The organism is Nonomuraea sp. NPDC051298 (assembly GCF_055586305.1).
In genome coordinates this window covers 55,280-110,567 of the sequence record NZ_JBVJIM010000008.1, presented here as the reverse complement: position 1 = coordinate 110,567, position 55,288 = coordinate 55,280, and the positions used below count along the sequence as shown (strand labels likewise).

Genomic DNA, 55,288 nt, shown 5'->3' with positions numbered 1-55,288 from the left:
CGACCGCACGGTCCAGGCGCGCCGGGTCTTCTGCTCCAGCAGGCTCTCCAGCGTGGCCGTCCCATCCGCGCAGAACTCCTGCAGGAAGATCACATCCGGCTTGATCGGCTGGGTGGTCGCGTACCAGCCGACCTTCGCGGCCACCTCTCGCATGGTCCTGCCGTAGAAGAAGCAACCGGGATTGGTGCCCGCGCAGACGTTCCAGCTCATCACCGAGGTGGCGGAGGACGACGTCCGAGCCTGGGCCTGCCCCGCGGGGAGAGGGACCGTCACGACCGCCAGAGCGGCCGTCACCATCAGCTTCCTCGCGATCATGACTGGCCGTCGAAGCAGCCGGAGCCGGGGCGGGTCACGACAGCCGTCCGGTCACGTCGGGCACCGGGGTCTCCACCCGGGGCGGCCGCCGGTAGCCGCTGGAGGCGGGCCGCGGCGGGATCTCCAGCGGTGCCCGCCGCACCTCCCGGTACGGGATCGTGGACAGCAGATGGGAGATCATGTTGATCCTGGCCCGGCGCTTGTCCTCGCTCTCCACCTCGTACCACGGCGCCTCGGGAATGTGGGTGTGGATCATCATCTCGTCCTTGGCCCGCGAGTACTCCTCCCACCGCGTGATCGACTCCAGGTCCATCTCCGACAGCTTCCACTGCCGCATCGGATCCTCCAGCCGCGCCCGGAACCGCCGTTCCTGCTCGGCGTCGCTCACCGAGAACCAGTATTTGCGCAACAGGATCCCGTCCTCCACCAGCAGCCGCTCGAAGATCGGGCACTGGTGCAGGAAACGGGTGTACTCCTCCTGCGTGCAGAACCCCATCACCCGCTCCACCCCGGCCCGGTTGTACCAGCTCCGGTCGAACAGCACGATCTGTCCCGCGGCCGGCAGGTGTTCCACGTACCGTTGGAAATACCACTGTGTCCGCTCCCGCTCGGTGGGCACGGGCAGCGCCGCGATTCTGGCCACGCGCGGATTGAGGTACTCGACGACCCGCTTGATCGCGCCTCCCTTGCCCGCGGCGTCCCTCCCCTCGAAGACCACGACCACCCGCTGCCCCTCGGTCTTGACCCACTCCTGCAGTTTCACCAGCTCCGCCTGCAGGCGGAGCAGTTGCTTCTCGTACGGCCCGCGCCGCAGCCTCTCAGTGGTCATGAGAGAACCCTGCCATCCGCGAACGGGATACGCCCGGAGTGTCCGCCGAGCGAGCGCCGAGCGGCGGCGCGGGCTCAGGTGACCGTTTCACCCCGCCGGATGGCACCCCATGCTGATCAGCGGCTCGTCACCAGGCGGCGGGCGGAGCGCCGGGGATGACGTCGTGCCCCACGTTCTGGGGACGGTAGACGGCGAGCTGCCGCACCTGGCCGGTCTCCACGTTCACGGCGTAGGTGATGTGACGGTTCTCGTCCAAGCGGTCCGACGGGACGGCGGCGAGCGTGACCTCGGACGCGTTCAGCCAGGCGCCGAGGGTGAGCGAACGACTGCCCTTCGGCAGGCCGCGCATCGTCACCGCCTTCCCGGCTCGGCCTGTCCTGGCATCGAGCACAGTGATCGTGCCGTCATGGCTGTCCAGGTTCTGGCGCTGGTCCCGCCGCAGTGCGGCCACGCCGGAGCCGTCCGGGGCGAGCCCGCTGAAGCGGGTGTACGCCTCCCCCACCGCGGCGGGGGAACCGCCGCCCGTCAGAGGCATCAGCCAGATGCCCGGCTGCTGGCCGTACCGCGCGTTCCTGGTCAAGGTCACGGTGGAGCCGTCGATGCTCCTGGGGTCCCACCCCATCGGCAGGGGCCGCGTGGTCCCCGCTCGCAGGTCGATGATCAGGCCGTCGTGCTTCCTGGACGGGTAGCCGGTGAAGGCGAGGTACCGTCCGTCGTCGGACAGCTCCAGGCGCGCGTTGCCGCCCAGTTCCGCTTCGGTGACGGCGACGGGCGCGGTCTGCTCGGCGCCGCTCGCCAGGTCTCGTACCTTGAACGTCCTGGCCGTCCGGCTGTAGTAGGCGATGACGCGCCCGTCGCGGCTGATCGCCAGCGGGTAGAAGGTCGGTCCGCTCTTGCTGCCCAGCGCTTGTGGCACGTGGTACGTCTCGCCGGCGCGGGTGACCACGCGCCACCCGCGGTCCCTGCAGTCGGTGAGGGCGGGGGCGCCGGCGTGACAGAAGGTCCGGTACGCGTGGCTGAGCGGACCGACCCCCCGGCCGGGCAGGTCGGCGATCTTGCCGGTCGCCGCCGCGACGATGGGCTTGTCGGACGTCCACGGCGCGAGGCCGGGAATGCCACCCAGCACGACGCCAGCGAGCACCGCCAGCCCCGTCACGCCGGCCGCGCCGGCGGCGGCCATCCGGTTCCGCCGTCTGCGCCTGCTGCCGGCGATCGCCCAGTCGGCCAGGTCGATGGCCGGAGCATCGACTGCCACGTCGTCCAGCGCCTCGCGCAACCTGTTCATCGGCGTGCCTCCTCGGTCTCGGTGAACAACTCGGACAGCTCGGGTGCGAGCGTGCGCAGGCGGCCGAGCGCATGGTGGGTCTGGCTCTTGACGGTGCCGACCGAACAGCCGAGGATCTCCGCGGTCTCCCGCTCGCTGAGATCTTCGTAGAAACGCAGGACGATCACAGCGCGCTGCCGGGGCGTGAGCCTGGTCAGCGCCGTACGCAGGATGATGCGATCGACCGTGGCGTCGTCATGGGCGTGGCCGCGCTCCGGCGGGTCGGCGCCGGGCGACTCCCGCCGTTTGCGCCGCTGCCACGAGATGTACTGGTTGACCAGGGCCTTGCGCGTGTACGCCTCGGGGGCGCCTTGCCGGATCAGCCTGGGCCAGTGCCCTGCGACCTTGAGCAGGACGCTCTGCATCAGGTCCTCGGCGAGGTGAGCATCTCCCGTGAGCAGGTACGCGCTCCGCACCAACGCCTCCTGGCGGGCGAGCACGAACTCGCGGAAGCCGTCATATCTATCCAAAGTGCTGATCTCCTCTCACCGGTACTCACGCCCGCGAGCGACGGATTGGTTGGAACCCCTGCCCAGCGAGAAAGCGCAGGCGGCTTCCGAAGCTTCCGCACGCGGAGGGCTTCGACCAACGGACGCGGGTCTCATCGCGCTCTGATCACGTCCCCTCACAGCCCATGACGGTACGTTGAACCTCACTCGCGACGGGATGGAGGGGCAGGTGGCAGGATCCGACGGGGCCGTACCGGCCGAGTTGGAAGCGCTCATCGCCAACGGACGGAAACACGGGGTGCGCAAGCGGGTCATCCTGCTGCAGGCCGCCCGCCTGTTCGTGGAGCGCGGCTACGACGTCACCGGGATCGACGACATCGGCGCGGCGGCAGGCGTCAGCGGGCCCGCCGTGTACCGGCATTTCGCGGGCAAGCAGGCCATTCTCGGCGCCCTCATCGAGCTGTCGCTGGAACGGCTGCGCGAAGGCCTGCGGGCCGTGCTCGACGTTCGAGGGCGGGAGCCGGAGGAGACGCTGGTCGCGCTCGTCGACTGGTTCGCCGGCTTCTCCCTGGAGAACCCGGAGCTGACCCTGGTCCTGCAGAGGGAGCTGCCGAGGCTGCCGGAACAGGAGCGGGGGCGTTTCGTCGACCAGATGCGGTCGCTGCGTGAGGAGTGGGCCGCCCTGCTCGTCGAGGTGCGACCGGAACTGTCCCCCCTGGCCGCGCACATCGCGGTCATCTCCGTCATGGGGATGGCGACCTCGGTGATCGCCGCTCGGCTGGGCGGCGAGATCGAGGCGATCCGTGAGCGACTGCGGTCGCAGATGCTCTCCGTCATGCGGGCGCCCGCTCCGCCAGGCCCAGGCCCTGCCTGATCGTCGTCCCACAAAAGGTTAACCGGTCTATACTTTTTCCCGACGGCGTTGACGCCTTCCCAACGGGCCCGTTCACGGCGCCCGTCGGCGTCCGACTGAAGGGATCACTCGATGGAGCAGCGGATCGAGAGCAACGGGGTGCGCCTGTGGTGCGAGACGTTCGGCGATCCAGCCGATCCGGCGGTGCTGCTGGTGATGGGCCTCGGCGCCCAGGCGACCTTCTGGCCGGACGACCTGTGCCGGCTGCTCCAGGACGGGGGGCGACATGTCATCCGCTACGACAACCGGGACACCGGGCTGTCCAGCGGCATCGACTACGCGACCTGCCCCTACACCCTCACCGACCTGGCCGCCGATGCGATCGGCCTGCTCGACGGGCTCGGCATCGCCACCGCGCACGTGGTCGGAGCGTCGATGGGGGGCATGATCGCGCAAGAGATCGCGCTGGAACATCCCGAGCGGCTGCGGACCTTGACGATGATCATGTCCAGCGCCGCCCCGGTCGATCCCGAGACCAACGGCTTCCGTGGCACCGAACGGGATCCGCGACTGGTCGCCTGGGACACCGGCCAGGCCGTCAATCCGCCCACCACGCAGGAGCAGGTCATCCAGGCGCGGATCGAACTCGCCCGCATCGTGTCCGGCTCCCTGGCTTCGTTCGACGAGGCGGCGACACGGCGCGTCATCGATCGCGAGATCGCCCGCGCCGGCGACGTGACCCACGCGATGCGGAACCGCGCCCTCGCGGCGGTCGCCTCCCGCGACCGGTCTCGGCTCGTCGGCTCGATCACCGCCCCCACCCTGGTGATACACGGCACGGAAGACCCCATGATTCCCATCGAGCACGGCCAGGCCCTGGCAGCCGCGATCCCTGGCGCCGCCTTCCTGCCGATCGAAGGCATGGGCCACGTGCTGCCCGCACCCGCGCTCCCCCAGCTCTCCACCGCGATCCTCCGGCACACCACCTGACCGACTCGGGCTCGGCAGGGAGCCCCGCAAGCCGCCCGAGTCAGTGACCGGGAGCTTCGACGACGCGGGCTCCGCCGCCCGGCCGGAAACGATTCGACGCGTGGGGCGGAATGCGATCAGATATGTCAGGTGGATGACGTGGACCTGAGTGCGCTGGCCAACCAGTTGGTGAAGATCCCCGGAGTGGTCGCGGTCGCGCTCGGCGGCAGCCGGGCCCGCGGCACTCACCGCCCCGATTCCGACATCGATCTGGGCCTCTACTACCGGGGCGAACTGGACGTCGCCGCGCTGCGGGCGCTGGCCGTGGACTTGACCGGCGACGGAGCCGAGGTGACCCCGCCGGGCGGCTGGGGGCCCTGGGTCGACGGCGGCGGCTGGCTGACCATCGACGGCTGGCGAGTCGACTGGATCTATCGCGACCTCGACCGCGTCCACCGGATCTGGGACGACTGCCGGGAAGGCCGCTACGAGATCGGCGTCCAGGCCGGGCATCCGCTGGGCTTCTACTCCCACGCCTACGCCGGGGAGGTCGCGATGTGCCGGGTCCTGGCAGACCCCAGCGGGGAGCTGTCCGACCTGCGGGAACGGGCCGCCGCCTACCCTGCGGCCCTGAGCGCCGCGCTCGTCGAGGGGCTGTGGGAGGCCGACTTCGCCGTGCAGGTGGCGCACTACGGGGCGGTCGGCGCCGACCCCGCCTACGCGGCCGGATGCCTGTTCCGTGCCGTGGGTGTCGCTTGTCAGGCGCTGCACGGGCACGCGGGCCAGTGGCTGATCAACGAGAAGGGCATGGTGGCCTCGGCGGGCCGACTCTCCACAGCCCCGCCGGACTTCGCCGTACGCGCTCAGCGGCTCCTGGGTGACCTCGGCGAGTCGACGCGGCAGATCGAGGAGACCGTCGCCGACGCGGCCGCCCTCGTGGCAGAGGTGAAGACGGCCGTAGGCCGCTCGCCGGTGCCCGGCCATGGCGAGGGGTAGCGGCGTCCGCCGACGTCTGCGCGTCGTCCTGCCCGAGTGCTCGGAGGGCGGGGTCGAGAGAATCGACCCCCGTTCCGTACGGAGAGGGGCGTCCTCGAGGCCCGGCAGACTTTCCATGTGCAAGCCAGCAGGAAGGGGCGGCGATGGACACCGGTCAGGGCACGGGTAACAGAATCCTGGTCGTCGGCGCCGGCGCGACCGGGGGGTTCTTCGGCGGCAGGCTCGCCGCGGCCGGTCGGGACGTCACCTTCCTGGTACGCCCGCACCGGGCCGCCACACTGGGTGAACGAGGGCTGCGGATCACCGGTCTCGGCGAGCGGACGCTGATCGAACCGAGACTGATCGGCGCAGGAGAGATCGCCCGCCCCTATGACGTCGTCCTGCTGTCGGTGAAGGCCACCGGGCTGGCGCAGGCGATCGAGGACGTCGCGCCGGCGGTCGGCCGGGGCACCTCGATCGTGCCCTTCCTCAACGGCATGGCGCACCTCGACGCACTCAACGCGCGGTTCGGCGCGGAGTCGGTGCTGGGCGGGGTGGTCAAGGTCGCCACGACCGTCGACGCGGACGGGGACGTCGTCCGTCTCGCCCCGATGGCCGAACTGGCCGTCGGGGAGCAGCACGGCCAGCCGTCCCAGCGACTCCGGGAGGTCTGCGACCTGCTGTCCGCCCCCGGGTTCGAGACCGTCGTCACGGCGGACATCATCACCGCCATGTGGCACAAATGGGTGTTCATCATCACTGTCGGCGCGTTGACCTGCCTGGCCCGCGGCTCGGTCGGGGAGATCGTCGACGTCCCGGGCGGAGCAGGGCTGGGCCCCGGCATCCTCGCCGAGGCGGCGGCGGTGTCGGCCGCGGCCGGCCACCCGCTTCCGGCCGGCGAACTCGGCTGGATCACCGAGATGGTCACGCGGCGGGGTTCCGATTTCACGTCGTCTACGTATCGCGACGTCGTCGCCGGGCAGCCCACGGAGGTCGAGCACGTCTTCGGCGACCTCGTGCGGCGCGCCCGGGCTCTTTCGGTGGACACTCCGCTGCTCGACCTGGCCACCCTCCAACTGCGGGTGCACCAGCAAAGGGCCGCTACGGCGTCGTGACGAGGCCCGGGTCAGCCGCCGGTCTCCACCGCGCTCGCGAGCGCGGTGGGTTCGGGGGACAGCCACGGCCGGACCCACGCCTCCTCCTCGCGCCGGACGGGCTCGCCGCAGTGGTCGCACACCGGGCCTGGAAGCGTGACCTGCCCGCACCGCTGGTGGATCACCCGCATCGAGGCGGCCGGCTCGACCGGCTCGGTGTGCTCCTGGCCCCAGACGGCCAGGGCATGCAGCACTGGGAGCACCTCGGCCCCCGCGGTGGTGAGCCGGTACTCGTGCCGGGTGCGCCCGGCGCCGCGGTAGGGCACCCGTGCGAGCAGCCCGGCCTCGACCATCCGGGCCAGCCTGTTGGCCAGGATGTTGTCGGCGATCCCCAGCTCCGCGCGGAAGGAGTCGAAGCGGGTCGTGCCCAGGTTGGCGTTGCGCAGGATCAGCAGCGTCCACCGTTCCCCGAGCAGGCCGACGGCGCGTCCGATCGGGCAGGGAACGGACGCCTGCGGCCGTAGCTCCGTTGTCACATCAGCCTCCGTACGAGCGCACACTGGCTTGCATCGAGCAAGTTTACCCGAGGAGAGCGGAACACGGGCCGGTTTGTCATCCCAGGGCGCGGCGCCCATTTGCGCCCTCATGCCGCGTATCGTGCGATCGCCTCCTCGTTCCAGGTGATCCCGAGCCCCGGCCCGGTCGGCGTGATGCGGCCGTCGACAGGTCGGCACGGGTCCTGGAGGATCGCGCCAGCGAGGTCGAGGTACTCCATCCAGTCGCCGGTGGGCGTCACGGCCATGGCGTGCGCGCTCGCCTCGACGAAGAGGTGGCTGGACACGGGCAGTCCGGCCGCGTACGCCTGCCCCGCCGCGAGCGTCCAACCGGTGAACCCGCCGATCTTCATCAGGTCGAACATCGCGAAGTCGCTCGCCGACGCGGAGATCGCCGCCCGGCAGCCCTCGGGGAACCACCAGTTCTCGCCGGTCTGGATTCGCGCCCGAGTCGTCCGCCGGACGAGGGCGTGGCCGGCGAGGTCCTCGGCGGCGACGGGCTCCTCCACCCAGTAGAGATCGAACTCGCACAGCCGCTCGATCCGCCGGCACGCCTCCGCCGGGTCGAGCGCCTGGGTGTAGTCGACCATCAGCTCGACGTCGTTGCCCACGATCTCCCGAACCCGCCGGACGACCGCCACGTCCTGGGCCGCGTCCGGATAGCCGATCTTGATCTTGACGGCGCGGAATCCGGAGGCCACGGACTTCCTGATGGCCGCCTCGTCCCGTGGCACGTCGAGCAGGCCGTAGCTGTCGTAGGCCCGCAACGCGACGGCCTCGCCTCCGAGAAGGCGGGCGACGGGCTGGCCGAATTCCTTGCCGAGGGCGTCCCAGAGCGCCATCTCGATCCCCGAGATGACCATGCCGAGCAGCCCCTGCGTACCGAGCAACCGGAACCGCCGCCGCGTGTCGTGCATCCAGGACACGGGAGCGACGGGCCTGCCGGCCAGTTCCGGGGCCAGTTCGCGGACGATCGAGGCCATGGCCGGCAGCATCAGCCGGCTGTACGCGAAGAGGTACGAGCGTCCGACGACACCGCTTTCCGTGACCACGTCGAGCAGGAGAAGCGGTGCCGAGCAGGCCGATCCGGACGCGGTACGCAGGGGACGGGCCATCGGAACGTCCACCGGCCGCGCCCGCACCGCCGAAACTGCCGAAACCGCCGGGAGCGTCGTCATACGGCGTCACCTCCAGATCGGAGTGCGGCCATCCTCGCCGGCCCGGGACCCGAGCGACGATCACGCCTGTTCGGGCCGCCTCCTGGCTTGCATCTCAAAAGTATAAGAAGTAACGTCGCAGATAGCGAGTAGCTTTCACTTCGAAAGTCAGATGAGGCTTGACCAAGGAGGACTCGGCCAAGGGGGAATCGCCATGACGACCATCCAGTACGGGCGTGTCGAGGACGTGGCACGCGAGGCACACCGGCTGACCGTGGACACGGGCATGCCGTTCGCGGTCTTCAGGGAGAAGTACGAGCGGGCGGTGCCGCCGATCGACCTGGCGCGGCAAGAACGCCTGCGCGACTCCGGCGCCGACTGGCCCACGGTCCTGCGGGCGGTCGCGGAGAACGCGCCCCATGACTTCATGATCTTCTGGAGTCTCGACAGCACGGCGCTCCCCCGGCCGTCCGGTGAGCGGTGGCGCGGCGTGCAGTATCTGATGGGCAACCACACCATCGCCCAGCGCATGTTCCACCGCGATCACGGCGTCCAGCTCTACGCGCCCCTGCGCACCGCGATCTACGAGGACGCCGGCGGGGTGACGCGGTTCTCCATCGACCAGCCGAGCGTCCAGTTCGCCTCCTTCGGCGATCCCGAGATAGCGGCCGTCGGCGTCGAACTCGATCGCAAGGTCGCCGCCCTCCTGGACCACCTCGGCGTACCCGTGCCGGAACGGCTGACCGCGGACCGTACGCGGTAGGCGTCATGTCCGGATTCGCCGACTACCAGAGCGAGATCTACCGGGACGGGCTCGACAACAGGACCCCGATCCTGCCCACCGATCTGACCGCGTTGGAAGGGCTCGCGCGGGAACGGCTCGACCCGCGCGCGTTCGGCTACGTGGCCGGATCCGCGGGCACGGAGTCCACCGCGCGCGCCAACCTGGAGGCGTTCCGTCGATGGCGGATCGTGCCGCGCATGCTACGCGACGTGGCCGTCCGCGATCTGTCCGTCGAGCTGTTCGGCCGGCGGCTGCGCTCGCCGCTGCTGCTCGCCCCGGTCGGCGTCCTGACGATCATGCATCCCGAGGGCGAGCTGGCGGTGGCTCGCGCCGCGGCGGCCGAGCAGGTGCCGATGGTCCTCAGCACGGCCTCGTCCCACTCCGTCGAGCAGGTCGCGCAGGCCGGCGGCGCGGGCCACCGGTGGTTCCAGCTCTACTGGCCCGATGACCGCGATCTCGCGGCGAGCTTCGTCCAGCGTGCGCACGACAGCGGCTACGAGACGCTGGTCGTCACTTTGGACACCCACACGCTCGGCTGGCGACCGCGCGACCTGGACCAGGCGTACCTGCCGTTCCTGGGCGGTGCCGGGGTCGCCAACTTCTTCACCGACCCGGTGTTCCAGAAGATCGTCGGGGATCCGATCGACGAGACCAACCGGGACCGCGCGATCGGGATCTGGTCGCGCCTCTTCGGCAACCCGTCGCTCACCTGGGACGACCTGCCGTTCCTCCGTGAGCGCTGGGCGGGTCCCATCGTGCTCAAGGGCATCCAGCACCCCGACGACGCCCGCCGCGCGGTCGACGCCGGCATGGACGGCGTCGTCGTCTCCAACCACGGCGGCCGCCAGGTCGACGGCGCGGCCGGGGCGCTCGACGCGCTGCCCGCCGTGGCGAAGGCCGTGGGCGACCGGCTCACCGTCCTGTACGACAGCGGCATCCGCTCCGGCTCTGACGTGATCAAAGCGATGGCGCTGGGGGCCAGGGCCGTGCTGCTGGCCCGTCCGTACGCCTACGGGCTGGGGCTCGCCGGGCAGGCAGGGGTACGGCACGTCATCCGCTGCCTGCTGGCCGACCTGGACATCACGATGGCCACCAGCGGCAACGCCCGGGTCGCAGATCTTTCGCCGGACCTGCTCACGACCGCCCCCGGGCGTTGACCAGGCCCGGACCGCCGCCGCCCCGGATGAGCCGACCGGTTCGGCCAGTTCGATCGGCGCCCCTGACGGCCTCCGCGCACGTCCGCCATCGCCCGCACCAATCGCCTGCACCGCTCGCACCGCGATCACGGATTTGGGCCTTTCTTCCTTGATCGTCTCCTGTTACGGTCATGGCATTGGGCGGTCCGGACCCACACCACAACCATCGCGCTCGACCGGAACCTTGGCGTCGCACCCGCCAGGCTTCACCATCGGAGGACCCCAATGATTCGTTCCCTCAACAAGCTGGGCGACCGCCTGCTCGGCAGATTTCTGCCCTCCGCCACTGCCGACGCCGACACCTGCTGGACCACGCCGTACGGCAACAGGTGCTGCATCGTGGCGGGTCGCACCATCTGCGGTCCGTGAACGTCGGCACACGCCAACTGATCCTCCGCGGTACGTCGCTCTCGCGAGGCGCTGTGCTATAGGTCTCGTCTGCCTGACGGCCGTGTTCTGCAAGGTGTCGCAGCCGGACCGCCTTCCGGGTGTTCCGTTCGTCGGCACCTGACCTTTGTCCCCCTGCCGCCGGCCATGGCTTCGTCCATGCCGGCGGCAGGGGTGGCCATCGTCGAAGGGCGGAGCCGCTTGGGCCGCACCCGCCGCCCTGTCGTCAGGTGAGTTCCGTACGCGGGGCCGGCCGCAGCTCGGCCAGCACCGAGGCGAGAGTGTCGCGGCCGGACAGCAGCTCCGGCGTGGGGGCCACGTAGATCAGGACGGAGGTCACCCCCTCCCGCGCGAACTCCGCGATCCTCGCGCGCAGCTCCGGCGCGGGACCGCTCAACCACAGGGCGTCGACCAGGTCGTCCGGCAACGCCAGACCTGCCAACCGCCTGTCACCCGCGTCGAACAGCTCCCGCGACCGCGCCAGCACATCGCCGCGGCCGAGCCAGTCGTGGAAGGCCCGGTAGGGAGGCTGGTTCAGGATCCAGCCCAGGAAGGCCCGCCCGGCTCGGCGGGCGTAGGCGAGGTCGCGGGTGGGACAGACGAAGACCTTCGCCACGACCTCCTTGCCCTCCCGGACCGGCCCGGCCTCGGCCAGGACCCGCGACAGGTCCGCGGCCGTCAGGAGGTTGGTGACGAAACCGTCGCCCTCCTCCAGCGCCAGGCGCACCATGCGTGGCCGCAGCGCGCCGAGCACGACCTTGACGCCGGTGGCGGGAATCTGGAAACCGCGTACGGCGAAGGTCTCGTACTCGGTGTCGACGGGGTCGCCGCGCAGCGCACGGGTCAGGAACCGCAGCGTGTCCCGCAGGCGGGCGACCGGCCGGTCGAACGGCACCCCGTTGAGCGCCGACACGTGCGTGGGGACCGAGGTGCCGATGCCCAGCATGACCCGCCCTTCCCCGCCGGCCCCGTCTGCGCCGACCCCTTCTGCGCCGGCCAGGTCGGCGAGCGCCACGGCGGTCTGGGCCAGGACGCCGGGTCCCCGGGTGAGGACCGGGACCACCCCGGTCCCCAGGCCCAGCCGCGGCTGCCAGGCCGCGGCGGCAGCCAGCGGGGTGAACGCGTCCAGGCCGCCGCCCTCCCCGGTCCACACGTCGTGGTAACCCAGGTCGGGCAGGTCCGCCACGATTCGTCGGTGCTCGCGCAGGGACAGGCCGGGCAGGGGCAGGTTGACCGCCCAGCGTACGGTTTCGAGGCTCATGACCGGATCACCCTTATCAGTTGGCGACGTTCACGGTGGTGAGGTCCACGAACCAGGACATGGGCTGGATCAGCCCGCTGACGCCCGCGGCGAGCATCCTCGGGTTGCGGTCGCTGAGCACGAAGAGGTAAGGGGCCTCCTCGCTGACGACCTTCTCCGCCTGCTGGAACAGCGTCGCGCGCTTGGCCTGGTCGAGGGTGCGCTCGGCCTCGGCGGTGAGGGCGTCCACGTCCTTCGAGTACCAGTTGCCGGTGTAGACGGGCGTGTCCTTGGCCCAGTAGGCCCGGACCAGCGCCTCGGCCTGGTAGGTGACGGTGGACGCGCACTGCATGTCGGCTCCGGCGGCGGGCTTGCCCGCGTTCAGGTCCGCGAGCAGCGTCGACCACTCCACCTTCTGGATGTTCACGGTGATGCCGACCTTGGCGAGCTGGGACTGGATGGCGGTGGCGATGGGCACGGGGATCAGGTTGCCCGAGCCGCCGGTCGGCACCGCGAGCGTGGTGGTGAACCCGCCGCCGACGCCGGCCTCGGCGAGCAGCTCCCGGGCCTTCGCCGGGTCGTGGGAGTACAGGTCGTTGGCCTGGTCGTACGCCTCCGTCGAGGCGGGGGCGTGCTGGTACGCGGGCGTGGCGGTGCCCTTGAGCAGGTCGCGCGCGATCGCCTCGCGGTCGATGGCGTAGTTCGCCGCCTGACGTACCCGGACGTCGTTCCAGGGCTTCTTGGCCTGGTCGAACGTGCAGTACCAGAGATGGTCGTACGCGCCGGTGTGCAGGGAGTAGCCCGACTCCTCCAGCGACGGGATGTCGTCCGGGTTGGGGTACTCGATCCAGTTGACCTCACCCGAGCGCAGCGCGGCCGTGCGGGCGGAGGCGTCCGGCATCGGGCGCAGCACCAGCTTGTCCAGCTTGGGCGGGCCGCCCCAGTAGTTCTTGTTCGGGCGGAGCACGAGTTGCTGGCCCGGCTGGAGCGATTCGAACACGAACGGGCCGGTGCCGACCGGATTCTGGGCGAAGCCCAGGTTGCCGTGCTTCTTGACCGCGGTCGGGCTGGGGAAGGTGAGGAAGGTCAGATCGGTGAGCAGGTGACCGCTCGGCTGCCGCGTGGTGATACGGACCGTGGCGTCGTCCACCTTCTCGTACGACTTGATCTGCCCGGTCCACAGGTCCGCGGCGCCGGCGGCGGCCGGGTAGTAGAAGGGGCTGTCCTTGTTCAGCAGCCGGTCGAAGGCGAACACGACGGCGTCGGCGTCGAACGGGGTGCCGTCGGCGAACTTCACGCCCTGCCTCAGGTGGAAGGTCCAGGTCAGGCTGTCCTCGCTGGTCTCCCACGAGGTGGCCAGGCCGGGCACGACCTCGGGCGTCTTGGCCGACTGCCTCAGGTCGTAGCGGGTGAGCCCGTCATAGAGCTGGAAGTTGACGAACCTCTCACCCTCGAAGCCCTGGGTGAACGACAGCACCGTGTCGGTGCCGGGGATGTCGGCGGCGGTCATGCCGATGACGAGGGTGCCGCCGGAGGAGCCGGGCGCGGCGGCGGGGGCTCCGGAGCCGCAGGCCGCCGTGGCCAGTACGGCGCCGAACGCCACCGCGAGCAGGGAGCGGGTGGGGAGAAGGCGGGTGAAGGACGGGTGGTTGGGCGACACGATGTCTCCTGGGGGTGGGTCGCGGTCAGCCGAGCGGGGGAATGGAGGACAGCAGCTCGCGGGTGTAGGGGTCGTTCGGGGTGGTCCACACCTGGTGGACATCCCCCTCCTCGACCACCCGCCCGTGGCGCATCACGGCCACGCGGTCGGCGATGTGCTCGACGACCGCGAGGTCGTGGGAGATGAACAGGACGGCGACACCGGTGTCGCGCTGGAGCGCGGCCAGCAGGTTGAGCACCTGGGCCTGGATGCTCTTGTCGAGGGCCGAGACGGCCTCGTCGCAGACGATCAGCTCGGGGTCGGTGGCGAGGGCGCGGGCCAGCGCCACCCGCTGCACCTGGCCGCCGGACATCTCGTGGGGGTAACGGCCGGCGTCGCCCGGCGGCACGCCCACGCGGTCGAGCAGGGCGGCGACCCGCGCGCGGACGGCCCCACGGGGGCAGCCGTGCGCGCGAAGGTTGAACGCGATCGCCTGGCCGATGGTCAGCCGCGGGTTCAGCGAGGTCTGGGGAGACTGCGGGACGAGCTGAAGCCTGGCCCGCAGCGCGCGCAGCTCCGCGCCCCCGACCGTGGCCAGGTCGCGTCCGGCGAAGATCACCTGCCCCGCGTCGGGACGCAGCAGGCGCAGGATCATCTTGGCGGTGGTGGACTTGCCGCTGCCGGACTCCCCGACCAGGCCGAGGATCTCGCCTTTGCGCAGGTACAGGCTGACGTCGTCCACGGCGGCGACGCCGTTGGGGTAGCGCTTGCACAGGCCGGTGGCCGACAACAACGCGGACGACGGCGGTTGCGAAGGCGACGATCGCGGGGGCGACGATCGCGGAGGTGTCGGTTGCGGAGGTGTCGTCATCTCGGTCCTCCCTTTCTCGGTCATCGCGTTCTCGCCCCGGCTCCCGGCACGGCGACCGGGCCTGACCAGGGCACGGGGCAGGCCGCGGAGCCGCCCGCGGCCACCGGCGCGAGCAGTGGCGGCTCGGCCGAGCAGGCGTCGACGGCGTACGGGCAGCGGGGCACCAGCGCGCAGCGGCCCTCGATCTCCGCGGTGGCGGAGGGCGGCAGGCCGGGAAGCCCGGCCAGTTCGCCGCGCGGGATGCCGGGACGCGGCTGGGCGGCGAGCAGCGCGGCGGTGTACGGGTGGGCGGGCCGGTCCAGCACGCGCGCGGCGGGCCCCTCCTCCACCACGCGCCCGGCGTACATGACCACAACGGTGGACGCCATGAGCCTGGCCACGCCCACGTCGTGGGTCACCAGCAGCAGCGCCATGCCCAGCTCGCGCTGGAGCCGCTGGAACAGGGCCAGGATCTGGGCCTGCACGGTCATGTCCAGCGCGGTGGTGGGCTCGTCGGCGATCAGGATCCGGGGGCCGCACGCCACGGCGGCGGCGATCGCGACCCGCTGCCGCAGCCCGCCGGACAACTCGTGCGGATAGGAGCGGGCGACGCGTCCCGGCTCCGGCACGCCCGCCTGGCTGAGCAGTTCCAGGGCCAGCTCCCGCCTGGCGGCCCTGGTGTTCCGCACCCGATGCGCACGCAGCACCTCGGCGATCTGCCCGCCGATCCTACGCAGCGGGTCGAGCGAGCCGCCGGGGTCCTGGGGGACGAGCCCGATGTCGCGCCCGCGCCGGGCCGACATGGCGCGCTCGTCCAGGCCGAGCAGCGATTCGCCGCCGAGCCGCACGTCGCCGCCGACCCTGGCGTTGCGGCCGAGCAGTCCGAGCACCGCGCGGGCGGTGACGGACTTGCCGCTGCCCGACTCGCCCAGCACCACGGTGGTACGGCCGGTGTCGGCAGAGAAGGTGACGCCGCGCACCGCGTGCGCCGTGCGTTCACCCGCGGTGAAGGCGACGGTGAGGTCCTCTATCTCCAGCAGCGGGCTCACGTCGTGTACCTCGACTTCACGTCGAAGTGCCGGCGCAGTCCCTCGCCGAGCACGTTGAACGAGACCGAGGCGAGGAAGATCGCCGCGGCCGGGAGCAGGGCGAGCAGCGGCGCGGTGAACACGTACTGGCGCAGGTCGTCCACCATGGCCCCCCATTCGGCTTGCGGCGGCGCCACTCCGAGCCCGAGGAAGGACAGGCCCGCGCCGATCACGACGCACAGCCCGACGAGCGCCGAGCAGTAGACGCTGACCGCGGGCAGGATGTTCGGCAGCACGTGCCAGCGGGCGATGAACGGCCATCCGGCGCCGCCGGCCCGCGCGGCCTGCATGAAGTCCAGCTCGCGCAGCCGGGAGACCTCGGTGACGACGACCCGGGCGACCGCCGGCACGAGGATGACCGCCAGGGCGGCCATCATGCTGACCAGTCCGGCGCCCAGGGAGGCGGCGATGGCGATGGCCAGCAGCACCGAGGGGAAGGCGAAGAGCACGTCCAGCACGCGCATCACCGCGTTCTCCACGACTCGCGCGCCCAGTCCCGCGACGACGCCGAGCAGGGTGCCGAGCACGCCGGCGACGGCCACCGGGACGACGCCCGCGAGCAGCGATGCCTGCGTGCCCCACACCAGCCTGCTGAGCACGTCGCGGCCCTGCCCGTCGGTGCCGAACGGATGGCCGGGACTTCCCGGGGACAGCAGCCGGTCGGCCAGGTCGCCCAGCGCGGGGTCGGGCAGCGGCAGCAGCGGAGCGAGAGCCGCGGTCAGCGCGAGGGCGAGGACGGCCAGCGTACCGGCGGTCAGCGCCGCGGGCGGCCGTCGCCGCGGACGGCCTCGCGGCCGTTCCGTGGCTGGTGGGGATTCGGGCGGTGCCGCCATGGGCTACCTCCGTACGCGGGGGTCGATCAGGGCGTGCGCGCCGTCGACCACGAGATTGATCAGGACGAACGAGACCGCGATGACCAGCACCCCGCCCTGGATGAGCGGCAGGTCCCTGGCGGCGATGGCGTTGTAGAGCGCCTGGCCCAGGCCCGGCCAGGAGAAGATCGTCTCCACGAAGACGACCCCGCCCAGCAGATAGGCGATCTGCAGGCCGGCGATGGTGAGCAGCGAGGGCAGCGCGTTGTGCAGCGCGTGCAGGGCGATGGAGACGCGGCCGAGCCCGCGGGCCCGCAGGGCGTCGATGTGCTCGCCGGCCAGCACGTCGGCGAGCACGGCGGACAGCATGCGGGCGATCACCCCCATCGGGATCATCGCCACGGCGGTGGCCGGGAGGATCAGGTGCAGCAGCACGTCGCCCGCCCCTCCCCCGGCGATGGGGTCGCGCATGCCGCCCGCGGGGAGTACGGGGTACTCAACGGCCAGCAGGACGACGAGCAGCAGCGCGATCGAGTACTGCGGCACCGACATCGCGAGGAAGGACAGCCCGGAGGCCAGCCAGCGCGGCAGGCGCCGGGACGCGAAGGCGCCGGTCACGCCGAGCGCCAGCCCACCCCCGAACGCGATCAGGGCCCCGGCGGCGGCGAGCAGCACGGTGTTGCCGAAGGCGCCCCACACCAGGTCGAGCACGTCGCGCTGGAGCTGGATGGAGGTGCCGAGCTGCCCTTGGGCGACGTTCCACAGCCAGGTGCCGAACTGCACGGGAAGCGGCTCGTCCAGGCCGAGCCTGGCGCTCAGTTCGGCTCGCGCGGCCGGAGTGGCGAGCGGGCCGAGCAGGCTGGCCAGCGGGTCGCCGGGGACGAGCTTGGTGGTGACGAAGACGACCAGGCACACGCCGAACACGGTCGGCACGGCGAGCAGCAGCCTGCGGGCGAGGAAGGCGGTCACGCCGGGGCCTTCGCGGTCACCGGCGCGGCGATGTCGGGTTCGAGGTTCACAGGGTCGTCTCCAGGTATGGGGGTGTCACGGGAGCCCCGGATGGTCGGTGCGACCGGCCCCGGGCGACGGGTGGGCAGAAGGACGGTGAAGGGTCGGCGGCCGACAGTGGCCTGCCGAGTGCGGGCGAGAATTCGCCTCTATGAGATGTGCACGATGCGCACGCTTGTGCGCATGGTAATCACCATGTGCAGCGCCACGCAATCCCCTGGGCGAACTTGCGCGCATAGCGCACAAGTGTGCACTATGGTAACGTCCCAGCTCGGCGGCTCCCAGAGAGCGCGCCCGGATACTTAGACGAGGGGAGTTCGCATGGCGGAGACACCCACAACGGCCGGCGACGGCGGATCGCCGCCGACGCTGGTGCTGGTGCACGGGGCGTGGCACGGCGGCTGGTCGTGGGACCCCGTCCTTCCCGCGCTCGCCGCCCACGGAGTCCCGGCCCACGTGGTGGATCTGCCCGGCGTCGGCCGCACCTCCGGCGGGCACGACCTGGCGGGGCACGCCGCGTACCTGCGGGAGGAGGTGGCCCGGCTGCCCGGTCCCGTGGCACTGTGCGGCCATTCCTACGGCGGAGCCGTCATCACCGAGGCCGCGCCGGCGGACGCGGTCGTGCTGATCTACCTGGCGGCGTTCCTGCTCCGCCCCGGGGAGTCGTGCGTCGATGCCAACGCGGCGACGCCGCCCCCCGCCGACCCCGCGCTCGGCCCGCACCGCGAGGGCGACTACCTGCACGTCTCCCCCGTCGCGGCGCGCCACCTGTTCTACGACGACTGCCCGGCCGGGCCGGCCGAGGCGGCGATCGCCCGGCTCACCCCCGAGCACGTCGCCGCCGTCGGCTCTCCCGTCACCCGCGCGGCGTGGACCGAGGCGCCTTCCGCGTACATCGTGACCGCGAAAGATCGGGCGATCTCTCCCGCGGCGCAACGCGCGATGGCCGCGCGCGCCGGACAACGCTACGAGATCGACTCCGGCCACTCACCGACGCTCACCCGCCCGGACGAACTGGCCGCGCTGCTGGCCCGCGCGATCCGCGAAGCAGCCCCCCATGGCTGAACCGGTCTCCCGCCGCGCGGCGTATCCTGAGGGCGCCGCGGCACTCCCCACGGACGGGACGCACGCGGCACCAGCTCATCGGACACCGGACAGGGGGAAGAACAGCGGTGGTGGGGACCCGCGCGGGCAGGGCCGACCAGGGCGGCGAGAGCGAGCCGGCGGGACGCCCGCCCTACTTCGTGCAGTCGCTCGAACGCGGTCTCGCCGTGATCAGCGCTTTCGACCACACCAGGCCCAAGCTCACCTCCACCGAGGTCGCGAAGATCACCGGGCTGGACCGTGCGGCGACGCGGCGCTTCCTGCTCACGCTGGTCGACCTCGGCTACATGATGACCGACGGCCGCCTGTTCTCACTGCGGCCGCGCGTGCTGGAGCTCGGCTACGCCTACCTGTCCAGCCTGAGCCTGCCCGACATGGCGCTGCCGCACATGGAACGGCTGGTCGGGGAGGTCCACGAGACCTGCTCGCTCGGCGTGCTCGACGGTCGCGAGGTGGTGTTCGTGGCCCGCGTGCCCACCAAGCGCCTCATGGCCATCCCGATCCTGGTCGGGAGCCGGTTCCCGGCCTACCCGACCTCGATGGGACGGGTGCTGCTGGCCGGGCAGCCACGCGAATGGCTCGACGATTATTTCGCCTCGGTGCGGCCCGAGCCGATCACCGACCGCACCGTCACCGACCCCGGCGAGCTTCGCGAGATCGTCGAGGAGGTCCGCGCCCAGGGCTGGGCGATCATCGATCGCGAGATCGACGACGGCTCGTGCTCGGTCGCGGTGCCGATCCACGACGCCTCCGGCCGGGTGGTGGCCGCGCTCAACCTGTCGATGCCGTCAGGCCGCGGCAGCGTCGAGACCATGCGCGACCTGCTGCCCGCTACCAGGCGGGCGGCGGAACAGATCGAAGCGGACCTGCGTCCCGGTTCGCGCGGCCAGGAGAACGGCCTCGCCTGACGGGTAGGCGACGGGTCCGGAGAGGACATCCGTGACCGTCACCTCCCACTTCCGCGGCCCCACCCACTACCGCCGCTGCGGCTCCGGCGACCGGCTGCTGGTGCTCCTGCACGGCTGGCCCCAGACCGGCCACTGCTGGCGGCACCTGATGGAACCGCTGGCGGAACGCTACACCGTCGTGGCCCCCGACCTGCGCGGATACGGCCGCTCCGAGGCGAGGGGCCCCGGCCGTGACAAGCGCGCCGCCGCCGCCGACCTGTCGCGCCTGCTCGCCGAGCTGGGCTTCGACCGCGCCGACGTGGTGGGGCACGACCGGGGCGCGCGAGTGGCGCACCGCTGGGCCCTCGACCGGCCGGACGAGATCGGCCGTCTGGCCCTGCTGGACGTCCTGCCCACGCGGGAGGTCATGCGCTCGGTCGACAAGGACTCGGCGGCGTTCCTGTGGCACTGGTTCTTCCACCTCCAGCCCGAGCTGCCGGAACTGCTGATCGGCGGCGATGTCGAGACGTACCTGAGGTTCTTCTTCGAGCGGCAGGCGCTGCACCCCATCGAGGAGGAGGCCGTGGCCGAGTACGTCGCGGCGTTCAGCGACCCGCGGGTCCTGCGCGCCTCGCTGGAGGACTACCGCGCCGGCTTCCACGAGGATCTGGCCGCCGACGAGGAGGACTTCCAGGCCGGGCGGCGTCTCACCCAGCCGCTCCTCGTGCTGTGGGGGGAGCAGGGCGGCCTGGGAGGCGCCGACGTCGCCGGGAGCTGGTCCCGGTACGCCGAGCGCGTCACCACGGCGGCCATCCCCGACTGCAAACACTTCCTGCCCGAGGAGCAGCCCGGACGGGTGCTCGCGGCGCTGCGCGCCTTCCTCGACGAACGACCCACCCGCAACAGCTCAGAAGGAGCGTCCCCGTGACCCGAGCCCGGCACTTCGACCTGGTCGTCATCGGCGGCGGCCTCGGCGGGATCGCCGCCGCCCTGGCCGCGGCCCGGCTCGGCCTGCGCAGCGTGCTGGTGAGCGAAAGCGACTGGCTCGGCGGCCAGGTGTCCAGCCAGTGCATTCCCCCCGACGAGCATCCCTGGATCGAGTCGATCGGGTGCACCCGCTCCTACCGGGAGTTCCGCGACCGGGTACGCGCCTTCTACCGGCGCAACTATCCCCTCAGCGCCCGCGCGCGGGCCGCCGCGCACCTCAACCCGGGCTCGGGCAACATCGGCCCGCTCAGCCACGAGCCCCAGGTCGCGCGGCTGGTGCTGGAGGAGCTGATCGCGCCGTGGCTCAGCCGGGGCCTGATCACCGTGCTGCGCGAGCACCACGTGGTCCAGGCGGCCGTCGTGGGCGACGAGGTGCGGGCGGTGGCCGTCCGCGGCCCGCGGGGGGAGGAGACGGAGCTGACCGGGTCGTACTTCCTGGACGCCACCGACCTCGGCGACCTGCTGGAACTCGCCGGGGCCGAGCACGTCTTCGGCGCGGAGAGCGCCGCGGAGACCGGCGAGCCGCACGCGCTGCCCGGCCCGGCCGACCCCTTCGACCAGCAGGCGATCACCTGGGCGATGCTGCTCAGCCTGCACCCGGGCACCGACAACACCATCGAGCGGCCCGAGCAGTACGAGACGTGGCGGGAGCACCGGCCGGCCGTCTGGCCAGGACCGCTGCTGAGCTGGGTGGTCAGCGACCACGTCACCCACCGGCCCCGCCAACGGCCGCTGTTCGCCGAGCACCCCTCCACCGGCGGGATCCGCTACGACCTCTGGCACGCCAGACGGGTGCTCGACGCGGGCCACCTCGGCTCCGGCTGGGCCGACGTGACCGCGGCGGCCTGGCCGATGATGGACTACTGGAGACTGCCCCTGCTGGGTGTGGACGACGAGACGCGCGCGCTGGCCCTGCGCGAGGCCCGCCAGCTCTCGCTGTCCTTCCTGTACTGGATGCAGACCGAGGCGCCCCGCCCCGACGGCGGCGTGGGCTACCCGGAGCTGCGCCCCCGCGGCGACCTGACCGGCACACCTGACGGGCTGGCCAAGATGCCCTACGTCCGCGAGAGCCGCCGGATCCGGGCCGAGTTCACGCTGCTGGAGCAGCACATCGGGGTCGAGGCGCGCGGCGACCTCGAAGGGGCGGAGCGTTTCCCCGACAGCGTAGGCATCGCGGCGTACCGGATCGACGTGCACCCCTCGACGGCGGGACGCGACACGATCGACATCGACACCTGGCCGTTCCAGATCCCCCTGGGCAGCCTGATCCCTGTGCGGCTGAAGAACGTGCTGCCCGCGGCCAAGAACATCGGCGCCACCCACCTGACCAGCGGGGCCTACCGGGTGCATCCGGGCGAATGGACGACCGGCGAGGCGGCCGGGGCACTGGCCGGCTTCTGCGCCGCGCGCGGAAAGCGGCCCTCCCAGGTACGCGCGGACGAGTCGCTGCTCGGCGAGTTCCAGGCGCTGCTCACCGGCACGATCGGCATCGACCTGGAGTGGCCGAGATACGAGGCGCTGGCGCCGCGGCACCGCTTCGGCTACGTCGAGGCGGGCCGCTGATGCGCGACGAACTGGTGCGCCGGTCCCTGGACCGGATCGCCGCGCTCGACGGCGCGCTGCACGCCTTCACCCAGGTGTTCGTGGCGGACGCGGCCGGCTCAGGACCGCTGGACGGCATGACCGTCGCGGTGAAGGACAACATCGACGTCGGCGGCCAGGTGACCACGCTGGGGCGGCCCGCGTCCGAGCGCGCCCCGGCCACGCGCGACGCCGAGGCGGTGGCGCGGCTGCGGCGCGCGGGCGCCACGATCGTCGGCAAGACCAACCTGCCGGAGTTCGCCTCCTCGGCCGTGACGGTCAACGCCCACTACGGCGACGCGCGCAACCCGGTGGCCACGGACCGCACGGCGGGCGGGTCGAGCGGCGGCTCCGCGGCCGCGGTCGCCGCCGGTATGGCCACGACCGCGCTCGGCACGGACACCGGTGGCTCGGTGCTGATCCCGGCCGCCCTGACCGGCGTCTGCGGCTACCGGCCGACCCCGGGCCGCATCGGGATGGACGGGGTGGTGCCGCTGAGCCCGTCCCTGGACACGGTGGGGATCCTCGCCCGCGAGCCCCGGGAGATCGCCGCGTTGGCGCGCGTGCTCGACGCCGCTTTCGAGACCGGCTCCCCCGCGCCGGCGCCCGAGGTCGCGGGTCTGCGGGTCGGGGTGCCTGGCGGGCACTTCGCCGAGGCCGACGCCGGCGTGCTGGCCCGCCTCGACGCGGCCGTACGCGCCCTGGCCGGCGCGGGGGCGCTGGTGCGGGCCACCGACCTGCCCTCCGCCGGTCCCGCGATCGCGAACGCGCGCGTCATCTACGCGGTCGAGGTCGCCGACGTGTACGCCCGCCTGCTCGACCAGGCCACGGCCTACGCCCCCGCCGTCGAGGCCCGGCGCGCCCATCCGTACGGGCCCGCGGACCTGGAACGTGCCCGCGCGTTCCGCGAGACCTGGCGGGCCGAAGTCTCCCGGGCGTTCACCGAGGTCGACGTGCTGCTCACGCCCACCACCCCGATCACCGCACCGCCGCTGGGCGCACCGGCCGAGGCCGCTACGAGCGCTCTGGTCCGCGACACCTACCCGTTCTGCCTCGCCGGCACGCCCTGCGTGTCGCTGCCCGCGGGCACGAGCGACGGCCTGCCCGTCGGCGTGACGCTCACCGCCCCGCCCGGCGAGGACCGCCTCCTGCTCGCGCTCGCCGCCGTCTGCCGTCCGATCCTGGCCGGCGCCCCCATCACGAACTGAGGAAACATGCCGCACCTCTACCTGCACGAGATCATCGACCCGGTGCGCGCCCCGGGGGCGCACACCCGTTATCTGGACGAGCTAGGCGAGATCGTCACCACGCGCGGAAACGCCGAGGGGTCGGCGGGAGGCCGGTGCGTGGCCAACTGGGCGCCGGTCTTCCTGACCGGCGACTGGCCGCAGATCATCGGCTTCTGGCAGATGCCCGGCGGCTGGGACGGCTTCGCCGCCCACTTCGACACCCACCCCGAGCTGTTCCACCAGCCGCTGGAGCGCTGGTACGGCGAGCGCTCCGGCGGATCGGACCGCGTGCTGATCGGCGCGGACTACTCCCCCACGCTGGACGAGATCGTGGCGTCGCAGACCCGGGCCCCTGTGGTCCTGCACGAGACCGTGCGCCTGCGTCCGGGCGGCGCGCCGGAGTACCTCCGCCTGCTGGGCGAGGTGAAGCAGGCGCTCGACGGCCGCTACGGGTTCGGCGTGCTGGGCGGCTACGAAGTGGCCTTCCGCAACGGCGGCGAGGCCATCGTGCTGTGGTCCTTCCCCGACGTGCGCACGCTCGCCCGTACGCAGTCCGCCCCCGGCGACTTCCCCGAGCTGGCCGCCTGGCGCGAGCGGAGCGCGGAGATCGAGCTGGCCCACACCGGCGTCGTGCTGCGGCCCACGTCCTGGTCCCCGCTGCGATGAGCACGGCGGCAACCCCGGCGCGCGTCGCCGTGGTCACCGGTGGCGGCGGGGACGTCGGCGCCGCGGTGGCCGCCCGCATGTCGGCGGACGGCTGGACGGTCGTGCTGGCGGACGTCGACGAGCCCGCCGCCCGGCACGTCGCCGGCCGTCTCCCCCGCACCCACGCCCGTCTCCTCGACGTCGCCGACCCCGGGGCCATCCGGTCCTTCGTGGCGGACGCCGGCGCCGAGTTCGCCCGGATCGACGCGCTGGTCTGCGCCGCCGGCATCGAGCCGCCGCAGCCCCTGGCCGACGTGGATCCGGGGTCGTGGGACCGCACCCAGGACGTCAATCTGCGCGGCCCCGCCCTGCTCGCCCAGGCGGCCCTCCCCCTGTGGCGCGCCCAGGGGTCCGGTTCCATGGTCAACATCGGCTCGCGCACCTGGCTCGGCGGCGGCCATCCCGGCTACGCCGCCTCCAAGGCGGGGCTGGTCGGCCTCACCAGGTCGCTGGCCATGGAACTCGCCCCGATCGGCGTGCGGGTGAACGCCGTGGCCCCCAGCTTCATCCGTACCAAGTTCTCCCGGCAGCGCGGCGACGAGCGGATGCTGGACGAGTACGCGGAACGGGTGCGGGCGGCCACGCCGATGCGCGAACTCGTCCGCCCCGAGGACGTGGCGAACGCGGTCGCCTTCCTCGCCTCGGACCAGGCGGCCCGCATCACCGGCGAGGTGCTGCACGTGTGCGCGGGCGCCCAGCTCCCGATGTTCCTGTGAGGCGGCCCGAGCCGGGGCCCGACCGGCCCCGGCTCAGGCACTACGCAAGCGGACGGGCGGTGGGCGCGGCGCCGGTGAGGGCGTCGCCGAGGAGGCGGCGGAGCCCGGCTTCCGTGATGGGCGCGGGGTTGGCGAAGGGCGCGGCGAGCGCCTGCTCGATGACGGCTGCCAAGCCGTCCTCCGGCATGCCCAGCCTCCTGAGCGACATTTCGGCGCCGAGGTCGCTGGCGAGGTGGAACAGCCGCGTCGCCGGATCGCCGGCGCCCAGCGCGGTTTCCAGCGCGGCCCGCGCCCGCGGGGCGGCGGGCAGGTTGACGGCGAGGACGTGCGGGAGCACGGCGGTGTGGGTCTCGGCGTGGGGGAGGCCGAACGTGCCGCCGAGAATGTGGCAGAGCTTGTGGTGCAGCGACATCGTGGTCGCCCCCAGGGCGCTGCCCGCCAGCCAGGCTCCGTAGAGCGCGTCCGAGCGGGCCTCGATGTCACGGGGGCCGGCGACCACGCGGGGAAGCGCGCCCGCGATGGCCCGCGCGGACTCCGCCGCGACGAGCGCGGTGATCGGAGAGCCGTCGGGCGCGTAGAGCGCTTCCGCCGCGTGCGCGAGGGCGTTCATGCCGCTGGTGACCGAGAGCAGGGACGGGAGCGTCACGGTCAACTGGGGGTCGTAGACCACGGTGGCGGGTAGCACTCGCGGATCCCGGCCGGTGGTCTTGCGGCCGGCGTCGGTCAGGCCCCAGATGGGCGTCATCTCCGAGCCGGCGTACGTCGTGGGCAGGGCCACGATCGGCAGGCTGGTGGCCTTGGCGACGGCCTTGGCCAGGCCGATCGCGGAGCCGCCGCCGATGGCGAGGCAGCCGTCGGCGGCGATCTCCCGGCTTCGCGCGACGGCCTTCGAGGCTACCGCGGCCGGGACGTGCATCGCGGCGTGCGGATGCAGTTCCGCGACCCTCTCGCCGAATGGCGAGGTCAGCTCTGTGGCCAGGGCCGCCTGCCCGGGGGTGCACACCACGATCAGCCGGTGCAGACCGAGGCGCTCGACCTCCTCGCGCAGCCGTGACCTCGCCCCCACGGCGAAGACGACCCGGCAGGGACGGCTCTCGTGGACGAAGTCGTGCCTCATGCTCACGCCCGCCCGGTGACGGGGGCCAGGACGACGTCGAACTCGATGAGCTTGAACGGGTTGGGGACGTCGTAGTGGTCGGCGCGGAGCGGGTCGTCGATGACCGTGACCGGCCGGATCAACGACCGCTTCACCCCGAACACGGCGTCGGAGTCGAGGTAGGGGCTGCCCTCGACGAAGACGTGGGTGGTGAGCGACGTGTGGCCGTCGGCTTCGGCGATGACGTGGATATGGGCAGGTCTGTTGGGGTGCCGCCCGGTGGCGTCGAGCAGCCGGCCGACCGGGCCGTCGTCCGGGATCGGGTAGTGGCGGGGGACGACGGTCCGCAGCCAGAAGCGTCCGTGATCGTCGGCGGCGAACAGCCCCCGGAGGTTGCGCTCGGGCTGCACGCCGGGTTGCTGGACATCGTAGAAGCCGGCCCCGTTGGCCTGCCACACGTCCACCCGCGCTCCGGGCAGCGGCGTCCCGTCGAAGGAGCGCACCTGCCCGGCGAACACGCAGGGTTCGCCGTTGCGGTCGAGGGAGATGTCCGCGCCCAGCTCGCGTGGCGGGGACTCGACCAGGTGGAACGGGCCGAGGACCGTGGAGTCCGTGGCCGCGGCGGGGTTGCGATGGTTGATCGCGTCGACCAGCGCCGACACCCCGAGCACGTCGGACAGCAGGACGAACTCCTGCCTGGTGTCGTCGCACTTGTGCCCGACCTCGGTGAGGAAGCCGATGGCCTGCTCCCACTCCTCCTCGGTGGGCTCGACGTCCTTGACGAACGCGTGCAGGTGCTCGACGAAACTCGTCATGAGCCGCTTCAGCCGGGGGTCGGGGGTGTGGGCGAAGCTCTCCAGGACGATCTCGGCCGAGCCGTCCTCCGAGAAGCCGCCGCGCCGGGGACCACTGCCGTCCGTGGTCATCGGGCCTCCTCAGGATCGGTCGTCCAGGACGGGGCGGTGAACCCCGTACGTTCGAGGGTCGCGGCGCCCGCGTCGTACGCCAGCCGGGCCGCGACCTCGGCGGGGCGCGCGTCGAGGTCGTCGGAGAAGATCTCGACCGACACCGGCACCGTGACGCCGCGCTCACGCAGGGCGCGCAGCACCCCGGGCGTGTCCCCCGCGCCCTGCCCGGGGAGCAGCCGCCGGTGCCGGGCCTCGTCGGCGAGGTCGGGCCCGGTGTCGGCGAGCACGTCGCACAACTGCAGAGACGTGATCGCGGACGCGGGGACGGCGGCGAGGTCCTCGGGCCCGGCGCCGGAGCGGAACCAGTGCCAGAGGTCGATGATGATCCCGGCGTTGGGCCGGTCCGCGGCGGCGACGACCTCCCATGCCTGACCGAGCGTCCGGACGTGGCTGTAGGGGAGGAACTCCAGGCCGACCAGCACACCGTGCTCCGCGGCCCTGTCGCACAGCGCCGCGAACGGCCGTACGAGATCCGGCAGCGGGTGCGCCGCGAACATCACGACATTGAGCTGCCTGACCCCGATCCGGTCGGCGAACCGGAACACCGCCTCCTCCACCGGGTCCTCGCCTGCGGCCCAGTCCCACGTGTGCTCCAGCTCGAGTACGCGCAGGTGGTGCCGGTCGAGCAGGTCGCGGAGGTCCGCGTCCGGCAGGCCCGCTTCGAGGTAGTCGGCCACGCGCAGGCCGATGCCGGTGAAGCCGGCCGCGGCCGCCGCGGACACCCTGGTACGCAGGTCGGCGAAGCGCAGCGTGTTGGCGCTGCAGGTCAGGATGGGCGCGGGCACGTCAGCTTCCCGCCCGGTGCGAGTCTCCCGGGGTGGCCGAGCCGGCCAGCCAGTTCGCGCCCTCGTCGTAGAGGCGGCGTACCGTCTCGCCGGTCAGACCGGGCAGACCGGTCTTGACCGTGAAACCGGCCTTGGTCTGCACGTAGCCGAGGTGGCGATAACCGGCGGGGAAGCGCTCCAGCAGCACGGGGTCGAGCTTCGGCCGGGCGGACGGGTCGACCGGATCGAGGCGGTCCTTCTCGTAGATCGGCTGCCGGCGCACGATCTTCCACTGACCGTCGACCCGCCGGCAGAAGTCGTAGAAGCGGCCGGTGCAGACCACGTCGACCTCGACACCGTCGACGACCGCGCGCTGGTTGATCGTCATCTTCGTCTGGGTGACGGCACGGTCACCGACGACGTCCGCGGTGTGACCGCCCAAGAAGTGCAGAATGCTCACTCCCCTGTCGAATCCGGCCCTGCTCACCGCGATGAACTCCGCCGCCGGGCCCTGAAACCACGTCGCCGTCATCCAGCCCTCGGCGGGGTCCCATACCGTGGCGAAGCGCTCCCAGTCGCCGGCGTCGCGCCACAGCGCCCAGTTCTCGACCAGCTCACGCAGCGCCAGCCTGTCCTCGCGGTTTGTCGTCACTCTGGCATCCTCCTTGTTCCGCACCGTGATACTGCGGCGTGAACACTCCCGGACGCCAGAGTTCGTTGCCGTCCAGTGGCAACGCTCGTTAAGCTGCGACCTGGCACGACGAAGGTGAGCAGGTGGCAGGCCGTACGAACACCCCAGGTCAGAGCGTCTCACAGCGGCTGCTCGCCGTCCTCGGCTGCTTCGACGTGGCCCATCCCGCGCTGTCGCTCACCGAGGTGGCCAGGCGAAGCGGCCTGCCCGTCTCGACCGCGCGCCGGCTCATCGGCGAGCTGCACGGCTGGGGTGGGCTGGAACGCCTCGACGACGGCCGCTACCGCATCGGGATGCGGCTGTGGACGATCGGCTCCCTCGCCCCGCAGCAGCGTGGCCTGCGGGAGGCGGCCCTTCCGCACATGCACGACCTGTTCCAGGCGACCCAGGAGAACATCCAGCTCACGGTCCCCGAAGGCGGTCAGGCCCTGTGCATCGAGAAGATCTCCAGTAACAAGGCCGTTCCCACGCGGACCCACATCGGCGGTCGCCTCCCCCTGCACGCGACCGGGGTCGGAAAGGCGATTCTGGCCTTCTCGGGGGAAGAGCTGCTCGCCTCCCTGGCCGAGGAGGGGCTGGCCCGGCTGACCCCGTACACCATCACCCAGCCCGGCCGGCTCACGGCCGCCCTGGCCGAGGTCCGCAAGACCGGGCTCGCCTACTCCCACGAGGAGATGACCTTGGGGGCGGTGTCCGTCGCGGCCCCGATCCTCGGGCTGGACGGCACGGTCCGCGCCGCGCTCGGCATCGTGGCGCACTCGCGTACGGCCCTCGACCGGCTCGCCCCCGCCGTACGGACCGCGGCACTGGGCATCGCCCGCTCGATCGGCTGACCCCGCCCGACCAGCCGGTGCGGGTACGTGATGGGTGGGGCGACCGGCAAGCCCGCGCCCCACCACTCGTTCACCTGTTGAAGCTGGCGGCCGTCACGCTCCCGAGATTGTTACTCCCGTTCTTCGCCAGGTACACGGTCATCCCCTCGTCGTGGAGGTTGATCCACCCGCCGCCCTGCCCGTAGGGGGCCTCCTTCGCGCAGATGGAGTCGGCGTACACGTAGCCCTGAGTGGGAGTGTCCGTTCCGCCTCGCGAGACCTGCAGCCCGCTCGTGGGGAAGCTGATCCATCCGTCGGAGGAAGTTCTGCCCTGCACCCATCGGGTGTTCACGCCGTTGAGGTCGGCCTTGTCGGCGAACACGGTTCCCCAGTCCTGCCCGCTTCCCCTGCGCACGTTCAGCCCCTCCTTGGGGAAGCTGATCCATCCGTCGTCGCTGCTCCTGCCCTGCACCCATTCGGTTCTCACGCCGCTGAACTCGGCCTTGTCGGCCGTCACGCTCCCCAGTGCGCCGGAGTTGGCGGAGATCTGCACGCCGGCGCCGGTGAAGGTGGCCCGCCCTCCGGTCGCGCTCGCCGTCCCCTGGACCCAAGGGGTGTAGATGCCGGTGGTGACGATGAGGGTGTCCAGGACGAGATCACGTACCTCGACGGTCGTGGTGAGGAAGTGTTCCTGCTTGGGCGTGGTGCGGGAGGTGGCGACCAGCGTGTACGCCGTGGCCCGCTTCGGGGCGTCGGCGGCGGCCGGTGACCAGGAGCGCACGCCCTGGGGGACGGTCGCCTGCCCGCCCGGGAACAGGATCTTGTAGTCGAAGTCGTCGGACCCTTCCCAGCGCAGCACGACGTTGGATCCGGCGTTCACCATGGCGTCGTCCGGGCGGAAGTCGCGCGGCGCAGGAATCTCCTTCGAAGCGGTCTTCATCAACGGCACCGCCGCGTACCGGTTGCTCAGAGGCCCGGTCTGGGCGCTGCTGCTGTTCTCGGTCACCCGCAGCACGGCCACCCCTGCGGCCGCGGCCACGGTGACGTCCTCCAGCGTCACCACGATGTGGTCGCCGGGGTCGAGGCGGGTTCTGCCGCCGCCCTGGGCGGTGGCTTGGAAGGCGTCGGTGCCCTGCGGTTGGACGTTCACCGGCGACTGGGCGCCGGACCTGGCGCCGTACTCCCCCTTGGGTTTGATCTTCGTGAAGTCCGGGGTGAGGTGGCCGGCGCCGTCGCCGATCGGCACCTGTACCCGGATCGAGTGCCAGAACGCCGCCCGCTGCCCGGTATTGGTGACGACCAGGTACACCGTCCCCGTGGACGGCGACCGTCCGGCCGCTGACGCTTCCAGGGGAGTGGGGTCGGTCATGAGGGTGTAGGCCAGCAGGGTCAAGGTCACGACTCCTTCGCGTGGAGGACGGCGTACGCCGATGATCACCCTCGATCCAAACGTGAGCATTGGAGCGTGACAAGAACACTCAAGGAGGCCATACCAGGGCGATTCAGCAACAACTTCAGCGTCTTGACAAGCACACCGCCCATGCGTCACCGAACGAAGACCTCACAGTCCCGGTGCCGCGATCGCCGCACTGACAGCGGCGCTCAGCAACAGGGTCGCCCCCATGATCGGTCCGGCCAACTGGCTGCTCGGTGCGGGGGTGCCGCGCAGGCGGCCTACCACCGCGCCGAGCGCGACCAGTTGAACGACGCCGACGACCGCCACCCCGATGTCGTTCAGCAGCAGCGCCAGGGGCAGGAAATGCGCCGCCACGACGAGCGCGACCCACCACGCCATCCAGGAGGACGCCCCGCGCCTGGCCAACACGAGGCACCCGGCTCCCGCGGCGATGACCTCTACCGCGACCAGGACGCCGAACCAGGCGTACTTCCCCTCCAACGCGCTCGGCTCGCCCCAGTTCGCGGCGGTCAACACCCCGAAGGCCACGGCGAGAGCGACACCCAGGACCGACCCCACACCCAGCCAGACCCGCCAGCGCCGGGGCGGGCTCTCCTGTGCCCAGCCGAACCACACGAAGGCCATCAGCCCGAACCACGCCGTCGTGAAGTACTGGTCACGTAAGAACCCGGTAAGCATCGGCACTCATTTCTCAAGGGCTGGCGATCGGAGAGGCAGGACGTTTATATCCCAGATCCCGTACCGCGCTGTGCCGGGTGGATCCCGACTCCGGGGCCTACGCTCGCTCTCTTCGCCAGGCGTCACCCGAACGGGCTCAGCGCCTGCCGCCGCGACCTGTCCCGGTTTTGCCAGTGGTGTTCCGACTCCGGTTGCTGTTGAAATCGGTGGAGTCGTCCGTATCCATGGAGTGATCGTCATCCATGAAGTGATCGTCGTCGGGGCGGGGACGTATCACGCTCCGGGTGCCCTTGCCGCCGCTCCGCCGGGCCTTGAAGGACTCGGCGAGATACGTGGTGTAGAAGGAACCGTCCGCGGCTTTCTCGCCTACGGCGGGGATCCGCTGACTGAACAGGAAATAGTACGGCCGGTAGCCCTTTTCCGAGTCGTCACAGTGGTCGTCGGTGACCCTGACGCGGGTGCGTTCGCGTACGCAGATCTCGATGCGATCGCGCTCGTCCTCGATCAGCACCCGGTCTCCCTTTCCGCCCTTCTTGGTGGCGCGGTAGGTGACGGCGGCGGGCCTCGCGAACGAACCGGACTTCGCCTTGTTCCCGATGGCCGGGACCTTCGACGTCACGGAGACGTAGTACCAGCCGTAGCCTTTCTGGTCGTCGTCGCAGGGTTGGTCTTCCGTCCTGACCAGGGTGACCTTCCTGACGCAGATCTCCGCCCGAGCCGGCGGCGCTTCCTCGTCCTCGACCGGGTCGGCTTCCGCCGGGAAGTCGCCGTTGTCGTTCGAGATGGGCAGGGTCTGGGGGTGCTGGGTCGCGGTGCATCCCGCAGCCATGATGAATGCCAGGCTGAAGCAGGCGGCGCGTAAGACGGTCGGCGACAAAAGCCCTACTTTCCGAGTAGTGCGGCGCATTGCCAAGGGATAACGGCGGTCACAAAGTTGGAGTTCCCGTTACCACTTGGGGCGCGGTCGCGACCCGTACTGCCGGTCGCGCCGACCACCGAGGTCAGCGGCAATCGGACGGGCGGAACACCATCACGTTGGGGCCGGACAAAGACGTCGCCCGGCCACTGGGCGTCAGCTCGCCGGTTTCGGCATCGAGGTCGAACTGGACAATGCTGTTTCCGCGGTTGCTGTTGACGTAGAGCCACCGGCCACTCGGATCGATGGCGAAGTTGGTCGGACCGTTCACGCCCTGCGTGGCGAAGTCGACCAGGGACAGCTTGCCGGTCGTACGGTCGATCCGGTAGCCGGCCACGGTCTGCGAGCCCCGGTTCGACGCGTAGAGGAATCGGCCCGACGGATGCACGGCGATCTCGGCCCCGCTGGAAGCGCCGGTGTAGCCCGCCGGCTCGGTCGACACGGTCTGGAGCAGCCTGCCGATCGTGCCGGTCCCGGCGTCATAGGCGAAGGCCGTGATGGTTCCGTCGAGTTCGCCGTTCGCGTAGAGCGTCCTGCTGTCGTGCGAGAACGCGACGTGCCGAGGACCCATGCCGGGCGTGACGGACACCTCGCTGACCAGTTCCAGCCCGCCGCCGACGAGACGGAGGATCTGCACCTTGTCGTTGCCCAGGTCGGCCGCGCCGATGAACCGGCGATTCGGATCGAAGACGACGGCGTGCGGATGCGGCGCGTCCTGGCGCTGGTGCGGGCCGCTGCCGGTGTTCGTCAGCACGCCGCTCACGGGGCCGAGCCTTCCGTCCTCGCCGATGGGCAGGACGACGTACTGGGCGTAGTAGTAGTTGGCGACCACCAGGTGTCGTCCGTCCGGCGAAACCGCCGTCTGGGAAGGCCCGCTGGACCCCAGCGACACCTGATTCACCAAGGTCAGGGTGCCGGTGCGCGGGTCGATCGCATAGGCGGCGACACTGCCGACCGGTCCCGTTTCGTCCCTGAGTGAATAGCAGGCGTACAGGAAGCGCCCGGCCGGATCGAGCGTTGTCCACGACGGATAGGAACTGCTCACCTGCTGCACGGGGGTCAGCGCGCCGGCCTTCGGATCGAGCCGGAAGACGGAGAGCCCGACCGCGTCCGGGCCGCTCGCGCCGAAGCCGTAGGAGCTGACATAGACATACACCGGCTCGCTCCCGTCCGCGGGCCGTCCCGCGGCGTCGGCCCGCCCTGCGGCGTCGGGCAGGACCAGCAGCGCCGCGCCGGCGGCTCCGGCGGCCAGCAACGTTCGGCGTCCGACGGGACGGCTTCCTGACATGACGTCCTCCACTTCCACACGCACCAGACGGATCGCGGCGCCACCTCGCTAGTGAAACATGGTTGCGGTAATAGTGCAACATGGTTGCGATAAATCACCACCATGCCGTCAGCGTGACGCCTGCGGCGAAGAGGTCGTCACCGGCCGATCCTCGTCGGCCGGCGGGTCGGCGTCCTGGTTGACGCGCCTGAGGAGAAGCACGGCCAGGCAGGCCAGCCCGAGCAGGACGGGGACGGCGATGGCGGCGGTCAGTTGCAGCCCGTCGGCGAACGCGTTCCGCGCGTGGGTGACGAGTTCCTCCCCGAGGCGCTCGGGAAGGAGCCGGGCCGCCGCCAGAGCCGCCGGGAGCGTGTCCGCGGCCGCGGGGAGGTGGTCGGGGACCACGGTCGCCATGCGGCCGTGGTAGACCGCGTTGACCAGGCTGCCGACGAGGGCGATGCCGAGGGCGCCGCCCAGTTCCTGGGTGGTCTCCCCCACGGCTGCGGCCGATCCCGCCTGCCGGGGCGGGGCGGCGCTGACGATCAGGTCGATGCCCAGTCCCGACACCGGCATGAGACCGGCGAACAACAGGACGGATCCGGTCACGACGACGGGCAGCCCGGCCGAGGCGTCGGCCTGGGTGAGTACGGCGAAACCGGCGGCGGCGATGACCAGCCCGGCTCCGAAGACGTGAGCACGGTGGATCCTTCCCGCCAACGCCGACGCGACGAAGATCGCGACGGTGCCCGCGACGACCAGCGGCAGTCCCCACAGACCGGCGGCGAGCGGGGACAGCCCCAGCACCATCTGCATGTACTGGGCCATGAGGAACTGGGTGCCCAGCATGAAGATCACGGTGATGGTCAGCGTGCTCAGCGAAACGGTGAAGCCGCGGTTGGCGAACAGCGACAGGTCCAGCAGGGGATCGGCGAGCCGCCGCTGCCGGCGGACGAACAGGACGCCGACGGCCAGCCCGACGACGATGGCGGCCGCGGGAACCGGCGCGACGCCGTCCTTGGCCATCTCCTTGATGCCGTACACCACGGCCAGCACCGCCATCAGCGACATCGCCGCGCTGGGCAGGTCCAGCCGGGCGGGCCGAGGGTCGCGGTACTCGGGCAGCAGGATCGGCCCGAGGGCCACCAGCAGCACCATGACCGGCACCGCCGCCAGGAACACCGATCCCCACCAGAAGTACTCCAGCAGCACGCCGCCCACCAGCGGGCCCACGGCTCCGCCGGCCATGAAGCTGGCCATCCAGACGGTGATGGCGGTCGTGCGCTGCCGTGGATCGTGGAACATGACGCTGATCAGCGACAGGGTGGAGGGGCCCAACGCCGCCCCGGCCAGGCCGAGCAGGGCGCGGGCGGCGATCAGGGTTTCGGCGGTGGGGGCGTAGGCGGCCAGTACGGAGGCGGCTCCGAACGTGCCCGCGCCGATCAGCAGGACCCGCCGGCGGCCGACGCGGTCGCCCAGGGCACCCATGGGAATCAGCGCGCCGGCGATGAGGAAGCCATAGATGTCGGTGATCCACAGCAGTTGGGCGGCGCTGGGATCGAGATCGGCACTCAGGCGCGGTACGGCCAGGTGCAGCACACTCATGTCGATCATCACGAGCATGGCGGGGAGCGCGAGGACGGCAAGCCCCGTCCACTGCCTCCAACCGGCCCTATCGACAGCGATGTCAGGCATGGCGACACTCTAGGAACTGGGCTTACCAAAGGTAAGGGCATACCTTCGGGTAAGGTGCAGGCCATGAAGGTAGGAAACCAGGACACGCGCGCCATGCCCGACCCGATGAGTGACGTATTCAACAGCGACTGCCCAGGACGGACCGTCTTCACCCACGTGACCAGCCGCTGGGGAATGCTCATCCTGGCCGCGCTGCGCCACGGTCCGCTGCGCTTCTACCTTCTGCGCGACCGCATCGGCGGGATCAGCGAGAAGATGCTGTCCCAGAACCTGCGCGACCTCGTCCGCGACGGCCTGGTGCATCGCGAGGTCGTCCCCTCCGTACCCCCCAAGGTCTCCTACTCCCTGACGCCCCTCGGCGAAGGGCTCGCCACCGCCCTCCAGACGCTGCTGTCGTGGATCGGATCGCACACCGCCGACGTCATCGCCGCCCAGCACCGGCACGACGCGCAGGCCGGCAGTCCACCGCACGACGAGGACGCCGTGACAGTCAGTCCAGCAGTTGCTCCAGGGTGATCGGCAGGTCGCGGACGCGCTTGCCGGTGGCGTGGTAGACGGCATTGGCCACCGAGGCCGCCATCCCGACGATGCCGAGTTCGCCGATGCCTTTGGCGCCGAGCGGGTTGTGGATGAGGTCGGGGTACTCCACGAAGTGCACCTCGACGTCCGGGATGTCGGCGTTCACCGGCACGAGGTAGTCGGCCAGGGTGCCGTTGGCGAGCCTGCCCGATGATTCGTAGTGCAGACCCTCGTGCAGCGCGGCCGACACGCCCCACACCATCCCGCCGATGATCTGGTTGCGCGCGGTCTTCGGGTTCACGATCCGGCCCGCGTCCATCACGCCGAGCAGGCGCGACACCCGGACCTCCCCGGTCAGCTCGTGGACCCGCACCTCGCAGAAGGTCGCGCCGAAGCAGTCCATTTCGTACTGCCGCGTCTCGTCGCCGGGCGCGGCCGACGCCTCGCCCTCGATGCGCGGCGATCCGGTCGCCCGCAGCACCGCCTCGAACGGCACCGCGCGCCGGGGGCCGCGCACCTGGCCCGACTCGTACCGGACGTCCTCGATGGGGGTCCCGTGGAGCGGTGAGTCGGCGTGGGTGACGGCCAGCGTCAGCAACCGCCGGGTGGCGGCCCGGGCAGCGGCCATGATCGCCGGGCCGACGCTCGCCGTCCCGCACGAGCCGCCGACGAACCCGGCCTGGGACAGCCGCGAGTCCCCCAGCCGGGCCCGTACGCGCCGCAGGGGCAGCCCGACCCGGTCGGCCCCCACGAGGGCCAGCACGGTCGTCATGCCGGTGCCGAGGTCGGAGGTGCTGCCGGACACCTCGGCCGTGCCGTCCCACAGGTAGGCGACCTTCATCGTCGCCGGGTAGCGGAAGGCCGGATACGCGGCGGTGGCCATGCCCGTGCCGACGAGCCAGTTTCCGTCCCTGGTCGCGCGAGGTTCGCGCGGCCGCCGGTCCCAGCCGAACTCCCTGGCCCCGATGCGGTAGCACTCGTCGAGGTGCTTGCTGGACCACGGGAGGTCTCCGCCCGGGATCGTGGCGGCGTAGTTCTTCATGCGCAGCCGGATCGGGTCCATGCCGAGCTTCCAGGCCAGCTCGTCCATCGCGGACTCCAGCGCGAACGACCCCGTGGCCTCCCCCGGGGCACGCATGATCGACGTGCCGGGAACGTTCAACGGCACCACCCGCTGGCTGATCTCCAGGTTCTGCGTGGCGTACCACCGGCGCGAGGTCCGGTGCGACGACAGTTCCACGAACGGGCGGGAGATGGAGGAGGTCCCCCAGGCGTCGTGGCGCAGCGCGGTCAGGGTGCCGTCGGCCCGCGCGCCCAGCGCGATGTTCTGGACGGTGTCCGGGCGCGTGGAGGTGGCCGAGAAGACCTGCTCCCGGGTGAAGACGACCTTGACCGGCCGGTTCAGCTCGCGGGCCGCGGCGGCGGCCAGGGTGATGTGGGCGTAGGTGTTGAACTTCCCGCCGAACGCCCCTCCGGTGAAGGGAAAGATCGCGTGGATCTGGTCCGCCGGGATCCCCATCGCGGTCGCCAGTTGCGGAACGAGGACGCTCGACCCCTGATTCGCCGTGTAGACGGTCAGCGTGCCGGCCTTCCAGGACGCCACCGCCGAATGCGGTTCCATCGCCAGGTGGTTCTGGGTCGGTGTGGTGTAGGTCGCCCGCACGACGACCTCGCTCGCGTCGAGCGCCGCCTCGATCGACGGCACCCCGGGCCGCAGGACGGTCACGACCGCGGGCTCGTCGTCTCTCATGGGTGGTTCCACCGCCGTCGGGATCCCGTCCCGCAGCGACGTCACCGGCGGGCGCACGTCGTAGGACACCCGGACCGTGTTCGCCGCCGCACGGGCCTGTTCGAAGGTCTCGGCGACCACCAGCCCGATCGGCTCGCCGTAGTGGTGGACGTCCTTGGTCTGCAACGGTGCGTCCGCCCCGCTCTTGTTCGTCGCGGGACCGATGATCCGCAACGGGTCGAAGGGGGTGTAGACGCCGAGCACCCCGGGCGAGCGGCGTGCCGCGGTCACGTCCATCGCCGTGATGGTCCCGTTCGCGGCCGTGCTCGTGACGAGGTAGCCGAACGCGAGGCCGTCCGGGGACCGGTCGGCGGAGTACTTCGCCGCCCCGGTGACCTTGGCCAGGCCGTCGACCCGGTCGACCGGAGTACCCAGCGGTGAGGTCATGTCAGCCTTCCAGTTCCAGCAGCGCGCGCACGATCGTGCGCTTGAGCAGAGTCGGCTTGAACGTGTTGTCCGCCAGCGTCCTGGCGCCCTCGGCGGCCAGTTCCGCCGCCGCCTCGAACGCGGGGCGGCCGCTCGGCCGGCCGCGCAGGGCGTCCTCCACCTTCGGCAGCCTCCAGGGCACGGTCCCCATCCCGCCGACCGCGATCCGCGCGTCCCTGATCACGCCGTGCTCCGTGCGGAGCGCGACCGCCGCCGACGCCAGGGCGAACTCGTACGACTGCCGGTCGCGGATCTTCAGATAGGACGAGTTCCCGGCCCATGGCAGCCCCGGGATGACCACGTCCGTGATCAGCTCGCCGGGCTCGAGGGTGAACAGGGCTTGCGGGGTGTCGCCGGGGAGCCGGTACAGATCCGCCAGCCGGATCACGCGTTCGCGGTCAGTGGCGCGGAGCGTGACCCGCGCGTCCAGCGCGACGAGGGCGACGGCCAGATCGCTCGGGTGCGTGGCGACGCACGAGTCGCTCGTGCCGAGGATCGCCTGCATCCGGTTGGACCCGGCGATGGCGGGACACCCGCTCCCCGGCACCCTGCGGTTGCACGCGGCGGCCGGGTCCCTGAAGTAGCCGCACCGGGTGCGCTGCAGGAGGTTTCCGCCGATGCTGGCCATGTTGCGCAGTTGCTGGGACGCACCCTTCAGCAGCGCCTGGGAGACGACCGGGAAACGGCCGCGGACGAGCGGGTGCGCGGCCACGTCCGCCATCCGTTCGAGCGCGCCGATCCAGAGGCCGGTCCCCTCGGCCCGGATTCCGCGCAGCGGCAGGGCGTTGATGTCGACCACCCGCTGCGGGGTCAGCACCTCGAGCTTCATGAGGTCGACGAGGGTCGTGCCGCCGGCCAGGAACGTCGCCCCCGCCCGGCCGTGCGCGACCGCGGCGTCGACCGTCTCGGGCGCGCTGAACTCGAACGCGCGCATCAACGGTCTCCCTTCCCGGCCTGGCGGACCGCGGCGACGATGTTCGGATAGGCGGCGCACCGGCAGATGTTGCCCGACATGTACTCGCGGATGTCGTCGTCGTCCCCGACCTCGCCGCGGTCCACCAGCGCGGCCGCCGACATGATCTGGCCGGACGTGCAGAAGCCGCACTGCAACCCGTCGTGCTCCAGGAACGCCTGCTGCACCGGATGCAGCCGGTCCCCGGACGCCAGACCTTCGACGGTGGTCACCGGCTCCCTCACGGCCACCGCGAGCGTCAGGCAGGACACGACCGGGCGACCGCCGACGTGCACCGTGCAGGCCCCGCACTGGCCCCGGTCGCAGCCCTTCTTCGGGCCGGTGATGTCCAGCCGGTCCCGCAACGTGTCCAGCAACGTCCAGCGGGGCTCGACCGCCACGTGCTCGGGCCTGCCGTTCACCGTGAGCCGGATCGGAACCACGGACCCGGCGGGATCGGCGGGCGCGGCTTCGGCGACGCCGGGGCCCAGCACCGCCATACCCGCGGACGCGGCGACCGCTCCCTCCAGGAATCTCCTCCGCGTCACCCCGTTGCTCTCGCCGTCCGGACCTGTCATTCGCTTCTCCCCATTTCGTCGTGGGTCCCGGCTCGCACGTGCCGTCAGTCGGCCCGCGGAAGGGCCAGGCCGTACTTCGGGGGCGAACGACGACCTGGTCACCGGCCTCCCGGTTAGCAAATCACGGTTGCGTTATTAACACAACCGGATTGCGTAAGAATCTGATCCGGCCGGACGTCAGGTCGGTGTGGCAGTGTCGGCGATCGCCCGGAAGCGGGGCAGCAGCGGGTTCGTGTCGTCCTTGCGCCACACCAGGTACACCGCCGTACTGGTGCCGGCCAGACGGCGGGCGACGACGCCTTCGCGGTGCAGCACCCGGTAGGAGTCGGCCATGACCGCGCTTCCGAAGCCCGCGGCGACGAGGGCGAGGATCGTCTGCACCGTCCTGGCCTCCGCGCCGATCCGGGGCGTGACCCCGGCGCGAGCGCACAACGCCATGATCTCGTCGTACGCGCGAGGTGATGCCTCCCGTGGCCAGAGGACCAGCGGGAGGTCGCCGAGCACGGTCACCGGGGCCGGATCGCGGTGCGCGGCGAGCGGGTGGGCGGCGGGCAGGAAGAGGCAGAGCGGCTCCCGGATCCAGGTACGGCCGGCCAGGCGGACGTCGTGGATCGGCAGCCGCTGCACGGAGAGGTCGAAGGAGCCGTCCAGGACCCCGGCTGTGAGTTCGACGTCGTCGAACACCTCCACCAGCCGGAGGTCGACGTCGGGCAGCTCGGCGCGGAAGCGGCCGAGGACCCTGCCGAGCACGCCGTGGATGGCCGAGGCGGTGAACCCGATCGTCAGCCGGCCCGTCAGTCCCTGCGCGGCCAGCCGTACGTCGTCGAGCAGGGCGTCGGCCTCGGCCAGCACCCTGCGGGCCCGCTGGATCAGCGCGTCGCCCGCCGTCGTGGGCATCAGCCCGCGGCCTGAGCGGACGAACAACTCCACGCCGAGGCGTCGCTCGAATTCACGCAACTGCCGGCTCACGGTCGGCTGGCTGAGGTTCAACCGCCTGGCCGCACCGCTGACCGAGGTTTCCTCGGCGATGGCGACCAGATAGGTGAGCAGCCGAAGGTCATACCTCCAAGGCATAGAATTCATACTAATCCATGCCTTGGAGTGATGGATCCGGCCCGCCTGTCGGAGCATGAGCCCATGTCGAATCCAGAACGACGGCTTGCCGAGCTGGGACTGCGGTTGCCGCGGGCCGTGCCGCCGGCCGGCGCCTACGTGCCCGCCGCCCGCGGCGGGACATTCGTCCACGTCTCCGGCCAGGTGCCGCTGAGTGACGGCAAGTTGCTCGCGACGGGAAAGCTCGGCGACGCCGTCACCAGGGCGCAGGGCTACGAATGCGCGCGCCAATGCGCCCTCAACACGTTGGCGGCCTTGAAGGACGAGGTCGGCGACCTGTCGCTGGTGCGCAGGGTGGTCAAGGCGGTGGTCCTGGTCGCGTCGGCGCCCGGCTTCACCGAGTTGCCGCAGGTGGCCGACGGCGCCTCGGAACTGCTCAACAGCGTCTTCGCCACCGCGGGCTCGCACGCCCGCTCCGCCGTCGGGGTGGCGGTGCTGCCGCTGGACGCGCCCGTCGAGCTGGAAGTCGTTTTCGAGCTGAGGAGTGCGGGATGACCAAGAAGATCTCGGCGGCGATCGTCGGCTCCGGGAACATCGGCACCGACCTGCTGTACAAGCTGCGCCGGTCCGAGTTCATAGAGCCGCGTTACATGGTCGGCATCGACCCCGAGAGCGAGGGCCTGCGGCGGGCGGCGGACCTCGGCCTGGAGGTGTCGGCGGACGGCGCCGCCTGGCTGCTCCACCAGACCGAGCCGCCCGCGCTGCTGTTCGAGGCGACCTCGGCGAAGGTCCACGCCGCCGCGGCACCCCGGTACGCGGAGGCGGGCATCACCGCGATTGACCTCACTCCCGCCGCGGTCGGCCCCTACGTCGTGCCCACGGTCAACTTGGACCGTCACCTCGACGCGCCGAACCTGAACATGGTGAGCTGCGCGGGCCAGGCCACCATCCCGATCCTGCACGCCATCAACGAGGTCGCGGACGTGTCGTACGGTGAGATCGTGGCCGCGATCTCGAGTTCGAGCGCCGGCCCCGGCACCCGGCAGAACCTCAGCGAGTTCAGTGAGAAGACCTCTCGCGCGCTCACGGTCGTCGCGGGAGCGGACAGGGCGAAGGCGATCTCGGTGATCAATCCCGCGCGACCACCGATGCTCATGCGCGACACCGTGTACGCCCGCGTGCGACACCCGGACGACGAGGCGATCGAGCGCGCCGTCCGGGACACCGTGGCGAAGGTCCAGCGCTACGTGCCGGGTTACCGGCTGCGTCTCCTCGACATCGACGGCGATCTGGTCACCGTGATGCTGGAGGTCGAAGGCGCCGGGGACTTCCTGCCGAAGTACGCGGGCAACCTCGACATCATCACCGCCGCGGCCGTGACCGTCGCCGAAAGCATCGTGGCACACCGAGTCGGCGCGGGAGCGGCCGTATGAGCATCACCCTGGTCGACACCAGCCTGCGCGACGGCATGAGCAGCGTCTCGCACCAGTTCACCACCGAACAGGTCGCCGCCGTGGCGCACGGGCTCGACGCCGCGGGCGTGCGCGTCATCGAGGTCGCGCACGGCATCGGCATCGGCGCCTCGTCCATCCAGTACGGCGTCGCCGCCGCCACCGACGAGCAGTACGTGCGCGCCGCGGCCGCCGCGGTCCGGAATGCGGACATCGCGGTGCTGTACGTGCCGGGCATCTCGACGCTCGCGGACCTCGACGCCTGCCACGAGGCAGGGGCCGGCACGGTACGCGTCGCCACCCACTGCACCGAGGCCGACTGCGCCGAACAGCCCATCCGCCATGCCCGCGCCCAGGGCATGCGGGTGATGAGCTTCTTGATGATGAGCCACAAGCTCTCGCCTGAGAAACTCGCGGCACAGGCCGTGAAGCTGGAGTCGTACGGCGCCCAGGTGATCTACGTGGTCGACTCCGCGGGCGCTCTGGTGCCCGGCGCGGCGGGCGCGCGGGTCGCGGCACTGCGCGCGGCCGTACGCTGCGACCTCGGCTTCCACGCGCACAACAATCTGGGCGTGGGCATCGGCAACGCACTGGCCGCCGTCGAGAACGGTGCCACCTTCATCGACGGGTCGCTGTGCGGCCTGGGCGCCAGCGCGGGCAACGCGCAGACGGAGGTCCTGGCGGTGGCGCTCGAGCGCGACGGCCGGGATCCAGGCGTCGACGCGTTCAAGCTGATCGACGTCGCCGAGCGGGTGATGGCGCCCTTGATGACCCAGCCGCAGGTCATCGACGAGACCGCGGTCCTGCTCGGTCACGCGGGCCTCTACTCGACGTTCTTCCATCCGGCGAAGCGGGCGGCGGAGAAGTACGGCGTGCCGGTGCGCGACATCCTGCTGGAGCTGAGCCGGCGCGACATCATCGGCGGCCAGGAGGACATGATCATCGATGTGGCCGCAGAGCTGTCAGGTCGCCTCGCCACGGGTGCGCCGCTGTGAGCGGGCTGCCCCCGAGAACGATCCGGGCGGCGGCGTCCGCGCTGCTGAACGCGTACGAGACCGGCACGCCGATACCACCGCTGAGCGGAACCCACCCTGGTGCGACGCCGGCCGACGCCTACCGCATCCAGCAAGAGCAGGTCCGTGTCTGGACCGGCGGCGGCGACGGGGTCCGGGGCCACAAGATCGGACTGGTTTCCGCGGCCATGCAGCGGCAGATGGGCGTCGCGCAGCCCGACTACGGTCACCTGACCGCCCGGATGTTCTGTCAGGAGGATCAGCCGATCCCGGCGTCGAGATTCCTGCAGCCGCGCATCGAACCGGAGATCGCCTTCGTGCTCGAGGCGCCCCTGCGCGGGCCCGGGGTGACCAGCGCCGACGCGGTGCGGGCGGTGGCGTTCGCACTGCCCGCTCTGGAGATCGTCGACTCGCGCATCCAGGACTGGCAGATCACCATCGTCGACACGATCGCGGACAACGCCTCCTCTGGCGCGGTGATCCTCGGCAGCCACGCGACCGCGCTTCCCGACCTGGACCTGCATGCGGCCGACTGCTCGCTGCGGGTCGACGGGGCGGTCGTCGAGCGAGGCACGAGCGCCGCCGTTCTCGGGTCGCCGCTCAACGCCCTGGTGTGGCTGGCGAACACGCTCGGCTCGTTCGGTGTCGGGCTGGAACCGGGACACGTCGTCCTGTCCGGCTCGATGACCAGGGCCGTCCCGATCGGGGCAGGCGACAGGGTGACGGCGACGATCGCCGGGCTGGGCAGCGTGACAGCGACCATTGACTAACCTATAAGAGGACGTTATGCAGCATTTCGGCATCCTGGCGCACAGCACGGAAGGAGCGGCGCTCAGCTTCCTCGCGTACTGCCAGGAAGGCTTCAACCGGACGGGCCGCCACGAGCACCCGGACGTGACACTCGACTACATCGCCTTCGGCTACAGCATGGCGGCCTGGGACTCGGGTGACCACGACCTGATCAGGCGGACCCTCGCCGTGAGCGTGGACCGCCTGGCCCGCGCCGGTGCCGCCTTCTTCGCCTGCCCGGACAACACCGCCCACATCGCCCTCGAACGCCCCGGCCCTGACCTGGCCCTGCCGGGCCTGCACATCGCCGAGGTGGTCGCGGACCAGGCCGCCCGCGACGGCCGCGCCCGCGTCGCCGTACTCGGCACCAAATACACCATGGACGGACCGGTCTATCCGCGGGCGCTCGCCGCCCGCGGGATCGCCGCGGAACTGCCCGAACCCGAGGACCGCGAGACGGTCAACCGCATCATCTTCGACGAGCTGGTCAGCGGCGTGTTCACCGACGCCTCGCGACAGGAGTACGTGCGCGTCATCAGGCGGCTGGCCGAGCGGGGATGCGACGCCGTCGCACTGGTGTGCACCGAGATTCCGCTCCTGGTGACGCCCGACGTCTCGCCGCTGCCCACGCTCGACTCCACCCGCCTCCTGGCCACGGCCGCCTACGAGGTGGCGGTCGGGGAGCGCGCGCTGCCCTCCTGGCGCGGCGGGCCGTACCCGGGCTGAGCCGGACCCGGAGGTCCTCGGATCCGGCGGAGGCCGTCTACGTTGGGACGGGACGGATGGTCCGTGCGCCTGGTGTGGTTCCCGGGGCTTTGGAGTTTGGAGGCGGTTTGTCGCCGTTGGTCATCGAGTTGGAGCCGCTGCGGGCTGCCGGTCCCGTGTTGCTGGGGGCGTCGTTCGAGCAGGCGGGACGGGCGCTGGCGGCGTGGGGGACGCCGCGGCCGTTCGCACCGTATCCGGGGGCCGAGCCGCTGGATTGGCGGGTGACGGACTCGGGGGTGATCGCCCATGTGTTCTGCGGGTCCGCGGGGGTGGTGCAGACGATCGAGATCGCCCGGTTCGGCGTCGAGTCGCGGGCGCGCGTGCTCCTGATGGGAATGGACGTCTTCTCGACGCCCGCCGAGCAGGTGATCGCGGAGCTGGAAGCCCGCTACGACGTGGCGGACGACGCGGGCGGCTTGGTCGTGCCGAAGCTGGCGATCGGGATGTCCTATCCGACGGACCCTGACGAGGAGGGGTTCGACAGCGTTCTGGTCGCAGGTCAGGGCTACTACGACCGACCGGGTGCCGATTGACCGGCCGGCCGGGTCGAGCCTGGGGGTGCGGAATGCCGGGTCACCGGGTTGGGACCCGGCGCGCTTCACAGCTTGCCGCGTAGCTCCGCGGCGATGTGCAGAACGTGCGCGGCGACCTCGGGGACCCGTTCTGGAGGCAGGCGTACTGTCGGCGCCTGCACCGCGACCGCGGCGACGACGCGGCCGTCTTCTGCGAAGATCGGCGCCGCGACGGACCGCACGCCCAGCGTGCGTTCTTCGTTGTTGACGGCGTAGCCCTGGCCGCGGATCTCTTCCAGCGCCCGCTCGAGCGCGTGGACGCTGGTGATCGTGTGCGGCGTGATCGCGCCAAGCGGAACGCCGGCGTCGAGAGGGGGGCCGTAGGCCAGCAGTGCCTTGCCCATCGCGCACGCGTGGATGGGGTTGCGCGCGCCAGGCGCCGCCTCGATGCGCAGCGTCTGGCGGGACGGGACGTGGTTGACGACCACGGTCTCGTGGCCGACCCGGATCCCGAGGTTGATCGCCTCCCCGGTCTTGGCGGCCAGCTCCTCGAGGAGGGGCAGGGTGGCGTTGAGGCCGAGGCGGTCCAGGGCGAGACGTCCGAGGAGCGCCGTGCCGTACCCGAGGTGGTAGCGCTCGGTGGCGGGATCCTGCGCCAGCAGCCCGCCGTTGCAGAGAGCGCGCACGATGCGGTGGGCTGTCGCGTTGCTGAGACCGGTTTCGTCCTCGATGTCGGTGACGGCGCGCTCCGGGTGGTGCTCGAAGCAGGCCAGTACGGCCAGCGCGCGTTCGATCGCCTGCGCGCCCGTTCGAGGACGTGCGGCTGGATCAGGGGTCACGGTGGGCACCACCCGATTCTGCCAAAGAAGTCGATGATCTCCGTCCATCGAGTGATCCTGCCGGCGCTCCCCCACGTCTGCCCTCCTGTGCCTGGCCAGGCGATCCATGGCCTGCTCCACGTCTCAGCATCCGAGCCAAAAACCCTCTAACTTGATAGAGATTACATGTTTCTCTATATTGTGGGGCATGAACCTCACATTGTGGGGTTGGGTTCTCGATGTGTATGGGCCTGACCTCTCCATCGGTCCAGGCCGATCCGACGACGGGCGTGGGTCGTGAATGTTCACGAGGTGACGTCTCCCGCAGCACCGGCCGCGGACGCCCAGCGCGTACGGTCGGCCCGTCAGGGGCGTCACTTCCTCCGCTCCGCCGGACGGCGTACGTTGGTGCCGGCACTGCTGGTCGCGAGCTGGCAGGTCCTGGCGTCCACCGGGGCGATCGACGCCCGGCTGTTCTCTTCACCACTGCTCACCGCGACGGCCCTGTGGGACCTGACCGTCGACGGGACCCTGCTCGACAACGTGCTCATCTCGATCCAACGTGCCGCTCTCGGCCTGTTCTTCGGCGTCTCGACCGCGTTGGTCCTCGGGGCGGTCGCGGGGCTCTGGACCATCGGCGAAGAGATCGTCGACTCGACGATCCAGATGGCCAGGACGGTGCCCGTCTTCGCGCTCACCACCGTGTTCGTGGTGTGGTTCGGGTTCGGTGAGGCGCCGAAGGTCCTGATCATCGCGGTCGCCTGCTTCTTTCCCGTCTACATCAACGTGTTCGCCGGCATCCGCAACGTGGACCGCCGGTTGATGGAGATGGCTCGCGCGATGGGCAGGACCCAGCTCCAGATCATCTGGCATGTGCTGCTGCCGGGCGCGATGCCACAGGCGCTCGTCGGACTGCGATTCTCCCTCTCGATCTCGGTGCTGGCGCTGGTGGTCGCCGAGACGATCAACGCGAAGAGCGGTCTCGGCTACCTGATGACCACCGCGCAGCAGTACGTCGACACAGACGTGATCTTCAGTTGCGTCATCGTCTACTGCCTGCTCGGCATCGGAGTCGACGTGCTGGTACGGCTGCTGGAGAAGCGCGTGCTCGCCTGGCGCGCGGGATTCGAGGGCCAATGAGCGCCACTCTCCCTGACCGCGCCGCCCTCCCGGACCGCGTCACCGTCCGGGGCCTGCGCCGGGCGTTCGGCGAGCGAGTCGTCATCGAGAACCTCGACCTTGACGTCGAGCCCGGGGAGTTCGTCTGCCTCCTCGGAGCCAGCGGGTGCGGCAAGACCACGCTGCTGCGCGCGCTGGCCGGTATCGATCACGCCGACGCGGGGCTGGTCGAGGTGCCGACGCCCAGCGCCGTGGTCTTCCAGGAACCCCGGCTGCTGCCGTGGAAGACGGTCGGGGACAACGTACGGTTCGGCGCCGACGCGGGCACGGACGCACGCGAACGCGCTGTCACGGCATTGGACGAGGTCGGACTCGCCGACCACGCGAGCGCGTGGCCGATGACGCTCTCCGGAGGCCAGGCCCAGCGGGTCGCGCTCGCGCGGGCACTCGTACGTGAGCCGCGTCTCCTCCTGCTCGACGAACCGTTCGCCGCACTCGACGCGCTGACCCGGATCCGGATGCGGGAACTGGTGGGCCAACTGGTACGCCGCCATCGCCCGGCGACGGTGCTCGTCACGCACGACGTCGAGGAGGCGATCCTGCTGGGCGATCGCGTCCTGGTCATGGCCGGTGGGCGGATCGTCCGCGACATCGACGCGAGCACGATCGGCCGCGGGCCCGAGACGGCCGCGGATCTCGACCGACTGCGCCGTGAACTCCTGGCGGAACTCGGCGTAGCCCTCTGACGACCCCAGCCCATGAACGCGCCAAGCCATGACGACAGGAAGACCACATGACCCCGGCGAGAGCACTCAGACACCTCATCACGACCACGGCCGCCGCGACGATCCTCCTCATCTCCACAGGTTGCGCCTCGCCGGAGGGCGGCGGCGGTGCGGCCGTGACGACGGCAGGCGCGGCAAGCACGGCGAACGCGACGGACGCGGCAGGCGGCGGCAGCTCCGGGAGCGATTTGAGCGACGTCACGCTCTCGGTCGCCATCGGCTCGACCAGCAACGCCTTCCTCAAAACGGCAGGGCTGTTCGACACGCCGTACAAGATTGAGCCGATCGAGGCGGCCGGCGGCAAGGACATCGCCGCCGCCGTCGTGTCGGGTCGCGCCGACCTGCTGCTGTTGGGCGACGTCGTCACCGCGAGCCTGCTGGGCCAGGACATCCCCCTGAACATCGTCTACGCCCAGCAGCGGGCCAAGGACTTCTGCGGCATTCTGGTGCCCAAGACCTCGCCGGTCACCTCGGTCGAGCAGCTCAAGGGCAAGACGATCGGCAACGGCGTCTCGACCGCGGGCGAGGTCATCGCCATCCGGGCCTTCCAGCAGGCCGGCCTCGACTACCTCAAGGACGTCGAGCGGGTCGACCTGGCGACGACCCCCGAGTTGCAGGCGGCGTTCGTCAGCGGGCAGGTCGACGCCCTGGCGGCCTGCACCCCGCCCGCCGGCGCGCTGGTCGCGGAGGGGCAGGCGCGCTGGCTGGTCACCGGTGAGAACGGCCTGTGGAACGCGCAGAACTACTGGGTCCTCACCGATCAGACGTTGCGGGATCCCAAGAAGGTCGCCGCGGCGCTGGACTACCTCGATCGGTTCCGCCAGTCCCTGGCCTACACCAATGAGCACCACGACGAGCTGATCGCCACCCTGTCGAAGGAGACGCAGGTGCCGGCCGAACAACTCCAGGCCTCGTTCGCCGGCGACATCACCCCGGTCGCGGTGGACGCCTCGGTGGTGACCGGGCTGCAGAACACCTATGACGCGCTGGGCACGGCGGGCCGCGTGCCCGCGGGCAAGAAGCTCGACGACTTCTTCGACGACCAGTACACGGCCCAGATCAACGGCTGATGACGCCGTGAACCAACCTGATGGAGGAAGCATGGACGCCGAACTCGAAGGCAGACTGCGCGAGCTGCTCGACAAGCAGGAGATCCGCGAGGTGATCCTGCGGTACGCGCGAGCGCAGGAGCGACGTGACGCGCAACTGCTCGCGTCGGTCTTCCACGACGACGCGATCTACGAACATTTCGAGCTGCCGCCGCAGCGCGGAAGCGACGCGATCGCCGCCCTGACCGCCAAGGCGTGGGCGGGCTCCCCGCTGAAGACCAAGGGCCTGACGATCCCGAACACCGTGACCGAGGTCGAGGGTGACGTCGCCTTCTCCGAGTCTCACGGGTTGAGCCTGAACCCGGTCGAGCAGGAGGGCGAACGCTTCGACTATCTCCGCAGCCTGCGTTTCCTCGATCGGCTGGAGCGCCGCGACGGCGTCTGGAAGATCGCCCACCGCCTCGTCCTGCACGGCGGCTACGAACGCTGGGAACCGGGCGCCCCGGCGCCGTTCGCCGCGGCGGCCAGCCCCGAGCTGCGCAGCGCCTACCATCCCGACGACCTCTCCTATCGCATCCGTGAGCGGCTGAGGCCGGAGGCCGTGGCGGACCGGACGACGGAGGAGAAGCCGATCTACGCGCAGGAGCCCGACACCGCATAGCCGTGGAGCACCTGTTCCATCTCCACGACGTGAAGGAGCTGTTCATGACCGGACCACGACAAGACGGACACACCACGAGGGTCGGGCGGGCGCCAGAGCTGGGCGTGGGCAGGTGACGGCCCCGTTCCGCGCGGCCCCCCTGGCCTCGCCGCGCACTGAGCAGGAGGCGCTGGCCGCCCTCGCCGGGATCGCGCCGGGCATCGCCGCCCGCGCGGCCGACGAAGAGCCGTCCGCCGAGACCTTCGCCGAGATCAGGCGGGCCGGGCTGACGTTGTTCGCGCTCCCGCTCGCGTACGGCGGAAGCGGCGCCACGCTGTCACAGGCCGCCTCGGTGATCCGGGCGCTCGCCGCGGCGGACGCCTCCGTGGCACTGGTGTTGACCATGCACTACATCCACGGCAACTGGGCGCTGGCGGGGCCCGCGCCGTCCGGACCCATCCGTGAACTGGCCGCGGGCGGCCTGGTGAACCTCGCCGGCAGCGAAGGGGTCAGCGGCTCTCCCGGCCGGGGCGGCGGGGTGCGCACCCGCGCCGTGCCGCAGCCCGACGGCTCGTGGCTGATCACCGGTCACAAGCGGTACGTCACCGGCAGCGTCTTCCTGGATCACCTCCTGATCTCGGCAACCGTGCAGGACGGCACCGCGAAGAACGGCACCGGCCGAAGCGGGGCATCGGGCAGTGGCGACGCCGAGAGCGGTGGCACCACCGACAAGCCCGTGGTGCGCACCTTCCTGGTCTCCGCCGACGCGCCGGGGCTGCGGATCGATCCGACCTGGAACGCCTTCGGCCTGCGTGGCTCCGCCTCGCACGACGTCCTCCTGGACGAGGTGCGGGTGCCGGGCGACGCCGTCGTCGAGGCGTACGACGCCGGACTGCCGGAGGGCAGGCGCTTCGGCATCTGGTGGGCGCTCCTGCTGGCCTCCATCCATCTGGGCATCGCCGAAGCGGCCCGCGAGGTCGCGCTCGACTTCGCGGCGGGCCCGCGCACCGACGGACAGCCCGGAACCCGCGCCGAGCAGGCCCGTACCCAGGAGCACGCCGCGCGTCTGGAGCTGGCCCTCACGCAGGCGCGGGTGCTGCTGGAGGACGCGCTGCGGCGGGGTGCCACCGTGGCCGACCGGGCTGAGGCCGTGGCGGCCGCCGCCACCAAACTCCTGGCGCACCGGCACGCCTCCGACGCGGTGGACCACGCCTGCCGCCTGGTCGGCGGTGCCTCCGTCTGGCACGAGTCACCGCTGGGACGGCACTTCCGCGACCTGCGCGTCGCCCTGTTCAACCCGCCGAACGAGGACGTGGTGATCGACTTGGTGGCCCGGTCCGTCCTGGGCCTGGACGAGAAGAGTCGATAGACCCCGGTGGCCGACCGCGCCCCCGGGCAGCACGCACCGACCTCGTACCTTCCGCCGACCTTTCCCTCGACCGCGCGCGAACGAGCGCCGAGTCGCCAACCCTCAGAGGAGCATCATGACCACGCAGGACGACCTCCCCGCACGCGACGCCCTGATCGCCCCGGCGCAGGCGGCCGAGAAGCTCAGGAGCGGAGCGCTCTTCGTCGACGTCCGCCGCCCCGAGGCTCGGGTCGAACACGGTGTGCTGCCATCGGCCGTGGCGGTCGAGAAGACCGACGTGGCGAGCCGATTCGCGCGCGGCTCGGCCGACCTGCTCCCCGACGCCGCCGACCTCGATCGGGACATCGTGGTCTTCTGCTCCTCAGAACGCGGGTCGGGGCCCGTCGTCGAACGACTCGCGGAGCTGGGCTACACCCGGGTGAGTCACATCGACGGCGGTTACAGCGCATGGAAGGAACAGGGATTCGACTCCCGCCCGCACGACGGCGGACCCACTGACCTGCCGGTCTGACGGAAGCAGAAAGACGACAAGTGAGTACGGCCACCACTCCACCACCACTGCCCGTCGACGAACTGGCCGGACGGCTGCTCGCGGGGGAACGGATCCACCTGCTCGACGTCCGGTGGCAACTGGGCGACCCGGACGGCCGGCGGAAGTACCTCGGCGGGCATCTGCCCGGTGCCCGCTACGTCGACCTGGACCGCGAGCTGGCCGCCAGGCCGTCCCCTGCCGAGGGCCGTCACCCGCTCCCGGACCCCGCCGACCTGCAGGACGCGGCGCGCCGCTGGGGCCTGCGCGCCGGCGAGCCGGTCGTGCTCTACGACGCGGTCGGCAACCTCGCCGCCGCCCGCGCCTGGTGGCTCCTGCGCTGGGCCGGGCTGCGAGACGTCCGGCTGCTCGACGGCGGCCTCGCGGCGTGGACCGCCGCCGGGCATCCGCTGGAGCCCGGCGAGGTCGTACCCGAACCGGGCGACGTGGTGCTGGGCTCGGGCGGGCTGCCGGTGCTCGACGCCGACGGCGCCGCGGCGCTGGCCGTACGCGGCGTCCTGCTGGACGCCCGCGCCGGGGAACGCTACCGGGGCGAGACCGAACCGGTGGACGCGCGCGCCGGGCACATTCCCGGCGCGGTCAGCGCCCCCACCGGCGAGAACCTCGCCCCCGACCAGCGCTTCCTTCCCGCCCACGAACTGGCGGCACGCTATCTCGACCTGGGCGTCACGGCCGGATCCGAGATCGGGGTCTACTGCGGGTCGGGGGTGACGGCGGCGCACACCGTGTACGCGCTGGAGCAGATCGGGGTGCGGGCCGCGCTGTATGCCGGCTCCTGGTCCCAATGGTCCTCCGACCCGACCCGCCCCGTCGCAGGAACGACCCTCCGTTCGAGCACGTAGCCGGCCTACGGCGACATCGCCGTTGTCCATGATCTGGCAGCGTCTGTCGGCCGGCCCGGATGCCGAAGGCCGCCGTCTCTCCTTCCGTTCCATCCGGTTCGACGCCGCCCGCCCGCTCAGGGGCGCACCTGCCGCAGGAACGCCGCGATGAAGCCGAACAGGGCGGTGTCCGAGACGAAGTCGGGTTGTGGGTCGTCCGTCCAGATCCACCACGGAGGGAAGCTCACGGGAGGGCGCTGGTTGTCGCACCACGTGCTGAACGCCCCCCGGTCGAGCAGCAGGTGCGCCCAAGGGAGCAGCCGCGTGGACGTCGAGGAGTCCATGACGACGCCCTCCCGCACGTCGTGTTCCAGCCGTTCTCGCAGTGCCAGCATCCGGTGCCGTTCCGCGCGTCCGAAGCGGCTGAGCCTGACTCCGCCGAGTTGCCAGGCTGTACCCAGCATGCCCATCCCCATGCTCAGGAACAGTGCGACCGGATAGGCGCCCACGACCAGGGCGAACAAGGCCAGCGCGACCCCCAGCGCCACACCCGCCAGAGCCGGCCAAGTCAGGCGCGACTGAAGCCCGTAGCCGCCGATGGCCCGGCCTACTGCCTTTCGCACCGCCGACAAGCTGATCCTGGATCCCGGCGGAAAGGCGGGCACGGTCAGCCGCTGCGGCCGGGCCATCCGGACCTCGTCGTCCTGGCCGAACAGACCGTTCAACACGGCAGCGCGGTCCTGCCGCAGGTCGTCAGGGTCCTTCGGGCCGCGGCGCAGGGTGTATCCCTGGGAGTCGGCCAGCACCACGACATAGCCGTCATTTCCCAGGGCCAATATCTCTGCGGTGAGCACCCGGCTGAGATCGTCGACCTTGGCCAGCCAGGGGCCCATCAGGCAACTGGTGCGAGGAATCAACGCGCTGAGTGCTTCTTGGTCCTCCACCACGCCATTCTCGTGGCCGTGCGCGGTGTGCGCCATCCGATGTTCCGGCGGAAAAGGATAGACCCACGCACCCGAGTTCGACGTCCAGCAGGCGTTGACACCTGGAGTGTTTTACTGTTCCATAACACTCCATGACTGGCGTTGAGCTCGACAGACGGCTGCGCATCGACCCCGATTCAGGGATTCCCCTTTGGGTCCAGTTGCGGACCCAGCTCGAATACATCATCGCCACCGGCGAGTTGGCGCCCGGCGTGCGGCTCCCGGCCGTGCGCGTCCTGGCCCAGCGGCTCGGCGTGGCCGTGGACACCGTGCGCCAGGCGTACGACGGGCTGGCGCAGTCCGGCTTCGCGGAGACCCGGCACGGGGTCGGCACCCGGGTGACCCTGCCCGCCCGCTCGGCCACGCCCGGCAACGACTCGTGGGACCTGCGCCAGACCGCCAAGGTGGACACGGCGCTGCTCGACCTCCTCGCCGACGGGGTCACCCCCGCGATCGCGGGGCGGGCGGTCCAGCAACGGCTGGCCATGCTGCGCCTCGGGCTGCGGGTGTCGTTCGTCGGCGTGCGCGCCTCCGTCGAGCGGTACGCGGCCACCCTGTCGGAGCGGCTGCCCGATGGCGTCGGCGCCATCAAGGCCCTGGACATCGAGGAGTTCCGCCGCGCCGGGGTCGACGACGTCACCCACGTGATCAGCCTGGTCTTCCACATCAGGGAGGTCGAGGAGCGGCTGGCCGAGCAGCCCGTGCGCGTGCTGCCGCTGACCTCCGAGCTGGACGCCGAGGTGTTCGACCGCATCCGCCGCCTCGGCGACGCCGACCGGCTCGTGCTGATCGCCAGGCCGGCCACCCGGCAGAGCTACGAGGCGCTGATCCAGGAGCGGCACCCCGGTAGCCCGGCCATGAAGTTCGTCCCCGATGACGACGACGACGCGCTGCGGGCGGCGCTGCCGCACGCGACCGCGGTGCTGCACACCAGCGCCGCCACTCCCCTGGTCCGCCGGGCGGCGCCGCAGGCCGAGCTGATCGAACTGCGGCACGCCCCGAGCGAACGCTCACTCACGCAGGTCCTGAGCACACTGCGCGCCGACTGGGACCTCATGATCCGACTCCAGCAGTCCACCCTCTCCTGATCTCACCATCGCAGCTCTCTGAAAGGCCCCATCATGCTGCGTTCCAGCCTGGCGACGTTCGCGTCCATGGCCCTCCTGCTCACCGCCTGCTCCTCGGGCGAAGACTCCACCGCCGGCAAGGTGACCCTGACCGTCGCCTGGTGGGGCAACACCGCGCGGACCAAGGCGACCAACGACGCGATCGCGTTGTTCGAGAAGAGGTTCCCCAACGTCGAGGTGAAGGTCCGCCCGTCAGCCTTCCCCGGCTACTACGACAAGCTCAACACCGAGTTCGCCTCCGGCGCGGCACCCGACGTCTTCCAGGACGACCAGGTGCGCACGTACGCGGCCAAGGGGCTGCTGCTCGACCTCGGCGCGTACAAGGACGTCCTGAGGACCGACGCCCTCGGCGAGGAGTTCCTCGCGCAGGGCACGGTCGACGGCAAGCTGATGGACGTGCCCGCGGGCACGAGCCCGATGGCGCTGGTCTACCAGCCGAAACTGCTGGAGAGCGGCGGCCTGGACGCCCCCGCCGCCGGAACGAGCTGGCAGGACTTCGCCGCGCGGGCCACGAAGCTGGCCGCCGCGCTGCCGAAGGGCACCTGGGCGTTGGCCGACAGCAGCGCCCAGCACAACCACCTCCAGGTGTTCCTGCGCCAGAAGGGCAAGGACTGGTTCTCCGCCGACGGCAGGGCGCTCGGCTTCGCCAAGGAGGATCTGGTGGAGTGGTGGAAGCTCTGGGCGGACCTGCGTGACAAGGGCGTCGTCCCGCCACCCGACGTCACCAGCGGCTCGGCCGGCGGCGACGTCTCCCAGGACCCGGTGGCCGCCAAGAAGGTCGCCATGAGCGTGTACGGCACCAGCGTCAGCCTCCCACGCGAGGACTGGAAGTACGGCCCCCTGCCCGGCGAGGAGGCGCGCCCCGGTGTGCACCTCATGCGCTCGGTGAGCTGGGCGGTCAACGCCAAGACCCGGCATCCGCGCGAGGCCGTGCAACTGGTTGACTTCCTGCTCAACGATCCGGAGGCCGGCAAGGCGCTGGGCCTGTCGCGCGGCGTGCCGCCGAACTCCGCCATCGCCTCCTCCCTGCTGCCCGGCCTCGACCCACAGGACAAGCAGATCGCCGACTACGTCGACTACCTGCGCGAGCCCGGCAACAGCGGTGCGGCGCCCGCCCCCGACCCCACGGGCGGCAAGGAGATCCGCT

At 71.3% G+C, this 55,288-nt stretch carries 58 protein-coding genes (2 of these 58 cut by a window edge); 31 read left to right on the top strand and 27 right to left on the bottom strand.

Features of this window, described 5'->3' with window-relative positions; all coding sequences use genetic code 11:
* The 4 genes from ACZ6S0_RS23940 to ACZ6S0_RS23925 form a co-directional block, all read right to left on the bottom strand.
* A protein-coding gene (locus ACZ6S0_RS23940) for an endonuclease/exonuclease/phosphatase family protein (RefSeq protein ID WP_465921515.1) crosses the window boundary here: on the bottom strand, nt 1–315 show its 5' end (the start). 603 nt of this gene lie to the left of the window's left edge; only the first 315 of its 918 coding nucleotides appear in the window; it begins with the start codon at nt 313–315; the stop codon falls past the left edge of the window.
* 34 nt (nt 316–349) lie between these two features.
* On the bottom strand, nt 350–1,144 hold the full coding sequence (gene ppk2 / locus ACZ6S0_RS23935) for a polyphosphate kinase 2 (protein WP_465921514.1): 795 nt from the start codon (nt 1,142–1,144) through the stop codon (nt 350–352).
* 127 nt (nt 1,145–1,271) lie between these two features.
* Complete coding sequence (locus tag ACZ6S0_RS23930; RefSeq protein ID WP_465921512.1) at nt 1,272–2,429, bottom strand: TolB-like translocation protein; 1,158 nt, start codon at nt 2,427–2,429, stop codon at nt 1,272–1,274.
* Entirely contained in the window at nt 2,426–2,938 is a 513-nt protein-coding gene (locus ACZ6S0_RS23925; RefSeq protein ID WP_465921508.1) for a SigE family RNA polymerase sigma factor, read from the bottom strand. The genes ACZ6S0_RS23930 and ACZ6S0_RS23925 overlap by 4 nt, the downstream gene beginning before the upstream one ends.
* Before the next feature lie 208 nt (nt 2,939–3,146).
* Between ACZ6S0_RS23925 and ACZ6S0_RS23920 the strand changes: the two genes are divergently transcribed.
* From ACZ6S0_RS23920 to ACZ6S0_RS23905, 4 genes are all read left to right on the top strand, one after another.
* Nucleotides 3,147–3,791 carry a TetR/AcrR family transcriptional regulator gene (locus ACZ6S0_RS23920; protein WP_465921505.1) on the top strand — a complete coding sequence of 215 codons (645 nt, stop codon included), beginning with the start codon at nt 3,147–3,149 and terminating at the stop codon, nt 3,789–3,791.
* Nucleotides 3,792–3,902: 111 nt separating this feature from the next.
* Nucleotides 3,903–4,760 carry an alpha/beta fold hydrolase gene (locus tag ACZ6S0_RS23915; protein ID WP_465921502.1) on the top strand — a complete coding sequence of 286 codons (858 nt, stop codon included), beginning with the start codon at nt 3,903–3,905 and terminating at the stop codon, nt 4,758–4,760.
* A gap of 138 nt (nt 4,761–4,898) precedes the next feature.
* Nucleotides 4,899–5,735 carry a nucleotidyltransferase domain-containing protein gene (locus tag ACZ6S0_RS23910; protein ID WP_465921500.1) on the top strand — a complete coding sequence of 279 codons (837 nt, stop codon included), beginning with the start codon at nt 4,899–4,901 and terminating at the stop codon, nt 5,733–5,735.
* A 143-nt stretch (nt 5,736–5,878) separates the two neighbouring features.
* Nucleotides 5,879–6,829 carry a 2-dehydropantoate 2-reductase gene (locus tag ACZ6S0_RS23905; protein ID WP_465921497.1) on the top strand — a complete coding sequence of 317 codons (951 nt, stop codon included), beginning with the start codon at nt 5,879–5,881 and terminating at the stop codon, nt 6,827–6,829.
* A gap of 11 nt (nt 6,830–6,840) precedes the next feature.
* On the opposite strand, the gene ACZ6S0_RS23900 is transcribed toward ACZ6S0_RS23905, so the two are convergent.
* Both ACZ6S0_RS23900 and ACZ6S0_RS23895 read right to left on the bottom strand, forming a co-directional pair.
* Nucleotides 6,841–7,344: a winged helix-turn-helix transcriptional regulator gene (locus tag ACZ6S0_RS23900; protein WP_465921494.1), complete on the bottom strand. Its 504-nt coding sequence runs from the start codon at nt 7,342–7,344 to the stop codon at nt 6,841–6,843.
* 107 nt (nt 7,345–7,451) lie between these two features.
* Nucleotides 7,452–8,540 (bottom strand): enolase C-terminal domain-like protein, encoded by a 1,089-nt coding sequence (locus tag ACZ6S0_RS23895; protein ID WP_465921491.1) that lies wholly within the window; start codon nt 8,538–8,540, stop codon nt 7,452–7,454.
* Nucleotides 8,541–8,733: 193 nt separating this feature from the next.
* Here ACZ6S0_RS23895 and ACZ6S0_RS23890 point away from each other — a divergent pair, with 193 nt between their 5' ends.
* The 3 genes from ACZ6S0_RS23890 to ACZ6S0_RS23880 all read left to right on the top strand — a co-directional run bounded on the left by ACZ6S0_RS23890 (nt 8,734) and on the right by ACZ6S0_RS23880 (nt 10,868).
* Nucleotides 8,734–9,282 carry a DUF302 domain-containing protein gene (locus tag ACZ6S0_RS23890; RefSeq protein WP_465921489.1) on the top strand — a complete coding sequence of 183 codons (549 nt, stop codon included), beginning with the start codon at nt 8,734–8,736 and terminating at the stop codon, nt 9,280–9,282.
* A 5-nt stretch (nt 9,283–9,287) separates the two neighbouring features.
* Nucleotides 9,288–10,460 carry a lactate 2-monooxygenase gene (locus ACZ6S0_RS23885; protein WP_465921486.1) on the top strand — a complete coding sequence of 391 codons (1,173 nt, stop codon included), beginning with the start codon at nt 9,288–9,290 and terminating at the stop codon, nt 10,458–10,460.
* Nucleotides 10,461–10,724: 264 nt separating this feature from the next.
* The gene (locus ACZ6S0_RS23880; RefSeq protein ID WP_465921484.1) at nt 10,725–10,868 is read left to right on the top strand and encodes a hypothetical protein; all 144 of its coding nucleotides are present in this window, start codon (nt 10,725–10,727) and stop codon (nt 10,866–10,868) included.
* 244 nt (nt 10,869–11,112) lie between these two features.
* Here ACZ6S0_RS23880 and ACZ6S0_RS23875 read toward each other — a convergent pair whose 3' ends face one another.
* The 6 genes from ACZ6S0_RS23875 to ACZ6S0_RS23850 all read right to left on the bottom strand — a co-directional run bounded on the left by ACZ6S0_RS23875 (nt 11,113) and on the right by ACZ6S0_RS23850 (nt 17,484).
* Nucleotides 11,113–12,147: an LLM class F420-dependent oxidoreductase gene (locus ACZ6S0_RS23875; RefSeq protein WP_465921480.1), complete on the bottom strand. Its 1,035-nt coding sequence runs from the start codon at nt 12,145–12,147 to the stop codon at nt 11,113–11,115.
* Nucleotides 12,148–12,163: 16 nt separating this feature from the next.
* Complete coding sequence (locus tag ACZ6S0_RS23870; protein ID WP_465921477.1) at nt 12,164–13,786, bottom strand: ABC transporter substrate-binding protein; 1,623 nt, start codon at nt 13,784–13,786, stop codon at nt 12,164–12,166.
* Between the two features lie 25 nt (nt 13,787–13,811).
* A complete protein-coding gene (locus ACZ6S0_RS23865) occupies nt 13,812–14,558 on the bottom strand; it encodes an ATP-binding cassette domain-containing protein (protein ID WP_465921475.1) in 747 nt (248 codons plus the stop codon).
* A 98-nt stretch (nt 14,559–14,656) separates the two neighbouring features.
* A complete protein-coding gene (locus ACZ6S0_RS23860; protein WP_465921472.1) occupies nt 14,657–15,664 on the bottom strand; it encodes an ABC transporter ATP-binding protein in 1,008 nt (335 codons plus the stop codon).
* Nucleotides 15,661–16,536 (bottom strand): ABC transporter permease, encoded by an 876-nt coding sequence (locus ACZ6S0_RS23855; protein WP_465921471.1) that lies wholly within the window; start codon nt 16,534–16,536, stop codon nt 15,661–15,663. The genes ACZ6S0_RS23860 and ACZ6S0_RS23855 overlap by 4 nt, the downstream gene beginning before the upstream one ends.
* A gap of 3 nt (nt 16,537–16,539) precedes the next feature.
* Nucleotides 16,540–17,484 (bottom strand): ABC transporter permease, encoded by a 945-nt coding sequence (locus tag ACZ6S0_RS23850; RefSeq protein WP_465921468.1) that lies wholly within the window; start codon nt 17,482–17,484, stop codon nt 16,540–16,542.
* A gap of 360 nt (nt 17,485–17,844) precedes the next feature.
* Here ACZ6S0_RS23850 and ACZ6S0_RS23845 point away from each other — a divergent pair, with 360 nt between their 5' ends.
* The 7 genes from ACZ6S0_RS23845 to ACZ6S0_RS23815 all read left to right on the top strand — a co-directional run bounded on the left by ACZ6S0_RS23845 (nt 17,845) and on the right by ACZ6S0_RS23815 (nt 24,732).
* A complete protein-coding gene (locus ACZ6S0_RS23845) occupies nt 17,845–18,588 on the top strand; it encodes an alpha/beta fold hydrolase (RefSeq protein ID WP_465921466.1) in 744 nt (247 codons plus the stop codon).
* Between the two features lie 107 nt (nt 18,589–18,695).
* Complete coding sequence (locus ACZ6S0_RS23840; RefSeq protein WP_465921464.1) at nt 18,696–19,535, top strand: IclR family transcriptional regulator domain-containing protein; 840 nt, start codon at nt 18,696–18,698, stop codon at nt 19,533–19,535.
* Nucleotides 19,536–19,566: 31 nt separating this feature from the next.
* Complete coding sequence (locus tag ACZ6S0_RS23835; protein ID WP_465921460.1) at nt 19,567–20,442, top strand: alpha/beta fold hydrolase; 876 nt, start codon at nt 19,567–19,569, stop codon at nt 20,440–20,442.
* Nucleotides 20,439–22,064: an FAD-dependent oxidoreductase gene (locus ACZ6S0_RS23830; RefSeq protein WP_465921457.1), complete on the top strand. Its 1,626-nt coding sequence runs from the start codon at nt 20,439–20,441 to the stop codon at nt 22,062–22,064. The genes ACZ6S0_RS23835 and ACZ6S0_RS23830 overlap by 4 nt, the downstream gene beginning before the upstream one ends.
* A complete protein-coding gene (locus ACZ6S0_RS23825; RefSeq protein ID WP_465921455.1) occupies nt 22,064–23,290 on the top strand; it encodes an amidase in 1,227 nt (408 codons plus the stop codon). Before ACZ6S0_RS23830 ends, ACZ6S0_RS23825 begins: the two co-directional genes overlap by 1 nt.
* A 6-nt stretch (nt 23,291–23,296) precedes the next feature.
* Nucleotides 23,297–23,977, top strand: a complete 681-nt coding sequence (locus tag ACZ6S0_RS23820) for a hypothetical protein (RefSeq protein WP_465921452.1) — start codon at nt 23,297–23,299, stop codon at nt 23,975–23,977.
* Nucleotides 23,974–24,732, top strand: a complete 759-nt coding sequence (locus ACZ6S0_RS23815; RefSeq protein WP_465921449.1) for an SDR family NAD(P)-dependent oxidoreductase — start codon at nt 23,974–23,976, stop codon at nt 24,730–24,732. Before ACZ6S0_RS23820 ends, ACZ6S0_RS23815 begins: the two co-directional genes overlap by 4 nt.
* A gap of 40 nt (nt 24,733–24,772) precedes the next feature.
* On the opposite strand, the gene ACZ6S0_RS23810 is transcribed toward ACZ6S0_RS23815, so the two are convergent.
* Genes ACZ6S0_RS23810 through ACZ6S0_RS23795 form a run of 4 tightly spaced genes read right to left on the bottom strand, consistent with a single transcriptional unit; the run spans nt 24,773 to nt 28,212 of the window.
* Entirely contained in the window at nt 24,773–25,849 is a 1,077-nt protein-coding gene (locus ACZ6S0_RS23810; protein ID WP_465921753.1) for a maleylacetate reductase, read from the bottom strand.
* Between the two features lie 2 nt (nt 25,850–25,851).
* Nucleotides 25,852–26,754 carry a dioxygenase family protein gene (locus ACZ6S0_RS23805; protein ID WP_465921446.1) on the bottom strand — a complete coding sequence of 301 codons (903 nt, stop codon included), beginning with the start codon at nt 26,752–26,754 and terminating at the stop codon, nt 25,852–25,854.
* Nucleotides 26,751–27,581: a sugar phosphate isomerase/epimerase family protein gene (locus tag ACZ6S0_RS23800; protein WP_465921444.1), complete on the bottom strand. Its 831-nt coding sequence runs from the start codon at nt 27,579–27,581 to the stop codon at nt 26,751–26,753. The genes ACZ6S0_RS23805 and ACZ6S0_RS23800 overlap by 4 nt, the downstream gene beginning before the upstream one ends.
* Nucleotide 27,582: 1 nt before the next feature.
* The gene (locus tag ACZ6S0_RS23795) at nt 27,583–28,212 is read right to left on the bottom strand and encodes a nuclear transport factor 2 family protein (RefSeq protein WP_465921441.1); all 630 of its coding nucleotides are present in this window, start codon (nt 28,210–28,212) and stop codon (nt 27,583–27,585) included.
* A gap of 122 nt (nt 28,213–28,334) precedes the next feature.
* Here ACZ6S0_RS23795 and ACZ6S0_RS23790 point away from each other — a divergent pair, with 122 nt between their 5' ends.
* Nucleotides 28,335–29,084 carry an IclR family transcriptional regulator gene (locus ACZ6S0_RS23790; RefSeq protein WP_465921438.1) on the top strand — a complete coding sequence of 250 codons (750 nt, stop codon included), beginning with the start codon at nt 28,335–28,337 and terminating at the stop codon, nt 29,082–29,084.
* Between the two features lie 70 nt (nt 29,085–29,154).
* On the opposite strand, the gene ACZ6S0_RS23785 is transcribed toward ACZ6S0_RS23790, so the two are convergent.
* The 5 genes from ACZ6S0_RS23785 to ACZ6S0_RS23765 form a co-directional block, all read right to left on the bottom strand.
* The gene (locus ACZ6S0_RS23785; RefSeq protein ID WP_465921436.1) at nt 29,155–30,462 is read right to left on the bottom strand and encodes a hypothetical protein; all 1,308 of its coding nucleotides are present in this window, start codon (nt 30,460–30,462) and stop codon (nt 29,155–29,157) included.
* A 162-nt stretch (nt 30,463–30,624) separates the two neighbouring features.
* On the bottom strand, nt 30,625–31,158 hold the full coding sequence (locus ACZ6S0_RS23780) for a hypothetical protein (RefSeq protein ID WP_465921433.1): 534 nt from the start codon (nt 31,156–31,158) through the stop codon (nt 30,625–30,627).
* A 136-nt stretch (nt 31,159–31,294) separates the two neighbouring features.
* Nucleotides 31,295–32,035 carry a hypothetical protein gene (locus ACZ6S0_RS23775; RefSeq protein ID WP_465921429.1) on the bottom strand — a complete coding sequence of 247 codons (741 nt, stop codon included), beginning with the start codon at nt 32,033–32,035 and terminating at the stop codon, nt 31,295–31,297.
* A gap of 124 nt (nt 32,036–32,159) precedes the next feature.
* Entirely contained in the window at nt 32,160–33,329 is a 1,170-nt protein-coding gene (locus ACZ6S0_RS23770; RefSeq protein ID WP_465921427.1) for a lactonase family protein, read from the bottom strand.
* Nucleotides 33,330–33,470: 141 nt separating this feature from the next.
* A complete protein-coding gene (locus ACZ6S0_RS23765; protein ID WP_465921424.1) occupies nt 33,471–35,033 on the bottom strand; it encodes an MFS transporter in 1,563 nt (520 codons plus the stop codon).
* Nucleotides 35,034–35,096: 63 nt separating this feature from the next.
* On the opposite strand from ACZ6S0_RS23765, the gene ACZ6S0_RS23760 reads away from it, so the two are divergent.
* Entirely contained in the window at nt 35,097–35,549 is a 453-nt protein-coding gene (locus ACZ6S0_RS23760) for a winged helix-turn-helix transcriptional regulator (protein ID WP_465921421.1), read from the top strand.
* On the opposite strand, the gene ACZ6S0_RS23755 is transcribed toward ACZ6S0_RS23760, so the two are convergent.
* From ACZ6S0_RS23755 to ACZ6S0_RS23740, 4 genes are all read right to left on the bottom strand, one after another.
* Nucleotides 35,524–37,728 carry a xanthine dehydrogenase family protein molybdopterin-binding subunit gene (locus tag ACZ6S0_RS23755; protein WP_465921419.1) on the bottom strand — a complete coding sequence of 735 codons (2,205 nt, stop codon included), beginning with the start codon at nt 37,726–37,728 and terminating at the stop codon, nt 35,524–35,526. The two genes, ACZ6S0_RS23760 and ACZ6S0_RS23755, sit on opposite strands and share 26 nt — an antisense overlap.
* A 1-nt stretch (nt 37,729) precedes the next feature.
* On the bottom strand, nt 37,730–38,701 hold the full coding sequence (locus ACZ6S0_RS23750; RefSeq protein WP_465921417.1) for an FAD binding domain-containing protein: 972 nt from the start codon (nt 38,699–38,701) through the stop codon (nt 37,730–37,732).
* The gene (locus ACZ6S0_RS23745; RefSeq protein ID WP_465921413.1) at nt 38,701–39,297 is read right to left on the bottom strand and encodes a (2Fe-2S)-binding protein; all 597 of its coding nucleotides are present in this window, start codon (nt 39,295–39,297) and stop codon (nt 38,701–38,703) included. The genes ACZ6S0_RS23750 and ACZ6S0_RS23745 overlap by 1 nt, the downstream gene beginning before the upstream one ends.
* Before the next feature lie 177 nt (nt 39,298–39,474).
* Entirely contained in the window at nt 39,475–40,371 is an 897-nt protein-coding gene (locus ACZ6S0_RS23740; RefSeq protein ID WP_465921411.1) for a LysR family transcriptional regulator, read from the bottom strand.
* Between the two features lie 63 nt (nt 40,372–40,434).
* On the opposite strand from ACZ6S0_RS23740, the gene ACZ6S0_RS23735 reads away from it, so the two are divergent.
* From ACZ6S0_RS23735 to ACZ6S0_RS23710, 6 genes are all read left to right on the top strand, one after another.
* Nucleotides 40,435–40,905: a RidA family protein gene (locus ACZ6S0_RS23735; RefSeq protein WP_465921409.1), complete on the top strand. Its 471-nt coding sequence runs from the start codon at nt 40,435–40,437 to the stop codon at nt 40,903–40,905.
* On the top strand, nt 40,902–41,783 hold the full coding sequence (locus tag ACZ6S0_RS23730; protein ID WP_465921407.1) for an acetaldehyde dehydrogenase (acetylating): 882 nt from the start codon (nt 40,902–40,904) through the stop codon (nt 41,781–41,783). Before ACZ6S0_RS23735 ends, ACZ6S0_RS23730 begins: the two co-directional genes overlap by 4 nt.
* The gene (gene dmpG, locus ACZ6S0_RS23725; RefSeq protein WP_465921404.1) at nt 41,780–42,796 is read left to right on the top strand and encodes a 4-hydroxy-2-oxovalerate aldolase; all 1,017 of its coding nucleotides are present in this window, start codon (nt 41,780–41,782) and stop codon (nt 42,794–42,796) included. The genes ACZ6S0_RS23730 and dmpG overlap by 4 nt, the downstream gene beginning before the upstream one ends.
* Entirely contained in the window at nt 42,793–43,584 is a 792-nt protein-coding gene (locus tag ACZ6S0_RS23720; RefSeq protein WP_465921402.1) for a 2-keto-4-pentenoate hydratase, read from the top strand. The genes dmpG and ACZ6S0_RS23720 overlap by 4 nt, the downstream gene beginning before the upstream one ends.
* 16 nt (nt 43,585–43,600) lie before the next feature.
* Nucleotides 43,601–44,329, top strand: a complete 729-nt coding sequence (locus tag ACZ6S0_RS23715; RefSeq protein WP_465921399.1) for an aspartate/glutamate racemase family protein — start codon at nt 43,601–43,603, stop codon at nt 44,327–44,329.
* Nucleotides 44,330–44,436: 107 nt separating this feature from the next.
* Nucleotides 44,437–44,901, top strand: coding sequence for a hypothetical protein (locus tag ACZ6S0_RS23710; protein WP_465921397.1), 465 nt, complete (start codon nt 44,437–44,439; stop codon nt 44,899–44,901).
* A 65-nt stretch (nt 44,902–44,966) separates the two neighbouring features.
* Here the strand turns inward: ACZ6S0_RS23710 and ACZ6S0_RS23705 are convergent, their stop codons facing one another.
* A complete protein-coding gene (locus ACZ6S0_RS23705) occupies nt 44,967–45,719 on the bottom strand; it encodes an IclR family transcriptional regulator (RefSeq protein ID WP_465921395.1) in 753 nt (250 codons plus the stop codon).
* Nucleotides 45,720–46,010: 291 nt separating this feature from the next.
* On the opposite strand from ACZ6S0_RS23705, the gene ACZ6S0_RS23700 reads away from it, so the two are divergent.
* The 7 genes from ACZ6S0_RS23700 to ACZ6S0_RS23670 all read left to right on the top strand — a co-directional run bounded on the left by ACZ6S0_RS23700 (nt 46,011) and on the right by ACZ6S0_RS23670 (nt 52,052).
* Nucleotides 46,011–46,838: an ABC transporter permease gene (locus ACZ6S0_RS23700; protein WP_465921393.1), complete on the top strand. Its 828-nt coding sequence runs from the start codon at nt 46,011–46,013 to the stop codon at nt 46,836–46,838.
* A complete protein-coding gene (locus ACZ6S0_RS23695) occupies nt 46,835–47,563 on the top strand; it encodes an ABC transporter ATP-binding protein (protein WP_465921391.1) in 729 nt (242 codons plus the stop codon). The genes ACZ6S0_RS23700 and ACZ6S0_RS23695 overlap by 4 nt, the downstream gene beginning before the upstream one ends.
* 47 nt (nt 47,564–47,610) lie before the next feature.
* Complete coding sequence (locus ACZ6S0_RS23690) at nt 47,611–48,672, top strand: PhnD/SsuA/transferrin family substrate-binding protein (RefSeq protein WP_465921387.1); 1,062 nt, start codon at nt 47,611–47,613, stop codon at nt 48,670–48,672.
* Nucleotides 48,673–48,703: 31 nt separating this feature from the next.
* Nucleotides 48,704–49,312, top strand: coding sequence for a nuclear transport factor 2 family protein (locus tag ACZ6S0_RS23685; protein WP_465921383.1), 609 nt, complete (start codon nt 48,704–48,706; stop codon nt 49,310–49,312).
* A 112-nt stretch (nt 49,313–49,424) separates the two neighbouring features.
* Nucleotides 49,425–50,660, top strand: a complete 1,236-nt coding sequence (locus tag ACZ6S0_RS23680; protein ID WP_465921379.1) for an acyl-CoA dehydrogenase family protein — start codon at nt 49,425–49,427, stop codon at nt 50,658–50,660.
* 115 nt (nt 50,661–50,775) lie between these two features.
* A complete protein-coding gene (locus tag ACZ6S0_RS23675; protein ID WP_465921374.1) occupies nt 50,776–51,171 on the top strand; it encodes a rhodanese-like domain-containing protein in 396 nt (131 codons plus the stop codon).
* Nucleotides 51,172–51,191: 20 nt separating this feature from the next.
* Nucleotides 51,192–52,052, top strand: a complete 861-nt coding sequence (locus ACZ6S0_RS23670; RefSeq protein WP_465921369.1) for a sulfurtransferase — start codon at nt 51,192–51,194, stop codon at nt 52,050–52,052.
* A gap of 116 nt (nt 52,053–52,168) precedes the next feature.
* Here the strand turns inward: ACZ6S0_RS23670 and ACZ6S0_RS23665 are convergent, their stop codons facing one another.
* Complete coding sequence (locus ACZ6S0_RS23665; protein WP_465921366.1) at nt 52,169–52,975, bottom strand: DUF2207 domain-containing protein; 807 nt, start codon at nt 52,973–52,975, stop codon at nt 52,169–52,171.
* Between the two features lie 131 nt (nt 52,976–53,106).
* Between ACZ6S0_RS23665 and ACZ6S0_RS23660 the strand changes: the two genes are divergently transcribed.
* Together ACZ6S0_RS23660 and ACZ6S0_RS23655 are read left to right on the top strand one after the other, a co-directional pair.
* The gene (locus ACZ6S0_RS23660; RefSeq protein WP_465921362.1) at nt 53,107–54,102 is read left to right on the top strand and encodes a GntR family transcriptional regulator; all 996 of its coding nucleotides are present in this window, start codon (nt 53,107–53,109) and stop codon (nt 54,100–54,102) included.
* A gap of 33 nt (nt 54,103–54,135) precedes the next feature.
* A protein-coding gene (locus tag ACZ6S0_RS23655) for an ABC transporter substrate-binding protein (RefSeq protein ID WP_465921358.1) crosses the window boundary here: on the top strand, nt 54,136–55,288 show its 5' portion. 113 nt of this gene lie beyond the right edge of the window; 1,153 of the gene's 1,266 nt are visible here — the first part of the coding sequence; its start codon is at nt 54,136–54,138; its stop codon lies beyond the right edge, outside the window.

What these genes read in the sequence shown, in the direction of transcription:
- ppk2 (WP_465921514.1), bottom strand. Translation starts at nt 1,144, where the DNA reads ATGACCACTGAGAGGCTGCGGCGCGGGCCGTACGAGAAGCAACTGCTC.
- ACZ6S0_RS23930 (WP_465921512.1), bottom strand. Translation starts at nt 2,429, where the DNA reads ATGAACAGGTTGCGCGAGGCGCTGGACGACGTGGCAGTCGATGCTCCG.
- ACZ6S0_RS23915 (WP_465921502.1), top strand. Translation starts at nt 3,903, where the DNA reads ATGGAGCAGCGGATCGAGAGCAACGGGGTGCGCCTGTGGTGCGAGACG.
- ACZ6S0_RS23905 (WP_465921497.1), top strand. Translation starts at nt 5,879, where the DNA reads ATGGACACCGGTCAGGGCACGGGTAACAGAATCCTGGTCGTCGGCGCC.
- ACZ6S0_RS23895 (WP_465921491.1), bottom strand. Translation starts at nt 8,540, where the DNA reads ATGACGACGCTCCCGGCGGTTTCGGCAGTTTCGGCGGTGCGGGCGCGG.
- ACZ6S0_RS23890 (WP_465921489.1), top strand. Translation starts at nt 8,734, where the DNA reads ATGACGACCATCCAGTACGGGCGTGTCGAGGACGTGGCACGCGAGGCA.
- ACZ6S0_RS23885 (WP_465921486.1), top strand. Translation starts at nt 9,288, where the DNA reads ATGTCCGGATTCGCCGACTACCAGAGCGAGATCTACCGGGACGGGCTC.
- ACZ6S0_RS23880 (WP_465921484.1), top strand. Translation starts at nt 10,725, where the DNA reads ATGATTCGTTCCCTCAACAAGCTGGGCGACCGCCTGCTCGGCAGATTT.
- ACZ6S0_RS23875 (WP_465921480.1), bottom strand. Translation starts at nt 12,147, where the DNA reads ATGAGCCTCGAAACCGTACGCTGGGCGGTCAACCTGCCCCTGCCCGGC.
- ACZ6S0_RS23855 (WP_465921471.1), bottom strand. Translation starts at nt 16,536, where the DNA reads ATGGCGGCACCGCCCGAATCCCCACCAGCCACGGAACGGCCGCGAGGC.
- ACZ6S0_RS23845 (WP_465921466.1), top strand. Translation starts at nt 17,845, where the DNA reads ATGGCGGAGACACCCACAACGGCCGGCGACGGCGGATCGCCGCCGACG.
- ACZ6S0_RS23825 (WP_465921455.1), top strand. Translation starts at nt 22,064, where the DNA reads ATGCGCGACGAACTGGTGCGCCGGTCCCTGGACCGGATCGCCGCGCTC.
- ACZ6S0_RS23820 (WP_465921452.1), top strand. Translation starts at nt 23,297, where the DNA reads ATGCCGCACCTCTACCTGCACGAGATCATCGACCCGGTGCGCGCCCCG.
- ACZ6S0_RS23815 (WP_465921449.1), top strand. Translation starts at nt 23,974, where the DNA reads ATGAGCACGGCGGCAACCCCGGCGCGCGTCGCCGTGGTCACCGGTGGC.
- ACZ6S0_RS23810 (WP_465921753.1), bottom strand. Translation starts at nt 25,849, where the DNA reads ATGAGGCACGACTTCGTCCACGAGAGCCGTCCCTGCCGGGTCGTCTTC.
- ACZ6S0_RS23805 (WP_465921446.1), bottom strand. Translation starts at nt 26,754, where the DNA reads ATGACCACGGACGGCAGTGGTCCCCGGCGCGGCGGCTTCTCGGAGGAC.
- ACZ6S0_RS23780 (WP_465921433.1), bottom strand. Translation starts at nt 31,158, where the DNA reads ATGCTTACCGGGTTCTTACGTGACCAGTACTTCACGACGGCGTGGTTC.
- ACZ6S0_RS23765 (WP_465921424.1), bottom strand. Translation starts at nt 35,033, where the DNA reads ATGCCTGACATCGCTGTCGATAGGGCCGGTTGGAGGCAGTGGACGGGG.
- ACZ6S0_RS23760 (WP_465921421.1), top strand. Translation starts at nt 35,097, where the DNA reads ATGAAGGTAGGAAACCAGGACACGCGCGCCATGCCCGACCCGATGAGT.
- ACZ6S0_RS23755 (WP_465921419.1), bottom strand. Translation starts at nt 37,728, where the DNA reads ATGACCTCACCGCTGGGTACTCCGGTCGACCGGGTCGACGGCCTGGCC.
- ACZ6S0_RS23750 (WP_465921417.1), bottom strand. Translation starts at nt 38,701, where the DNA reads ATGCGCGCGTTCGAGTTCAGCGCGCCCGAGACGGTCGACGCCGCGGTC.
- ACZ6S0_RS23745 (WP_465921413.1), bottom strand. Translation starts at nt 39,297, where the DNA reads ATGACAGGTCCGGACGGCGAGAGCAACGGGGTGACGCGGAGGAGATTC.
- ACZ6S0_RS23740 (WP_465921411.1), bottom strand. Translation starts at nt 40,371, where the DNA reads ATGCCTTGGAGGTATGACCTTCGGCTGCTCACCTATCTGGTCGCCATC.
- ACZ6S0_RS23735 (WP_465921409.1), top strand. Translation starts at nt 40,435, where the DNA reads ATGTCGAATCCAGAACGACGGCTTGCCGAGCTGGGACTGCGGTTGCCG.
- ACZ6S0_RS23730 (WP_465921407.1), top strand. Translation starts at nt 40,902, where the DNA reads ATGACCAAGAAGATCTCGGCGGCGATCGTCGGCTCCGGGAACATCGGC.
- dmpG (WP_465921404.1), top strand. Translation starts at nt 41,780, where the DNA reads ATGAGCATCACCCTGGTCGACACCAGCCTGCGCGACGGCATGAGCAGC.
- ACZ6S0_RS23715 (WP_465921399.1), top strand. Translation starts at nt 43,601, where the DNA reads ATGCAGCATTTCGGCATCCTGGCGCACAGCACGGAAGGAGCGGCGCTC.
- ACZ6S0_RS23695 (WP_465921391.1), top strand. Translation starts at nt 46,835, where the DNA reads ATGAGCGCCACTCTCCCTGACCGCGCCGCCCTCCCGGACCGCGTCACC.
- ACZ6S0_RS23690 (WP_465921387.1), top strand. Translation starts at nt 47,611, where the DNA reads ATGACCCCGGCGAGAGCACTCAGACACCTCATCACGACCACGGCCGCC.
- ACZ6S0_RS23685 (WP_465921383.1), top strand. Translation starts at nt 48,704, where the DNA reads ATGGACGCCGAACTCGAAGGCAGACTGCGCGAGCTGCTCGACAAGCAG.
- ACZ6S0_RS23675 (WP_465921374.1), top strand. Translation starts at nt 50,776, where the DNA reads ATGACCACGCAGGACGACCTCCCCGCACGCGACGCCCTGATCGCCCCG.
- ACZ6S0_RS23660 (WP_465921362.1), top strand. Translation starts at nt 53,107, where the DNA reads ATGACTGGCGTTGAGCTCGACAGACGGCTGCGCATCGACCCCGATTCA.